The 57,671-nt window shown below is 42.5% G+C and carries 38 protein-coding genes (2 of these 38 cut by a window edge); 12 read left to right on the forward strand and 26 right to left on the reverse strand.

What is annotated here, in order from left to right; all coding sequences use genetic code 11:
• The 17 genes from nuoL to FIU95_RS04785 form a co-directional block, all read right to left on the reverse strand.
• A protein-coding gene (gene nuoL / locus FIU95_RS04705) for an NADH-quinone oxidoreductase subunit L (RefSeq protein WP_152451978.1) crosses the window boundary here: on the reverse strand, positions 1-1,061 show its 5' portion. 778 nt of this gene lie to the left of the window's left edge; 1,061 of the gene's 1,839 nt are visible here — the first part of the coding sequence; it begins with the start codon at positions 1,059-1,061; its stop codon lies off the left edge, out of view.
• A gap of 1 nt (position 1,062) precedes the next feature.
• Positions 1,063-1,389, reverse strand: coding sequence for an NADH-quinone oxidoreductase subunit NuoK (gene nuoK / locus FIU95_RS04710; protein ID WP_371416961.1), 327 nt, complete (start codon positions 1,387-1,389; stop codon positions 1,063-1,065).
• Positions 1,370-1,894: an NADH-quinone oxidoreductase subunit J gene (nuoJ, locus tag FIU95_RS04715; RefSeq protein ID WP_152451982.1), complete on the reverse strand. Its 525-nt coding sequence runs from the start codon at positions 1,892-1,894 to the stop codon at positions 1,370-1,372. The genes nuoK and nuoJ overlap by 20 nt, the downstream gene beginning before the upstream one ends.
• A gap of 192 nt (positions 1,895-2,086) precedes the next feature.
• On the reverse strand, positions 2,087-2,605 hold the full coding sequence (gene nuoI / locus FIU95_RS04720) for an NADH-quinone oxidoreductase subunit NuoI (RefSeq protein ID WP_216646301.1): 519 nt from the start codon (positions 2,603-2,605) through the stop codon (positions 2,087-2,089).
• Positions 2,606-2,645: 40 nt separating this feature from the next.
• Positions 2,646-3,584: an NADH-quinone oxidoreductase subunit NuoH gene (gene nuoH / locus FIU95_RS04725; protein WP_371416962.1), complete on the reverse strand. Its 939-nt coding sequence runs from the start codon at positions 3,582-3,584 to the stop codon at positions 2,646-2,648.
• Positions 3,585-3,605: 21 nt separating this feature from the next.
• Complete coding sequence (gene nuoG, locus FIU95_RS04730) at positions 3,606-6,446, reverse strand: NADH-quinone oxidoreductase subunit NuoG (protein ID WP_152451986.1); 2,841 nt, start codon at positions 6,444-6,446, stop codon at positions 3,606-3,608.
• A gap of 58 nt (positions 6,447-6,504) precedes the next feature.
• Positions 6,505-7,779, reverse strand: a complete 1,275-nt coding sequence (gene nuoF / locus FIU95_RS04735; protein WP_152451988.1) for an NADH-quinone oxidoreductase subunit NuoF — start codon at positions 7,777-7,779, stop codon at positions 6,505-6,507.
• The gene (gene nuoE, locus FIU95_RS04740; protein WP_152451990.1) at positions 7,757-8,323 is read right to left on the reverse strand and encodes an NADH-quinone oxidoreductase subunit NuoE; all 567 of its coding nucleotides are present in this window, start codon (positions 8,321-8,323) and stop codon (positions 7,757-7,759) included. Before nuoE ends, nuoF begins: the two co-directional genes overlap by 23 nt.
• A 133-nt stretch (positions 8,324-8,456) precedes the next feature.
• Positions 8,457-10,262, reverse strand: a complete 1,806-nt coding sequence (gene nuoC / locus FIU95_RS04745; RefSeq protein WP_152451992.1) for an NADH-quinone oxidoreductase subunit C/D — start codon at positions 10,260-10,262, stop codon at positions 8,457-8,459.
• Positions 10,263-10,304: 42 nt separating this feature from the next.
• The gene (locus FIU95_RS04750; protein ID WP_152451994.1) at positions 10,305-10,952 is read right to left on the reverse strand and encodes an NADH-quinone oxidoreductase subunit B family protein; all 648 of its coding nucleotides are present in this window, start codon (positions 10,950-10,952) and stop codon (positions 10,305-10,307) included.
• Positions 10,953-10,970: 18 nt separating this feature from the next.
• A complete protein-coding gene (ndhC, locus tag FIU95_RS04755) occupies positions 10,971-11,384 on the reverse strand; it encodes an NADH-quinone oxidoreductase subunit A (protein WP_152451996.1) in 414 nt (137 codons plus the stop codon).
• Positions 11,385-11,852: 468 nt separating this feature from the next.
• The gene (locus FIU95_RS04760) at positions 11,853-12,068 is read right to left on the reverse strand and encodes a hypothetical protein (protein ID WP_152451998.1); all 216 of its coding nucleotides are present in this window, start codon (positions 12,066-12,068) and stop codon (positions 11,853-11,855) included.
• Positions 12,069-12,132: 64 nt separating this feature from the next.
• A complete protein-coding gene (locus FIU95_RS04765) occupies positions 12,133-12,555 on the reverse strand; it encodes an N-acetyltransferase (RefSeq protein ID WP_152452000.1) in 423 nt (140 codons plus the stop codon).
• Positions 12,556-12,573: 18 nt separating this feature from the next.
• Positions 12,574-12,993: a hypothetical protein gene (locus tag FIU95_RS04770; RefSeq protein WP_152452002.1), complete on the reverse strand. Its 420-nt coding sequence runs from the start codon at positions 12,991-12,993 to the stop codon at positions 12,574-12,576.
• 454 nt (positions 12,994-13,447) lie between these two features.
• Positions 13,448-14,134 (reverse strand): DUF1963 domain-containing protein, encoded by a 687-nt coding sequence (locus FIU95_RS04775; RefSeq protein ID WP_152452004.1) that lies wholly within the window; start codon positions 14,132-14,134, stop codon positions 13,448-13,450.
• A gap of 622 nt (positions 14,135-14,756) precedes the next feature.
• Positions 14,757-15,002, reverse strand: a complete 246-nt coding sequence (locus FIU95_RS04780) for a VF530 family DNA-binding protein (RefSeq protein WP_152452006.1) — start codon at positions 15,000-15,002, stop codon at positions 14,757-14,759.
• Between the two features lie 742 nt (positions 15,003-15,744).
• Entirely contained in the window at positions 15,745-16,596 is an 852-nt protein-coding gene (locus tag FIU95_RS04785) for a hypothetical protein (RefSeq protein ID WP_152452008.1), read from the reverse strand.
• A gap of 809 nt (positions 16,597-17,405) precedes the next feature.
• On the opposite strand from FIU95_RS04785, the gene FIU95_RS04790 reads away from it, so the two are divergent.
• Positions 17,406-18,815: a YdgA family protein gene (locus FIU95_RS04790; RefSeq protein WP_152452010.1), complete on the forward strand. Its 1,410-nt coding sequence runs from the start codon at positions 17,406-17,408 to the stop codon at positions 18,813-18,815.
• 216 nt (positions 18,816-19,031) lie between these two features.
• Here FIU95_RS04790 and FIU95_RS04795 read toward each other — a convergent pair whose 3' ends face one another.
• From FIU95_RS04795 to FIU95_RS04805, 3 genes are all read right to left on the reverse strand, one after another.
• On the reverse strand, positions 19,032-19,448 hold the full coding sequence (locus FIU95_RS04795) for a DUF2846 domain-containing protein (protein WP_152452012.1): 417 nt from the start codon (positions 19,446-19,448) through the stop codon (positions 19,032-19,034).
• A gap of 113 nt (positions 19,449-19,561) precedes the next feature.
• Complete coding sequence (locus FIU95_RS04800; RefSeq protein WP_152452014.1) at positions 19,562-19,795, reverse strand: DUF5062 family protein; 234 nt, start codon at positions 19,793-19,795, stop codon at positions 19,562-19,564.
• 810 nt (positions 19,796-20,605) lie between these two features.
• Entirely contained in the window at positions 20,606-21,427 is an 822-nt protein-coding gene (locus FIU95_RS04805; protein WP_152452016.1) for a homocysteine S-methyltransferase family protein, read from the reverse strand.
• Between the two features lie 111 nt (positions 21,428-21,538).
• On the opposite strand from FIU95_RS04805, the gene FIU95_RS04810 reads away from it, so the two are divergent.
• On the forward strand, positions 21,539-22,486 hold the full coding sequence (locus FIU95_RS04810) for an IS30 family transposase (RefSeq protein WP_152452018.1): 948 nt from the start codon (positions 21,539-21,541) through the stop codon (positions 22,484-22,486).
• 440 nt (positions 22,487-22,926) lie between these two features.
• Here the strand turns inward: FIU95_RS04810 and FIU95_RS04815 are convergent, their stop codons facing one another.
• The 5 genes from FIU95_RS04815 to FIU95_RS04835 all read right to left on the reverse strand — a co-directional run bounded on the left by FIU95_RS04815 (position 22,927) and on the right by FIU95_RS04835 (position 27,229).
• Positions 22,927-23,409, reverse strand: coding sequence for a YcxB family protein (locus tag FIU95_RS04815; RefSeq protein ID WP_152452020.1), 483 nt, complete (start codon positions 23,407-23,409; stop codon positions 22,927-22,929).
• Between the two features lie 585 nt (positions 23,410-23,994).
• Positions 23,995-24,240, reverse strand: a complete 246-nt coding sequence (locus FIU95_RS04820; RefSeq protein ID WP_152452022.1) for a VF530 family DNA-binding protein — start codon at positions 24,238-24,240, stop codon at positions 23,995-23,997.
• Between the two features lie 732 nt (positions 24,241-24,972).
• Positions 24,973-25,188, reverse strand: coding sequence for a hypothetical protein (locus tag FIU95_RS04825; RefSeq protein WP_152452024.1), 216 nt, complete (start codon positions 25,186-25,188; stop codon positions 24,973-24,975).
• 332 nt (positions 25,189-25,520) lie between these two features.
• Positions 25,521-26,114, reverse strand: a complete 594-nt coding sequence (locus tag FIU95_RS04830; protein ID WP_152452026.1) for a hypothetical protein — start codon at positions 26,112-26,114, stop codon at positions 25,521-25,523.
• Positions 26,115-26,995: 881 nt separating this feature from the next.
• Positions 26,996-27,229 carry a hypothetical protein gene (locus FIU95_RS04835; RefSeq protein WP_152452028.1) on the reverse strand — a complete coding sequence of 78 codons (234 nt, stop codon included), beginning with the start codon at positions 27,227-27,229 and terminating at the stop codon, positions 26,996-26,998.
• A 278-nt stretch (positions 27,230-27,507) separates the two neighbouring features.
• Between FIU95_RS04835 and tnpA the strand changes: the two genes are divergently transcribed.
• Both tnpA and FIU95_RS21660 read left to right on the forward strand, forming a co-directional pair.
• Positions 27,508-27,927, forward strand: a complete 420-nt coding sequence (tnpA, locus tag FIU95_RS04840; RefSeq protein WP_152452030.1) for an IS200/IS605 family transposase — start codon at positions 27,508-27,510, stop codon at positions 27,925-27,927.
• Between the two features lie 696 nt (positions 27,928-28,623).
• Positions 28,624-28,737, forward strand: a complete 114-nt coding sequence (locus FIU95_RS21660) for a transposase (protein ID WP_152456117.1) — start codon at positions 28,624-28,626, stop codon at positions 28,735-28,737.
• A 1,019-nt stretch (positions 28,738-29,756) separates the two neighbouring features.
• Here the strand turns inward: FIU95_RS21660 and FIU95_RS04850 are convergent.
• Complete coding sequence (locus FIU95_RS04850; protein WP_216646302.1) at positions 29,757-30,524, reverse strand: thioesterase II family protein; 768 nt, start codon at positions 30,522-30,524, stop codon at positions 29,757-29,759.
• Between the two features lie 739 nt (positions 30,525-31,263).
• Between FIU95_RS04850 and FIU95_RS04855 the strand changes: the two genes are divergently transcribed.
• The 8 genes from FIU95_RS04855 to FIU95_RS04890 form a co-directional block, all read left to right on the forward strand.
• Positions 31,264-31,530, forward strand: coding sequence for a hypothetical protein (locus tag FIU95_RS04855; RefSeq protein ID WP_152452032.1), 267 nt, complete (start codon positions 31,264-31,266; stop codon positions 31,528-31,530).
• 351 nt (positions 31,531-31,881) lie between these two features.
• A complete protein-coding gene (locus FIU95_RS04860; RefSeq protein WP_152452034.1) occupies positions 31,882-32,598 on the forward strand; it encodes an alpha/beta fold hydrolase in 717 nt (238 codons plus the stop codon).
• Positions 32,588-34,093: an amino acid adenylation domain-containing protein gene (locus tag FIU95_RS04865; RefSeq protein ID WP_152452036.1), complete on the forward strand. Its 1,506-nt coding sequence runs from the start codon at positions 32,588-32,590 to the stop codon at positions 34,091-34,093. The genes FIU95_RS04860 and FIU95_RS04865 overlap by 11 nt, the downstream gene beginning before the upstream one ends.
• Before the next feature lie 42 nt (positions 34,094-34,135).
• Complete coding sequence (locus tag FIU95_RS04870; protein ID WP_152452038.1) at positions 34,136-34,375, forward strand: acyl carrier protein; 240 nt, start codon at positions 34,136-34,138, stop codon at positions 34,373-34,375.
• Positions 34,376-34,421: 46 nt separating this feature from the next.
• Positions 34,422-35,336, forward strand: a complete 915-nt coding sequence (locus tag FIU95_RS04875) for a chlorinating enzyme (protein ID WP_152452045.1) — start codon at positions 34,422-34,424, stop codon at positions 35,334-35,336.
• A gap of 504 nt (positions 35,337-35,840) precedes the next feature.
• Positions 35,841-38,333 carry a penicillin acylase family protein gene (locus tag FIU95_RS04880; protein ID WP_152452047.1) on the forward strand — a complete coding sequence of 831 codons (2,493 nt, stop codon included), beginning with the start codon at positions 35,841-35,843 and terminating at the stop codon, positions 38,331-38,333.
• Complete coding sequence (locus FIU95_RS04885; protein WP_152452049.1) at positions 38,320-40,005, forward strand: cyclic peptide export ABC transporter; 1,686 nt, start codon at positions 38,320-38,322, stop codon at positions 40,003-40,005. The genes FIU95_RS04880 and FIU95_RS04885 overlap by 14 nt, the downstream gene beginning before the upstream one ends.
• A 153-nt stretch (positions 40,006-40,158) precedes the next feature.
• A protein-coding gene (locus tag FIU95_RS04890; protein ID WP_152452051.1) for a non-ribosomal peptide synthase/polyketide synthase crosses the window boundary here: on the forward strand, positions 40,159-57,671 show its 5' portion. The gene runs 9,094 nt beyond the window's last position; only the first 17,513 of its 26,607 coding nucleotides appear in the window; the start codon lies at positions 40,159-40,161; the stop codon falls past the right edge of the window.

The following is a 57,671-nucleotide window of genomic DNA, read 5'->3' on the forward strand; positions in this document are numbered from 1 at the left end:
GCGGAGAGAAAAAGTAAAGCCTTAAAAAAAGCATGCGTCATTAAATGAAATATCGCACCCGACCAAGCACCGACCCCTAGTGCAAGGAACATATAGCCGATCTGGCTGATTGTGGAGTAGGCGAGTACCCTTTTTATATCGCTTTGAGCTATTGCACTAAAGCCCGAAAGCAGTAATGTGATAGCGCCGACAAGTGCAACAGCAGTCATTGCTACTTCGGATAGCATATAAAGAGGATGCATGCGTGCAATCAAGTAAACTCCCGCGGTAACCATAGTGGCAGCGTGAATTAAGGCGCTAACAGGTGTTGGACCTGCCATCGCATCGGGCAGCCAAGTCTGTAGTGGTAACTGTGCAGACTTGCCCACAGCACCTCCGAGTAGAAGCAAGCAAGCTAAAGTAATTACTTCGGTATTTACATCTTGACTATTTACAGCAGAGGTAAGTTGTTGAATATTCAGTGTTGAAAATTCATAGAACAGCAGGAACAAACCGATGGCCATTGCCGTATCGCCAATACGGGTAACAATAAACGCTTTTTGTGCAGCAGTGCCATTGGCTGGCTCTTTATACCAAAAACCTATTAGTAGGTAGCTGCAGAGCCCAACGCCTTCCCAGCCAAGATAGAGTAAAACCAGATTATCGGCCAAAACTAGAATCAACATGGCGCATACAAACAGATTCAGATAGGCGAAGTAGCGGCGAAAATCTAGATCCTCCCGCATATATCCCACTGAATAAAGATGAATCAAAAAACCTACCCCTGTGATGATCAATAACATCACCATGGTCAACCAATCTACGTGGAATTTGAAACCCAGTTCCAAATTGTCCACCAGCATCCACTGCCATAAAGTAATACTGACTAGCTCGGATGGAGTTCTCCAAAACAATGTTATGGCGACGGTTATAGTTAATAGTGCGGCTAAGCCAACACTTCCTACGCCGATACAGGCTACTAACTTTTGCGGAGGCTCATTTCGATGAAAGAGGGGAATAGCAACCAGAGTCAGGAAGCCAACTAGCGGTAAAAGGGGTACCCAAGCCAATAGCCCCTGCATATTAACCTCTCAGTTCATTTAGTTGATCAATATCGACGGTGTGTTTACGATGGTAAAACTGCAGAACCAAAGCGAGTGCAATGGCAACTTCCGCAGCTGCTAAGGTGACCACAAATACAAACATCACTTGACCATCCGCATTTCCCCAGTGCGCACCGGCTACAACAAACATCAATGCTGTTGCATTTGTACATATTTCTACACACATCAACATGAAGATGATATTTCGTCTCATCATCAAGCCGGCTAGGCCAAGGCAAAAAAGAATGGATGCGAGAAGAATACCTACTTCAAGGCCTGGTGCAGTTTCAATTGGCATTGCTGGAATCCTCAGTGTTAATTTTCTTACGCCGAGCCAGATGGAAAGCACCGACTAACCCCGCAAGTAATAACATTGAGGCCAATTCTACGGCGAGGACATAGTGGCTGAAGAGGGCGATACCAATTTGCTTGGGGCCTATGTAATAGAAAGTTTGATGTGAAGAAACCTGCCCACTACTTACCAGTATTATCAGTTGAGCTAACAATAGGGCAGATAATAAAGCTGGGCCGAACCATGTTTTGGGTTGAAGCCAAGTTTGCTCCTGTACCACTGTGGAATCTCCCTGGTTAAGCATCATTATCACAAAAATAATGAGCACCATAATGGCGCCTGCATAAATGATGACTTCAAGTGCTGCAGCAAGAGGGGCGCCAAATTGGTAGAAGATTACAGCCACTGCCAGTAACGACGTCACAAGATAAAGAAGGGCGTGAACAGCATTTTTGTGAAAGATCACCATCGTAGTGGCCGCTACCGCTATGGCTGCTGTCAAGTAGAAGATAAAATTCATATGGATGTTCCCTCCAGATTAAATCTTTTCCAATTTAGAGGCGATCGATAACAGCATCTTCAGCTGTGTTAGAATAATTTTTATGAGTGTTTATTTATAGGTGGTAATAATTTTAACCGTGAGATCATTTCCTTTGTTCATGTTTTATCTTTTTAAAAAATAAAGGTTCTCCGATTACCTTGATTTTTCAGACTATAAATTAAGACTCTTAACATTAATCGGTTCCGCTTCATTTTCCGCCTGCCCTTTATCTTTTCCTTTTATTGCTTTGCCGGCGACTTGATAGAAGCTGTAGTCGTGATATTTACCTGGTCCGTCAATTAAGAGATCTTCCTTTTCGTATACCATATTTTGTCGGTCGTATTCACACATCTCAAAGTCAGGTGTTAGTTGAATTGCATAAGTAGGACAGGCATCTTCACAGAGCCCACACATAATGCAACGAGAGAAATTAATACGGAAATACTCAGGACGCCAACGGCCATCAGGGTCTTCTGTCTTTTGTAATGAAATACAGTCGGGAGGGCAGGCAACCGCGCAAAGATTACAAGCAACACAGCGCTCATCCCCATTGGGGTCTCGGCTTAAAATAATTCTTCCGCGATAGCGTGGTGCTAGGTAGGGTTTTTCCTCGGGGTACTGAACAGTAACATTGCGCCGAAATAGATGCTTAAAAACCAACCACATGCTGCGTATTTGACTGGCGATCATTTTCTTTCTCCGACAATGCCGGCTAGATATGATTGAATACCTAGGCGACCCATAACAAGATTCCAGCGGTAGCGAGCAGATTTACCAGTGATAAGGGGAGCATGACTTTCCATCCAAATTTCATCAGCTGGTCGTATCGGGGGCGTGGTAAGGCGGCTCGCAGCAGGATGAAAATGGCAACCATGAAAGCGGTTTTCAGGCAGAACCAGATAATAGGAGGAAGTAGGGGGCCATGCCAGCCCCCTAAAAATAAAGTGGTGATTAGTGCGGATATCAGAATGACGGCAAGATATTCACCGACGAAGAACATCCCAAATTTCATGCCTGAATATTCGGTATGAAATCCTGCAGTCAATTCATGTTCTGCCTCAGGGAGATCAAAGGGCGTTCTGCGACTCTCGGCAATACCGGCGATGAAAAAAACTATAAATCCCAGAAACTGAGGCACGATAAACCAGGTATCGGCCTGGGCATTGACAATATCTCGCAGGTTGAAACTACCGGACATCATCACTACGCCCATCAGGCTCAATCCCATAAAGACTTCGTAAGACACGGTTTGAGCGGCGGCCCTAAGGCCTCCCAAAAGAGCATACTTATTGTTGGAGGCATAACCACCGAGGATGATGCTGTAAACCGCAATGGAACTCATTGCCAGTACAAATAACAGACCAATATTAAGATCAGAAACGCCAACATTGGGTGATATGGGTACAACGGCAAAGGCAATTAACATCGTTGCCATAACGACAGTTGGTGCCAGAACAAATACGGGTATATCGGCAAATCGAGGAATGAAATCCTCTTTGAAAAATAATTTAATCATATCGGCAATGACTTGCAATGTGCCAAATGGACCTACACGATTTGGCCCTGGCCTGTCTTGCCAGAAACCCAGCAGTCGCCTTTCTCCCCAGGTGAGGATGGCCGCCAGTAATACCGTAACGATAAGTACTCCGAAAATATTTAATAGAGTCATCCAGATTGATGTACTCATGGCTTATTGCCCCTCGCTAATTGCAGGTGTCACTGCCGGACGTAAAGCGGCATAGCCGGGGATCTGGGGAGCTAGGGTTTCCAGTCCAGGCAAACCAAAAGGAATGCCAATACAGCCGTTAGGTATACTGATACAGCTCTTTAGCTCAGCCCTGTAGACTCCACAGTTAGTTTCAATATCTACCAGTTCTCCCTCTTGGGTCGTGTATTGAGTGATCACATCAGGATGTATCAATACGAAGGGAGCATCAATGACTTCAGAAAATGACATCGATTGATTACTGAGCTCCTCACTGCCAAATAGGCGATAAATGGGCAGCATCTGCAATTTATTGTCATTTTCGGCTGGTTTTATTGATTGATCGTCCGAAGTATTCCACTCATGGAGAGACTGTTGGGAGCGCTCAATATATTTACCCGATGGGCCGCCTTTGCGCTCACCGCCAACTTGCTGCTGGAACTTAAAAATAGACTGGTTCGAATTCCATCCAGGTGACCAAATATTCGCCTGCAGTGGCGTTTTATTGGGATTGTGTATGCCTTCCATGCTGAAGCTCATGGGAGCATCAGGATCAATTACAGGAGGTGTCTCTGAGACATGCTGTTGGGCGTGAATAGCTGTGCGGCCGCTATAACGAGCACTTTGGCGAGCAACCTTAAGCCCATCAATACGATAGTCTTCATTTGGACCTAGTTCCGACAGAATCCTCAATGCCTTAAATTCCTTCGCTATGGCATCACTGAGATCTGTGCTGTGCTTCCAGTGGCAGAGTGGTGAAAGGTTATCGGATTTTTCTGTGCAAAAATCTACGGCATCTACCAGCCAGCGCCAGCTCTCTTGTATAAAACCTTTTCCCTCATAGACTGCATAAAAACGCTGTGCCAGACCATTATTGTTAACATAGGTACCTTGTGACTCAGCAGTAGTGGATGCTGGAAAGATCCAGTTTGCTCTCTTGGCAGTGGACGTAAGAAGGGTATCAATAAGAATCACTTCATCCACGTGAGTAAAGATTTTTTCTACTGATGGTGTGTCTAGTCGCCGATATAAATCATTTTCCAGCACGATAAGACTAGTGGGCATATCCTCGCTTGAGTCTGTTAATGACTCCAAAAGTTGTTCCAGATAGCCTTCTTTTTCATTGAATAACTGGATCATTCCCAGGCTATTCACTTCGCCACAGTTTAAATACAACTTTGTGGGCATCTTTCTATGATCGCTGAGTACACCGGCTAGTTCTGCTGCCGCCATTAGAATGCTGGAGCTCCTACTGGAAATTCCAGAAATAATGAGAGGATTGGTCGCATTGAGTAGTAGTTGTGTAGTGTGTTTGACTTCTTTCTGAAGCTCTGAAGAAATATCTGGGCACTGATTACCTGACCCAGTTATTTCCCGGGTAAGGGCTTGGGTAAAGAGGGCAATTTTATCTGGCGATTCAAATAGGGTAGTTGCGCTAATGTCTGCGAGCTCAGTAAGCTCCGTTCCAATAAAGGTAATCGGATTGGGATCACCCTCTAGCTGTCTAACAGAAGCATCTTGCCAGAGAGGTATCTTTAGATTCTGTGCCTGTTTTTTTTGACGGTTTCGTGCTGCTTGACGTACGGCCAGAGCAATTCGTGGCGCCGTGTTATAGATATCCTCGCCGATGATCAGAACTACATCAGCGGCTTCTATTTGAGGCGTGTTGGGGCTGGTAATCCGTTGGTCGCTTTGTATGTGGTTTACTAATTGAACTAATTGGTGATCGAGACGGTTTAGTCCAGAGAAGAAGTTATCGGCCCCGACTAACTGACGTAGCGCATAATTATTTTCCAGTGATGCCCGAGGTGAGCCAATACCGATGATTCTTCGCAGCTGGCGTTGCGCAGCGGTGATTTGTACCGATAGGTGCAGGACGCCATCACGGGGACTGACCCTTCGATGGAGTTGATCTTTTGAATCTGCAGTGGAACCGATGAGATCTTCTTCCTGTGCACTTAAAACATGATTAATACGTGCTGCGCTATTGACATATTCGTATCCGAAGCGTCCCCGATCACAGAGAAAATAACCGTTAATATCGTGATGGTAGAGGTTGGTAATACGCCTTAACATTGGTTCGTAGCTGTTACTAGATTCCCTTGCTCCAGGTGCAGTATTACATCCCACTGCACAATGCTCACAAATTGAAGGCGCAGTTTGCAGATCCCACTTACGTACAAAATGTGCACTAAAAGTCTTGTCCGTAAATACACCAGTTGGGCAGACTTCAACTAAGTTGCCACTGAAGCCATTTTGTAACCGGCCTTCTTGCTCTCGGCCAAAGTAAACCTGGTGATTTCGGCCGAGTGCCTGTAAGTCATTTCCTCCGGCATAGTCGTTATAAAACCGTATACAGCGGTAGCAGGTAATACAGCGGTTCATTTCGTGATTGATAAAAGGGCCAAGATATTGATTGCGATGTGTGCGCTTTGTGCCTCTGTAGCGGCGCATGGTATGGCCTGACATTTCTGTCATGTCCTGTAAATGACACTCACCCCCCTCCTCACAAACTGGGCAATCGTGAGGGTGGTTGGTCATCAGATCTTCAATTATGCTGCCGCGAAATTCCTGTGCCGCTTCGGCCTTAACACTGTAAATGCCACCATCACGAACTGGCGTCATACAGCTCATAATCAAGCGGCCTGATTCATCTTCACTGTCTTTATATTCGATCATCGCACATTGACGACAGGCACCTACCGAGCCCATTTCCGGATGCCAGCAAAAATAGGGAACGTTTAAGCCCAGAGTCAAGCAGCTGCTGAGTAGGTTCTGATCACCATCAACCAGATATTTCTCGCCGTCGATTGTAATGGTTGGCATCGCTAATCCATTATGCTTTATCGATGATATTGGGAGCCCTGGACAAATAGTTTGTTAATTATTTATAGGGGCAACAGCCTTTCTTTATATGGTCTAGGAAGTCCTGTTCGAATAATTTGAGAGCACTCTGAATAGGTTCTGCCGCTCCAGGAGCCAGTGCACAGAAGGTTTTACCGGGGCCAATTCGTTTACACTGTTCTTGTAGTAGCTCTAGATCCTCGGGTAGCCCCTCTCCGTTTTCTATTCGCTGTAGAACTTTCACAACCCATGGCAATCCATCCCGGCAAGGGGTACACCAGCCACAGGACTCTCGCGCGAAAAACTGGGTAAGGTTTAGCACTAGCCCAACAGGGCAGGTCTTATCATCCATGACAGTAATTGTGCCGGTTCCCATGCGGCTACCAGCTTTGCCGATTACGTCGTAATCCATGGGGAGGTCCAGATGGTCGGGCCCGAGGAAGTCGGTAGAGCCACCACCTGGAAGGAAACCTTTCAGTCTGAGTCCATCTCGCATGCCTCCGGCATGCTGCTCAATAATCTCGCGAATGGAAGTCCCCATGGGCAGTTCCCAGGCGCCCGGATTTTTGACCTTGCCGCTGACACCAAAAATTTTACTGCCGGCATCCTGACCCACTCCCAAGCTTCGATACCAGTCGACTCCGAGAGCCACCAGATGTGGGATATTGCAGAAGGTCTCTACATTGTTCACCACCGTTGGTTTGCCCCAGAGGCCACTTACCTGTGGAAAGGGCGGTTTTGCTCTGGGGATTGCGCGGCGTCCCTCAAGGGCGTTGAGCAGCGCTGTTTCCTCTCCACAAATATAATTACCGGCACTGCGATGGACGAAGATTTCCAGTGAATACTCACTGTCAAAAATATTATTGCCAATGAATCCTTGGGATCTTGCCTCCTCAATTGCAATTTCCAGGCGCTCTGCAGCCAGATGATATTCCCCGCGAATGAAGATATACCCAACAGATGCACCTATGGCGTAGGCTGCTATTGCCATGCCCTCTAGCAATGAGTGAGGATCACGTTCCATCAGGAGTCGGTCTTTGAAGGTACCTGGCTCCATCTCATCGGCATTGCATACAATAAACTTCTGGTTTGGTGAGTCTTCACCACGGGGAACAAAGCTCCACTTTAATCCGGTATTAAATCCCGCACCGCCACGTCCACGTAACCCACCCTCTTTGACGAGATTGATAATGTCATCCGGCGCCATAGCGTGGGCCTTGCGCCATCCTTGATAACCATCGTTAGCCAGGTATCGTGTGATATCCGCTGCGATATTCTCTTTTGTGATGTTTTTAGTGAGAGGATTTGTCAGCATGGACTTGTTTCTTTTTATCGATTAATGCGTCGATGGCTGATTCATCGAGATTTCTATACATTTCATCTCCAAGCATCAACACCGGCGCTTTATCACAGTCGCCAAGGCAGGGTGTTTCCAGTAGGGTAAAGATCCCATCATTAGATGTCTGTCCAGGTTCAATTTGCAGGCGCTGGCTTATATGTTTTTGCAATTGATCGCAGCCCATAATCCAGCAGCTGGAACTTTTACATAGATAAATTACTTCCTTGCCAACAGGTTGGCGGAAAATGAGTTGATAATAGGTGGCTACACCTTCCAGTTGGGCCGCGGGTATTTGCAAGTAGTTTGCAATCGCCTGAAGACTGCTATCTGAAATCCAACCCCGATGCTTTTGTACGATTCTGAGAGCCTCTAAACCCACTGAAGATTTGCCCTCATAATGAGCGGCCTCTTTATCAATTTCTCTTTTTTCCTCGTCAGTGAGGGTTCCTGAGAGTTTTTCTGGATCCTTGTTGCTTTTCTCCATTACTTCAATAAGTTCCGGTTCTAATAAGCTGGACATTTGCGCCTCCTATGTTGGTATCACGGAGGCATCTAGAAGATGCCGTTGCCGCCGGATGTTATTGCGGCAAGAGGACATCGGACTGCGAAATGCATAAATATCCCCTCCCAAGTCTAAGAGTGATTATTTGTTGTTATCGATCCACATCCGCCATAACAAAATCAATACTGGCAATAATTGCGATTAGATCTGCAATTAGTAATCCCCGCGACATCAGAGGGATCATTTGTAAGTGTGGAAATGAGGGGGTGCGTATTCTAGTGCGATATGATGTTGTGCCCCCATCGCTGATAATTTGATAGCTGTTGAGACCTTTGGTGGCTTCAATAGGGAAACACACCTCACCAGCTGGCATTACCGGCCCCCAACTGTTATTGACAAAGTGTTGAATGAGCGTTTCGATATCCTGCATAGTGCGCCCCTTTCGCGGCGGCGTCGTCAATGGATGATCGGATTTATAAGGGCCTGCCGGCATATTCTCCAGGCACTGGCGAATGATGCGCAGGCTCTGCCACATCTCATCAACCCGTACACGGCATCGATCAAAACAGTCACCACCATCATAGCTGGGAATATCGAACTCAAATTGGTCATAGCCACTGTAAGGACGCTTCTTGCGTAAATCCCACTCAAGTCCGGTTGCGCGTAGGCCGGGGCCTGTAACTCCCCACTCCATTGCCTCAGCGGTATTGTAGACACCGATTCCTCGAGTGCGTTTTTGTAACAGTTTGTTCTTGATTACCATGCCGTCGTAATCGCGCAATCGTTCGGGCATATAGTCGAGGAATTCCCGAACCATTTTATCCCAGCCCTCCGGCAGGTCCTGGGCTACACCGCCGATACGAAACCAGGCCGGATGCATTCGTCCACCGGTGATGGCTTCGACAATCCCAAAGAGTTTTTCCCGGTCGATAAACATGTAAAAGACAGGCGACATCTGCCCGACATCTTGCGCAAAAGTACCAAAAAATACCAAATGGCTAGAAATACGAAAAAACTCGCACATCATCACCCTAATCACCTGGGCACGCTCGGGAACTTGTATACCGGCGAGTTGCTCAAGGGCCAATACATAGGGCAGGTTATTCATAACGCCACCCAGGTAATCGATGCGGTCTGTATAGGGCACATAGGTGTGCCAGGCCTGACGTTCCGCCATCTTTTCTGCGCCGCGATGGTGGTATCCGATATCCGGCACCGCATCTACTATTTGTTCGCCATCGAGTTGCAGGGCGATACGAAATACACCGTGCACGCTAGGGTGGTTGGGCCCCAGGTTTAGGAACATAAACTCCGAGTCTTCATTGGCGCGGGCCATACCCCAGTCTTCTGGGCGGAACAATAGTGCTTCTTGTTCCTTGCGCTCTTTTTCTTCAGAGAGGCTGAAAGGGTCGACTTCTGTGGCGCGCGCATGATGATCTTTACGGAGGGGGTGCCCTTTCCAGGTGGTGGGCATCATTATTCGACGTAAGTGAGGGTGCCCTTCAAAATTGATGCCAAAGAGATCCCAGACTTCCCGTTCATACCAGTTGGCGTTCTGCCAAACACTTGAAATCGATGGTGCTGAAAGCTTCGATTCGGCCAGTGCGACCTTAATGCGGATAAATAAATTTCTAGTGAAAGAGAGCAGCTGATAGACCAGGGTGAAATCACTGGCGGGCTGCTTTTCAGGCCCCTCTCCACGATTTACCCGCAATCGCTCATCTATCGCGCTGAGATCGTAGAGCATGGCAAAGGGGCGAGAAATACTCTGTTTAAGGAATTGCAACAGTGGAGTCAGGGACTGGGTGTCTACCCATAGGGTGGGCATATCGTCACAGTTAGGCTGTAACCAGTAATTGTGTAAGTGATACTCCAGGTCGAGGTCGCGCAGGAATAATTCAGCCTCCTTGCTATAGGCAGTCTCGCTGTGAACACTTTTTGCTATAACACCTGTCATGGGAGTCCCACTGTTATTTTTCTTGGTGCGCCTAAAGCTTTGTTAAACCGTATCTGGAGAGCGCAATAGTTCTGTGCGCATGCGTTCTTCTCGGTGTAAATCTCTCTGGCTCGGTTTGGCTACTTTTCTTGTTCCCTGTTCATCCACTACCCAACTAAAGTTTCTGCGCTCGGCGGCGACGGACTTTTGTAACAGGGTAAGCCCTTGCAGTAATGCTTCTGGGCGAGGAGGGCAGCCGGGTACATATACATCGACGGGCAAAAATTTGTCGACCCCCTGCACCACGCTATAAATATCGTACATGCCTCCAGAATTGGCACAGGAGCCCATGGAAATTACCCAGCGAGGTTCGATCATTTGTTCATAAAGACGCTGAACCACTGGTGCCATTTTTAAGAATACGGTGCCGGAAATAACGATAAGATCGGCTTGCCTTGGCGTTGCACGAATCACTTCCGCGCCGAATCGGGAAATATCGTGTCGACTGGTAAATGCGGTGGCCATTTCCACATAACAGCAGGAGAGGCCAAAGTTAAATGGCCAAAGTGAATTAGAGCGCCCCCAGGCAACCAACTCTTCCAACTTGGCGAGTAGGACATTCTTTTGCAGGTCTTCCTCCATCTCTACGCTATCTGTCTTACGTGAGTCGGAGGCAATGACATCGTCGGCTTTACTCAACTTCCAGCGCATGGTCTTTCCAGCTTTTCTTTATTGATGGTTTTTGCGATTGATCAGGCTTTTCTGCTCTCCTCCCCACTCCAGGGCACCAAGGCGCCATAGGTAGATCAATCCCACCAGTAGGATGACGATAAATATGGTGGCTTCGATAAAGCCGAGTAATCCGGTTTCATAGAAGGCAACTGACCAGCTAAAGAGATAAACCGCTTCCAGGTCGAACACGATGAATAAAATGGCAACCAGATAGTAGGCAACCGATATTCGCAACCGAGCGCTGCCCTGGGAAATAATGCCTGACTCAAAGGGTTCATCGGTTGCGGGGTCTCTTCTCTTTTGCCCAAGAAAATAGGAGAGACTGAGCATAAGTACGATTAATGCGAGTACGGCGAGGCAATAAACGACCAGTGGCCATACTTCCGGGTTAAGCTGCTCTGGATAGTTCAACTTCTTTCTCCCCGTTTTTCTATTGGGCCCCGCCCGTATTGATTATTAGTACCGCCGCGAAAACACTGGATCAAGATGGGCGCTTTCTTTGTTGATGAAAGCGAATTTGACAATGGGCTTTTATTCTTGATTTGGCATCTGTTTCAATGGACGTTATTTAAACCCAAAATCCTTGTCTGGCCGTTCACTGTTTATAAGGCCTAGCTGTAGATTGCGCCAGTGCCACTAAGGAACGTTTACTTCTTACGCTTTTAGTTTTTATTAGTTGGCATTCTGTAAGAATTAACGACAGTGGATGAAAGGCTTCACATTTTTTCCGTAAATGGAAATGTTTAAAAGGATCAATAGACAAATTAATGAGTGAAGAGACGATATTTGGAAGGGAGTCGGGGGAAAGTAGTGAAATAATAATTAATAAGGGGGTAGATCCCCCTTATTATTAGCAACCAAATCTGACCAACTTAAAGGTTACTGATTCACCGGCTTCCTGCCAGGTGATAGCTGCCTCCGCTTCTTCATCGATATTGTCGACGCTGGGTGCTGGGTGCTGGGTGCTGGGTGCTGGGTACTGGGTACTGGGTAGTAATGCAGCATGATGGTTTCGCCCTCTGGGCCAGCTGGAGTTTTTGCGCGCTGCAAGATTGCCTCGGTGATATAGGGCATTAGCGGGTGCGTTAAGCGCATAATTGCAGACCATCTTCGATGGGTGGTTTGGGGGCCGATAGCTAGAAACTACCGACTATCCGATTTATATGACTGTAAGCGTCATTTGATAAAATCTATCATCTTCGCTTTCTATGACAAACCCTAGGCGACCATAAAGTCTATATGCTGGACTACGTTTAAATACTCGTAGATCAATGAACCCTAGTTGTTTTTGCCTTGCAAGCTCGATTACCTTAGAAATAATTAAAGCGCCTAACCCTTTGTTCTGTTGAGTAGATACAACTTGAATATCTCGCAGTTGACAGCGATTGTTTTCGAATGAGAGTCGAACAACACCAAAAACTCCATCAGCGTTCACTACATCATAGTTTTCAAGATTTTCAATTGCACTGCGTACATCTGATAAAGTCCAGTCAACGCCATACATGTCATAGTACTCCTGCATGTTGGCAAGAGTAAGTTTTGCAGATTTATCCAAGTCTTGGGTTTTAATAAATTGTGTCATTGGTAAAATTATAACGTCTCAAACACCGGATGACGCGACAGCTGTGTCTGGTTGATTTGACTTATTAGTAGTGAAGTAGTCAGTAATTTGAGCTTCCACTTCTTTCCTACAAATCTCAATTACTTTATCGCCCACCTCGTCATTGAATGAAGATTTAAATATGCATTGAATAAAAACACCTTTTTCACCAGAACTAAAAGACATATTTTGGTAGCGAAGACCTAAAAGATTACTTAAATCTTGACCCTGGAGCTCTACAACTTCTTTTTGAATTTGATGATGTAAATTGCCATTCCAAACAAGATTAGCTATGACAGGGGCTGCCTTGAGATTCTCCTCATGATTCTGGCCTCCTTCAACTTGAATATTATAATTCTTTGAAGTGGATACTTCGCAAGCACCAATAAAAAGAATGGTTATTAATAAAATAGTCCTCATTTGAAATTCCTTACTTCTAATGCCTAAAGCACCTGTGGCAAAACCGGAGCGAAGCGGCAGTTTTGACGTTGGGTGCCTTTACTTGATACGCCTAAGACGGGCATGGACTAATCGGGGTGAAAGTCCCCTGTAGGAAGATCACCATTTAATGGGTTCCATTAAATGCTAACTACTGGCGAATGACGACTGCAACAGCCAAGGACACCGAAGCCGGGTGATCTAACGGGTAGAGTCAAAGATGCAATTGTGTAGTGAAAGTTCATGCTTTTAACTGGGGAAGTCTGTTTAATTTACTACAGTGAAGCTGTCAGGACGGTAACAGACTCATGTATAGGCCTAACCGGTTCGAGACTATCGTTAAGTGCATGGGTAGGGAACCGCTGATTACGTACCCCGCGATGACTGGTGTAGTAGCCGGTAACTATAAATTGCCGGCTACACGATTTTGAGCTACTCAACAACATTGCCAGAGGAACTTACCGATCGTTCCCTCTTTATTTATGAATGCGTATGAAACACCGGAGTCTCCAAAATTGATACTAAATGGAACTTCACAGGAATCTAGCTGCATAAGAAGTGACCAATCATCCGTATTTCCGGGAAATTCGTCACCTTGTAGAAAGCTAGGTGTCCCACCAATTTTATTTCCTCCCAGCTTATTACAGTATTTTTCATAGTCATCGTCAGCTAGTTCAAAGCGTTCTGCTTCTGGAATGAACTCTGGGTCTTTTGAGGCTGAAAGATCAACAGCTAATTCGATGTCTATTGGGTAAAGACCAGTTTTCCCCTTTACCTCAACAAAGTCCTGTAAAGTTGGTCCAGTGGTGATATTTCGTACCTTAATTTGAGGCTTACCACCCGGTTGAATAATTACTGCATTCTCGCCACCATCTGGCTCCCATGTTCCATCAACGTACTCATCATCATCTGTCATGAAGATATAGGCTACTTTTCCCTCACAACCTGGGAATAGATCATTTGTAAGTTTGATCTGACAAATAAAGCGCATGGGAGAATCCATTTCAGAGCTTATTGGCCATTGAGCTTCCTCAAGCCAATTGGGCTGACCGCCAAATTTTGTAACAACATCAGAAATCGGTAATTCAGTTACTTTGAATTTTATTGTATTCCGAGTAATCATACTTATCCTTGTGTACTCTAAACCCTTGCTAATAGGCTGCTGAAACTCAGTGTAGGCTGTCCCGCGGAAGCGGAACGGAGTGTACTTGAGTAACTTGGTACGCCTAGTATGGACGTGAACTAATGGGGTGAAAGCCCCCTGTAGGAAGATCACCGTTTAATGGGCGTCATTAAATGCTAACTACCAGCGAATGGCAACTGCAACACCGTGAGGTCTTGTGAGGAGGAAGCCGCTAGCAAGACTACGAGCTGACGAACAGAAACATCCTATAAGGCTTAGCCTGGAGGGGCACCGAAACGGGGAGGTCTAAGGGTAGAGTCAATGGTGTAGCTGTGCAGTGAAAGGTCACATTCTTATCTGGGGAGATCGGTTTAGCTTGCTGCTGTGAAGCTGTCAACGTGGCCGCTGACTCAGGAGTAGTGCACTGACATGATACTCTACTCAAATGAAGAGCTACTCGACACTTTCGTTAGGTAGAAATTCATTACGGATAGGGAACCGCTCATTGCGGACCCACACAATGGGCGGTGTGGGGGCCGGTAGCTAGAAACTACCGGCTACCCGATTTATGCGCCTGTCTCTGCCTAATCACAGCGACATCTATGTAGTTATCAAATAGTGCTTATTTACGATTAGCCCACGGAGATTTATTTTCAAAAGTTGAGATATACAGATTCTCGACTTTATCTCGAGCCCACTGGGTTTTGCGTAAAAATTTGAGCGAAGACTTAATTGATGGGTCACTCTTAAAACAATTGATATTAATCCTATCAGCCAAACCATCCCAGCCATAATGCTCCTGCAAACGTGCAACAACCTTCTCAAGAGCAATACCATGTAGCGGATTATTTGGTTGTTCTTTGCTCATTCTTCAATCAATACTCTATGTTTAATGCCGCGAGCATGGGCGTGAACTGATGGGGTGAAAGCTCCCTGCAGGAAGATCACCATTTAATGGGTGCCATTAAATGCTAACTACTAGCGAATGGCAACTGTAACACCGTGAGGTCTTGTGGGGATGAAGCGGCTAGTTAAGCTATGGGCTGACGGACCGAAACATCCTATAAGGCTTCGCCTGGAGGCGAGATGGGCAAGGACACGGAAGCCGGGTGATCTAATGGGTAGAGTCAATGATGCAGCTGTGTAGTGAAGGTTCACACTCTTACCTGGGGAGATCTGTTTAACTTGCTGTTGTGAAGTTGTCAGTGTGGCCGCTGACTCATAAGTAGGCTCAACCCGCTAGTCATCATCGCGGGGGTAGAGAAAAAGTGGTGGAACACAGCAGCGCCTCGGTCAGTAATGACTAAGGTGATTAAGCAGAAGTCAGCCGACGGCATAGTAGCCTAATGCAAAGATTAATACCTTGGACATGGTGAAGGCCTGAACCTAAACTCCACGAGTTTAAAGACAGGGCTAGCCTACGGATAGGTTTCCAGTCGGATAAAGTTGAGGTAGCGCACTGCCATGACACTCAGATCAAATGAAGAGCTGCACGATACTGTTGTTGGGTAGAGATTCATTACGGATAGGGAACCGCCCATTGCGGAGTCCCATGATGGGTGGTGTGGGGGCCGGCAGCTAGAAACTACCGGCTACCCGATTTATATGAATTACTCACGTAATTTGCAATAAGTTTGTACGCCACCATATGTGACCTTCCACTGTTTCTGATTACTTTCATTATCAGAAGACACTAATGAATACTCTATTGTTGCCTGCCCACATACTATCTCTGGGTCTACTGATCTTCTACAAAGTCCATAATTTCCATTTTTGTCAGAGACCCAAAAATCCTTGTACCTCGTAATTCGAGGTTTGGGTATACTCTTGTACATCGAGCCATCTTCTAGAAGAGAAATTAGCTCTATAGAATTCATTGGCGGCCTGTTAATAGCTTCCCAGCGACGAGCATTACCAAGCTCGCCACATCCGTCGGGCAGACTATTTTGTTTCCATGTAATAGCATCTAAAGCAATAGGATCTGGCTTCACATCTAGTTTTCGATATTCTTTGAATTTACCTAGCTCTTTGAAATCATTTACAGCGTATAAAACTAATCCGGTTCGAGCGCAGATATTGGTTGTATATACGATTTCGTCATCGGTCAATTCATCAATCGACTTGTGATTCTTAATTGTTTTTCTATCTCCAATAATACTAAGGGAGGCGGCATTTGGAGCTCCATCTATTTGCTTGTTATTCCAGTTTTCTGCTTTTCTTCCGAAACCGTAAACTATTAGGTTGGTCCCAGGCTTTAAAAATTCACGGAAGAAGCCTCCACAGCTAGAACCCTCTACATTAGTATGCATGGTAAACTTACTACTAATATTACCTTTCCATACCCTAGCAACATCGAATTCCAATAGAATTCTAGGTTCCCATTCCTCTTTAGAGTCCACAAGCGTGAAGTTATCCACTATGCCTGCAAAAACCACATCTGCGGATTCCTTAGCTTCATTCACGCTTATGGGGGCACATGTACACGCCCAAGACTGATAGGAAACTAATAATCCAAATATTGGTAACAATCTAAACATATATATGTTTTCGTTTTACGAGACTAAGCTCAAACTCACAAAACGCCTTTAGCAAAGGCAAATTGCGGAGCCGAAGGCGTAGTAATTTGTCCGCTTGCCTAAATTTAATACGCTCAGCATGGGCATGGGCATGGGCATGGGCATGGGCTAATGGGATAAAAGTCCCCTGTAGGTAGATCACTATTTAATGGGTTCCATTAAATGCTAACTACTAACGAATGGCAACTGTAATACCGCAAGGTCTTGTGGGGAGGAAAACTTCGAGCTGACGAACAGAAACATCGTATAGGGCTTAGCTGTAGGCGAGGTAGGCAAGGACACTGAAGCCGGAAGATCTAACGGGTAGAGTAAATGATGCACTTCAAAGCTGAATGAAGGCAATAATTACAGTCGCAAATACAAGGATTTATAATTTCGAGTGGCTCAGCAAACTGAAACTCAACTCGCCATCGGTTACATTTACACGATCCTTTATAGAACATAAAAATTTGTACCAATTACAATTAAGCACAGCATTCTCATTTTCGACGAGGAAGGCTTCCCGCCTCCAACATTGTGGACTATATGTGATAAGTTTTATTGAGTCCGCTTTACCTATTGTTGTTATAGGTACGCTCGTTTGTAGTTTGCATCAAGAAAGAACAAAATATTTATATTTTGACTTACAGTTGCCTGCAAATATGAGATAATACTAGACTTACTTCTCAGCCCATTTGTAGTTTGGATTTATCTTAATGAAGAAATTATTAAGTGTGTTGCTTTCAGCAGCAGTGCTTACTGGTGTTGTTGCACCGAAAATTACCGGTATTCAACTTGAGTCATCCATTGATGAAATAATCACTGCCGCGAATGAAAATTCGGCATACACGGTTGAAGTAAAAAGCATGGATTCATCCTGGTTTTCAACCCAGACCACCTTTTTGGTAAGCATGGATCTCAATGCTTTCTCGGATGTATCAGATACCCCTGAACTTGAACCTTTTTCTGTAGAAGTAGATTTCAGTGCTTCCCACGGCCCCTTTCGCTTCGGTGAACATGCCGGTTTCGGATGGCTTGGCTGGACGCTAGAAGTTGCCGGTGATCAATTACGTGAACATTTGGTGTGGGCTGAGCAAACTCCTTTTTACCAGCTTCATGGCGATATGAATGCTCTAGGTGGTTATTACTATAACGACAGCATTACGCCATTTACTACTGATATTGAAGATCATAAAGCTCAATTAACTTTCAGCGGTTTTCAGGGTAAAGGGCAATATCAGGATGGGCAACTAACTTACCAAGGGGGTGCCGATAGCCTTACCGTCACTTCTGAGTTAAGGGATGTCAAGGTTGAGAGGTTGACTATGGATATGACCATGCCTTCCTCCCTTAAGGCAATCTTTGAAAGTGCTTTTTATGATTCTGATACAACAATTAACTTTGGTGCCATCAGGTTAAATGATAGAGAACAAAACGAAAATATTGACATTGCTGACCTATATGTGAAGGCCAGTACTGAATTCAACCAAGAAAAACAACAGGGAAATATGCAGGTTGCCTACGGCTCTAAAAAGATCGACATAGCTGAATTCCATGGTGAAGATCTGGCCCTTGAGATTGAGGTCGCCAATATCAGCCAAGAATTTTTGAAGTCTTATCAGGATTTTGCCAACTCACTCAATACGCTACCTGCTGAAGACGCAGGAGCTAAGGCCATGGAGTTTATGAGCGCTAACCTGTTATCTTTAGTGGCTGGCGAGCCTCAAGTGAATATTACCAGCTTACGAGGTACTTTCCCGCAAGGCAGCTTTAACAGTAACCTTCATACTAGCTTAGTTGGCATTAGCGCGTTACCGGAGCAATCACTAGATCCGGCTTTCTGGCTGTCACATGCCTTAGTTGACGGCAAGCTAAGTGGAGATAAAGCCTTGATTGAATTTATGGCCGTACAAGTGATGAAAGTTCAATTGAAAAATAACCCGCAAACCCAAGGCATGAGTGAAGAGCAGCTGGAGCAAGTAGCTGCTCAACAAGTACCGACCATATTAGAGTCTCTTGAGCAACAAGGTTTGTTGGTATCAACCAATGACGGCTACAGCTCCAATATCAGCCTGAAGGACAGCGAGTTTAAGGTTAATGAAAAACCTATGCCGCTGCCCCTTTAGCGGATATTAGCCGTTTGTGATTGAAGTGGCTTACCTTAAGCCACTTCATACTTTTTTGCGTCAGACTGACTGTTTCCTCCTCTTCTAAGGCTGACGATTTATCGGTTTATTGTGTTAACGATGTTTACCTAAGCTATAAACAAAGCGGGACATGGTTTAGTTTTTGTTATTGGTGAAAACGTAAGAATACAAGCGCTAACGGCTGTTAACCCATGGTTATGACTTTTTAAGCCCTTTTAGTATGGCTACCGAATGCTCCCTGGTCTTACGATAAAAGTCCTTTCTTCCTGAGACTGAAGCAAACCCTGTCGTTGCAAACATTGCGGTCATAACCTGACCATATTCGGAAAAATACAATTCGCCGGCTTCACTTGAAATATTTATGCGAAGGTCTTTGTCCAGCTCCCAAGCCCCTTTATCGAAAAGAGCGGTATGCATACCGGGCTCCAATTCTAACTCAAAGACCCCTCCATTCTTGAGGCAGCTAATTTCTTTTTGGTCGATAACCAAATCAGGGGAACTTCCAGATCCGTAAAATGATGCTTGGCGGAAAATATAGGCTATGGCCTTTTCATTTTTCGGCTCGTCAACCTGATCAAACGCTGGCCCAGTTGCGGTGCATCCTATCAGCATTACTGAAAAATAAGTAGAATGGTTTGCTTCATTGATACTCCTGAGTCATAACAGCCGCTACTATGAGTAGAAACTACCGGCTACCTGATTCAGTTGAAAACCCTATTAGAGCCTCATTGCTTTGAGGCCCAAATTGCCAACCTATGCATGATAGCCTTCTGTGATATTTTGTCTTCTTGAAGCGGTTGAATAACTTTATCGTGCACTAAAAGACGATAAATATATTCGAGCTTCTCGTGAGCTGAATCGGTAGCTTCGAATTCGACAACTCCTCGCTTGGTGCCATACGCAGTACCAAGTGCTATAGCCTTTTTCACTAACTCTTTTTCGTTTTTGAGTTTCTTCATTATCATGTCTCAAAGAGGTCGTCGATATTACGCACCTAACGTCCGCCTCAACTGCCTGAGGCTGCTGCCACCTTTTTTGCCAAAGTTTTGGCAAAAAAGGTGACAGTGGTCGGAGGTTAGATTGCAGATGCTTGGTATGCCCAGCATGGGCGTGAACTAATGAGGTGAAAGGCCCCAGTGGGAGGATCACCATTTAATTGGTTCCATTAAATGCTAACTATTGGCGAATGGCAACTGCAACACCGTGAGGTCTTGTGGGGAGGAAGCCGTTAGCAAATACGAGCTGACGAACAGAAACATCCTATAAGGCTTAGCCTGGAGGCGAGGTGGCCAAGGACACCGAAGCCATGTCATCTAACGGGTAGAGTCAATGATGCACTTGTGTAGTGAAAGTTCACACTCTTACCTGGGGAGGTCTGTTCAGCTTGTTGCTGTGAAGCTGTCAGCGTGGCCGTTGATTCATAAATGGCCCAGCCCGCTAGCCATCATCGCGGGGATAGATAAAAGTGGTGGGACATAACAGCGCCTCGGTCAGAAATGACCAAGGTGACTAAACAGAAGTCAGCCGACGGCATAGTAGCCTAATGCCAAGATGAATACCTTGGACATGGTGAAGGCCTGAACCTAAAGCCATGAGTTAAAAGGCAAAGCTAGCCTATCGATATGTTTCCAGGCCGATAAAGTTGAGGTAGCGCACTGCCATAACACTACCCTTGGGTAGAGGTTCATTACGGATAGGAAGGCGCCCATTGTGGACCCGCACGATGGGTGGTGTGGGGGTCGGTAGCTAGAAACTACTGGCTACCAAATTTAGATCTTTCCTATCAGATATTCTAGGTGCCTCTTATCTGTGCCACAACAACCACCTAAAACTTTAACCCCATAATTGGAATGTAAACTTATCATTGCACTACCCCATTCATGAATATCATCAACCTGTACACTACTTGCGAGCTCTAGTTCTTGGTGAGATAGCGATGAAGCATTTGCTTGAACACCAAGTAATCTACCACAAGGCACCTTATCTAACTTTATATATTTAGGGTGTACGCAGTTAATAAAGTAGCCAAGTGGTTTTTTTGATTCTAACAGCTCATCTATTTCAGAGATTGCTATATGAAGAGGAGTACCATCTAACAAATTACTTTGATCATCTAGTACAAAGCTAATAATAAAGGGCTTAGATTGCCTTGACATTAAAATAGCTAGACCTAGTGCTTCTGATAAGCTTGGTAGCGTAACGGCCATGAGATAATCAACATCTGTATTTGAAAACTCATTAACCTGCCAAGAATGAAAATATTTAGCTTCAGAAATAGAAAGGGATTGCTCAGGTCTATAACAGTCATTTTTACAGCCAATGAGACCGCCGACTCTAACATTATGATTAGTTTCAGGAATCAACGAACGAATAAATGCAATAGAATCTTGATTGATACATTCTGGAAATTCAGATGCTAATACACGTTCATAATTAGCTCTCCATGTTGGAGCTGCAATTAGTAAAGGAAGGCTAGCTTGAATAGCTAAGTCAATATATTCATTGTAGATCTTGGCCAAAGATGACCTGCCGATCGGGCTATAGATAAGATGAGCATTTATAAGATTTTCATCAAGACTGATCTCTGGCATCTCACGTAACCGCTCCCTAGATTCCCATAACAACCGACACACTTGGCGATAGCGAAGGAGGCCAGCTGGCTGTAGGCTAGTAAGCTTCCACACAAACAAGCCAGGAACCTCATGGGAACCCGTACCAGCCAGCTGACCTTGAAAGAACGATACCAGATTGAGGTCCTTAATGGGCAGAACTATTCAGCCCGAGCCATTGGACTACGCCTCAATAGATCCAATAAGACCATCTCTCGTGAGCTTGGTCGTTACAGCCCTTACTGTGCCGAGAGTGCCCACCGTCAGGCACTGCAACGACGGCACGGAGCTATTAAACATACCAAGCTCGACTTTGCCATGCAGGTACAAATCGACCACCAGCTAAAAAATGCAAGTCCTGAACAAATCGCTGGGCGAATGCGGCTTGAACGGTGTACGAAAACGGTTAGTTGTTCAACAATTTACCGCTGGGTCAGTCGACTTAACTGGAGGTCACGTCTGCCAAGGAAAGCCAAACCTTATCAGAAACGGGCAGGTTCCGAGGCAGGCGTAAAGCTTATTCCAGAGCGCATAGATATTGATCAAAGACCTGCGATTGTCGATGAAAACACTGAGATAGGTCACTGGGAAGGCGATACAGTTTATGGTCAAGATGGCTATCTGGTGACACTGGTTGAACGAGTTTCCAAATTATTGCTCACTCGCAGAGTCCCAAATAAGAGCAAGAAAACAGTGAGCCGGGCGATCAAGCAGATGTTGAAGCCATATCAGGCCATCTGCAAAACCATCACCTTCGATAATGGTGGAGAATTCGCAGGTCATCAATCGATTGCGCAGAAGCTAGGATGCAGAATATATTTTGCGAAACCTTACCACTCCTGGGAGCGTGGGCTGAACGAAAACACTAATGGTCTCTTGAGGCGCTTCTTCCCGAAAGGAGTGGAAATAGGCAAGATACCAAAAAGCCGTATTGATGATGCAGTGTTTCGAATCAATACTCGCCCCAGGAAGGTGTTAAATTACTTGAGCCCACTGGAATTTTTGGTGGGTAAACGTGTGTCACTTATGTTGGCAATCTAGGCTCAACTACCGCCGCCTCTGACAATATAAAATCTTGACTAAGTAAATCGTGCATAAAAGTCCCGGTTAAATACAATTAATACCGTGCTCAGCCTCAGCTTGCTGCGGGTGCATTGTCTAAAATAATAGGCGCGCAGCGACCGTGCAAAAGGTGCCCGCAGTAAGCTGAGGACTGCAGCGCATTGTTAGTTTTTTTCGCCTACTTAACCAAGCAGCACCCACTATAGAAAGTAAAAGCCACCCTGACATTACGATATTGAAATTACGCTGCTGATCTGCTTCAGAATTGTAGAGCCTGAAATCTGCCAGGCTCAAGCCCCATCCAGCTAAATACACTAAGAAGAAATAAGAAGCCTCCCTCTGTAGAGTTGTCGCGTTTGGGCAACTTGTTATGTATTGTATTAGCTGCATTGTAGGCACGATTTTAATTTTTATTTAAATCAATGTTTACCCCTAATCTTGGTAACTATCTCATTAATTAATTCAGCAGGTAATAACGATTTAGACAAGTACTGCTGCCCTCCAGATTTAGCCACCAAAATAAGCCCTAAATCAGTTTCAATAATATGCTCGATATCTGCCCACGACAGAGCTGTTATCGTATAAGGATTCTGTGTCTGGATTCCATCCTTATCTATGGTTAATTTCACTTCACTACCGGCACTTCTCCCAAGCATCTGCCGTGCTAACCACCAAGCTCGTCGAAATCGAATATGAATCAGTTCCAGTACGCCTAATGCAATTAAGGTGTAACTTGCGATCTTAGGTTGCTCAGTAAATAACAGCAATCCCGCACCAGTAGATAATAATAATGTAGGAAGAAGATAACTGGGTTTGACATTTTTCCCATAGGGTAGAGACTGATCATAGCATTCGGCAAGGTAATCTCTAGATAAGGTAAATTGAGTATTAAAAGGCTGCATAAAAACAACTTATTGTGTCTGGTAAATTTGTTCACTTGCCTAAATTTGGCACGCCCAGCATGGGTGTGGACTAATGGGGTAAAAGTCCTCTGTAGGAAGATCACCGATTAATGGGTTCCATTAAATGCTAACTATCAGCGAATGGCAACTGCAACACCGTGAGGTCTTGTGGGGAGGAAGCGGCTAGTAAAGCTATGAGCTGGCGAACAGAAACATCCTATAAGGCTTAACCTGGAGGCGAGGGGCCAAGGGCACCGAACCCGGGTGATCTAATAGGTAGAGTCAATGGTGCAGCTGTGCAGTGAAAGGTCACGTTCTTACTCTGGGTAGATCAGTTTAACTTGCTGCTGTGAGGCTGCCAGCGTGGCCGCTGGCTCAGAAGTAGCGCACTGCCATGATACTCTACTCAGATGAAGAGCTGCTCGACACTATCGTTGGGTAGGGATTCAACGGATAGGGAACCGGCCATTGCGGATTGGCACGATGGGTGGTGTGGGGGCCGGTAGCTAGAAACTACCGGCTACCCGATTTATGCGCCTGTCCCAGCTTAATCACAGCGACATCTATGTGGCTACCAAATAGTGATTATTTACGATTAGCCCACGGAGATTTATTTTCAAAAGTTGAGATATACAGATTCTCGACTTTATCTCGCGCCCACTGGGTTTTGCGTAAAAACTTGAGCGAAGACTTAATTGTTGGATCGCTCTTAAAGCAATTGATATTAATCCTATCTGCCAAACCATCCCAGCCATAATGCTCCTGCAAACGTGTAACAACTTTCTCAAGAGTAATACCATGTAGCGGATTATTTGGTTGTTCTTTACTCATTCTTCAATCAATACTCTATGTTTAATGCCGCGAGCATGGGCGTGAACTAATAGGGATGAAAGTTCCCTGTAGGAAGATCACCGTTTAATGGGTTCCATTAAATGCTAACTACTAGCGAATGGCAACTGTAAGATCGCGAGGTCTTGTGGGGAGGAAGCCGCTAGCAAAATATGAGCTGACGAACAGAGCATCCTATAAGGCTTAACCTGGAGGTGAGGTGGCCAGGGGCACTGAAGCTGGGTGATCTAACGGGTAGAGTCAATGATGCAGTTAGGTAGCGAAAGTTCACGTTCTTATCTGGGGAGATCAGTTTAGCTTGTGCTGTGAAGCTGTCAGCGTGACCGCTGACTCATTAGTAGGCTTAATCCGCTAGCCATCATCGCGGGGATAGATGAAAGAGGTGAGACACAGCAGGGCCTAGGTCAGTGATGAGCAAGGTGATCAAACAGAGGTTAGCCGACGGCATAGTAGCCTAATGCCAAGATGAATAGCTTGGACAGGGTGAAGGCCTGAACCCAAACTCCATAAGTTAAAAGACAGGGCTAGCCTACCGATATGTTATCCAGTCGGATAAAGTTGTGGTAGCTCACTGCCATGACACTCAACTCAAAAGAAGAGCTCCTCGATACTATCGTTAGGTAGACATTTAATTCGGGTAGGGAATCGCCCACTGCGGACCCGTACGATAGGTGGTGAGGAGGGCTGGTAACTAGATACTGCCCGCTGCCTGATTTAATTGCTTGGTGTGATATCGGATTTCTTACCGCCAGCAATATATGTTTCTATGTAATTTTCAATTGTACTGGAGGGGAAAGAATAAACCATCACATTAAGAAGACCATAAATCTCAGTATCTTTTATAGATGTAGATTCTACATTCAGAGTGGTCTGAATATTATTGTAGGTGTCCATGTTTTGAATAATATATTTTTCACCCCATTGATACATTTTCTTCCTCTCCGCGCCTTGAAAATCCAAGGAGAAGAGTAATCATTTTTGCTTGGTCTGCCGAGCACCCTGACTGGATAAGGACTACTGAGATTTCTATACCTCGCTTTAGGCCTCTATGCTCACCAGTAAGATAAGCAGTTACAACTAGACAAAAAACTACCAAACTTCTAATAAAGTTTGTATATGGCATAATTTCTCTTTTGGTAATTAATACTGTGCTTAGATGAGGACAAATATGGGTGATTTATGCGCAATAATGGGAGCACAACGATCACACGTAGCGTGCACAAAATTGGCTTTCGGCCTGAAGTGCATTGTTAGCAGCTTCTTCATGAACCACCCCAAAGCAATAGCCCAACAATCGGTAAAATCGATGCGAATAGAGCAAGAAAGGGTGCAGATTTCTTCTTTGATGTCTCGATAAGATAGAGCGCAATCTCCGATGAAAATAGACCGGTTATTAACATTGAGTTGAAGCAAATCATTAATAGTGCAAGTGCGGTACCATGTACAGACCAGTTGAAAGCAGAATGTATAATAGAAACAATTGATAAGCCCAACGTAAACGCAACAATTGAACTTGTTACCTGCTTCAGTCTTAGCTTTAGATGTGCCGCTGAATCATGAAATATATTACATCGAAATTCCAAACGAGATATACAAACCGCAGCAGAGCCTAAAATCAAAACACCAAACAGCATTAAGCCATAGGCCTGAAAAGAAACGAAGTCTGAAAATAGCGCATTAGCCCAAGATTCTTCAGATGCGATTCCTGCTCTTCTAGCGGGGGCATAAATTATCATAAAAATTCCAACAAGCGCCCCAGATAGCGAGAAAAATGGTAGATCCTTTTTAAGCTCACTTAAGAACTCGCTATATGCTTCTTTCAAAATCTCATTCATTACTCTTTTGACTCCTTTCATCAGCTAGCATCCACAACATCGGCGGAGCGTCAGCGACGTCCAGCGGAACGAGGTGGAGCAATTGTGCTTGTACTTGGTACGCCCAGTATGGGCGTGTACTAGTGGGGTGAATGCCCCCTGTAGGAAGATCACCATTTAATGAATTTCATTAAATGCTAACTACAAGCGAATGGCAAGTGTAATACCGTGAGGTATTGTGGGGAGGAAGCTGCTAGTAAAGCTATGAGCCGATGGGCAGAAACATCATACAAGGCTTAGCCTGGAGGCGAGGTGGCCAAGGGCACCGAAGCGGGTTGATCTAACAGGTAGAGTCAATGATGCAGTTGTGTAGTGAAAGTTCACCTTCTTATCTGGGGAGGTCTATTTAGCTTGCTGCTGTGAAGCTGTCAGCATGGTCGCTGACTCATAAGTAGGCCCAGCCCGCTAGCCACCATCGCGGAGATAGAGAAAAAGTGGTGGGACACAGCTGCGCCTCGGTCAGTATTGATCAAGGTTATTAAGCAGTAGTCAGCCGACGGCATAGTAGCCAAATGTCAAGACTAATACCTTGGAAAGGGTGAAAACCTGAATCTAACTCCATGATTTAAAAGATAGGGCAAGTCTACCAATAGGTTTTCAGTTGGATAAAGTTGAGGTAGCGCTCTGCGACGGCACTTAACTTAAATGAAGAGCTGCTCGACACTATTGTTGGGTAGAGATTTATTGCGGGTAGGGAACCGCCCAATGCGGACCCACTCGATGGGTGGTGTAGTCGTCGGTAGCTAGAAACTACCTATATGACTGTAAGCATCATTTGATAAAATTTATGATCCTCGCTTTCTATGGCAAACTCCAGGCGACCATAAAGTCTATATGCTGCACTACGTTTAAATACTCGTAGATCAATGAAATCTAGTGTTTTTGCCTGCAAGCTCGATTACCTTAGAGATAATTAAAGTGCCTAACCGTTTGTTCTGTTGAGTAGATATAACTTGAATATCTCGCAGTTGACAGCGATTGTTTTCAAATGAGAGTCGAATAGCTCCAAAAACTTCATCAGCGCTCACTACATCATAGTTCTCAAAATTTTCAATTGCACTGCGCACATCTGATAAAATCCATTCAACGCCATACATGCCATAGTGCTCCTGTATGTTGGTAAGAGTAAGTCTTGCAGATTTATTCAAGTCTTGGATTTTAATAAATTGTGTGATTGGTCAAATCATAATGTCTAAACAACGACGAGGCGACAGCTGTGTCTGAATGGTTTGACTTATTAGAATTGAAGTAGTCAGTAATTAACATACAGGTAAACCATCGACTCTGGCGGTGAGACTTGACAAGGCTCAGCTGTTCCGGCGTGCAGAGTAAAAATATGGCCTCCATGAACCGGCAAGTTCTAGAATGAGGCCATATGCGAGATTGGCAGTGCCAAGCTCACGTAAAACATTATTGCAGGTACCACGTGGTATTTGTGCCCAAGTATCGAAAGAAAGTGTTATTTGGGACATTGAGACGGGAGATTGGAGCAATATTCCGAGATATATGTTGTCAAAAGGGTGTTGAGTTGATCGAGGGGTACGCAATGAGGGATCACATTCATACGCTATTAATGATTCCTACGAAGTTTAGTGTTTCTAATACGGTTGGGTTTCTGAAAGGGAAATCTGCGATCCAGATATTTCAGAAGTACAAGAATGTACAGAGAAATTTCACAGGAAGACACTTTTGGGCTCGGGGTTACTGCGAGAGTACAGTGGGGCTTGATGATCAGATGATTAGAGAGTACATCAAGAATCAAGAGGTCGAAGAACGCCGGCAAGATCTGATGTAACTTGCGGGGTTATAACTAGCCCCTCTGGGGGCTTTCATCATACCACTCGCTATGCGGGTGGTTGCTGATTGAGCTTCCACTTCTTTCCTACAAATCTCAATTACTTTATCGCCCATCTTGTCAATGAATGAAGATTTAAATATGCATTGAATAAAACACCTCTTTCACCAGAACTTAAAGACATATTTTGTAGCGAAGACCTAATAGATTACTTAAATCTTGATCTTGGAGCTCTACAACTTCTTTTTGAATTTGATGATTTAATTTGTTATTCCAGACAAGATTAGCTATGACAGGGTAGGCTTTAAGATTCTCCTCATGATTCTACCATCCCTCAGCTTGAATAGTATAATTCTTTGAAGTGGATACTTCGCAAGTACTAAGAAAAAGAAAGGTTATTAATAAAATAGTCCTCATTTGAAACTCCTTACTTCTAATGCCTAAAGCACCTGTGTTAAAACCAGGGCAAAACGGTGGTTTTGATGTTGGATGCCTTTATTTGATACGTCAAGCATTTCGAGACTATCGTTGGGTAATACGGATTGGGAACCGCCCATTGCGGCCCCGCATAATGGGTGATTCAGAACCGGTAGCTAGAGGCTGTTTCATAACTTGAAATCGGTTTTTTTCACGCAATTACATAGCAAAAAATCCAGCAATACTGAGCCGATTGAAGTCAGAATTAACCAATGATCAATTGACAATCGAGACTGTTTTGAAGGCATCCTGTGGGTTATACGTTCTGGAGCGCGAAGGAAAGATCTTCCTTCACACTATCCATCACCGAGTACATACTGGAGAAGGCTTTAGTTTTAGGAAGAGCAAGGAGCTTGGTTACAGGTATGGAGTAGGTTCCTGGAGCTGTTGGATCAACAGTCTTTGCTTAACTGGGAGGAGGTCTTTTCTGATGGCAACTTTGAACCACCAAAAAAGGGGGCTTCGAAATCGGGAAAACTAAGCGGGGCAAGGGTTCAAAGTGGATGGTGGTGGACGATGGCGAAGATACTCCACTAGGAGGCACCATTACTTCGGCCTCACCAGCAGAACTAAAGTTATTACATCCATTATTTGATGTTACGTATAAAAATACAAAGATTCATCGCTTAGTTTATGATAAAACGGCGAACTCTGATCTACTTCGAGATAGTTTGTAGGGTCGTGGAATCGACCTTATCTGTCCAAATAGGAGAAATAGCAAAAAAACTCAAGGCAGGATGGTAAAAAGCTCAGAAGGTATACTCGCCGTTGGAAAGTTGAGCGGTCTTTTGCGTGGCTGGTAAATTACCGCCATTTTGTTGTTAGAGAGGAACGATATTCGTTCAATTATCGCGCTTTTTCTATATTGCATGCATGTTAATTACATTAAAGAAGTTATGAAATAGCTTCTAGTATAACCTCTTCAAAATCAATACCAATGTACTCATACTGCTTCTCTCTAGCAACTACACAAATTACTCTTGAGGATGTATGTATGATAGAAACAATGAATCCATTTGGCCAAACAGGAGCTCTATATTAACCTATGGAAATGCTCGACAATCCGTTATAGTCGGGGCAGAAAATAGAATGACTTTTGAACACCAAAACGTACTGCTAGAAATTCCGCTTGACATTTTTCTACTGCTGTTTTGATTTTTTTGAGAAATAGATATTTAATTCTGAAAACAGTTTAGGCTTGTAATTCGAAGCATTGAAATCGCATGCAATCATATGAACTGAGCAAGTACTATTGCCCCAATATTGGGTGTCACATACGAAATCATTTTTCGGCTTTGGGTTATTGTTTGATAAAACAGGCTTTGTATCATCCAGGTTCCTTTCGTTTTATTCTAAGCTGATTTATTTTTTTGTAAGTATTTAACTTTATCTATGATTAATGAGACCTGTTTAACAACCTCACTGCTATATTCGTTAATAAAAAAGTGATCTCCTGGTAGTTGAATTATTTTGAAGTGGTTACTGGTTAACTCGCCCCATGCTGCTAGCTCTTTTTTTCCTATATCTGTATCTTTTTTTCCATGTAAGACAGATATAGGAAATGGCATTTGAACTCGTTTTGCTTGGTAGTTATCAGCTATTTTGAAATCTGCTCGCAATAATGGAGTGAACAACTCCATTAATTCTTTATGTGCGAGTATTTCTTTAGGGGTACCATTTAATTTTTCTAATTCTCTAATAAACGACTCTTTAGGGAGGTTGTATATAAGTTTATTCCTATTTTTTGAGTGAGGAGCTCTTGATCCAGAAGCAATAAAGTATTCAGGCAAAGGCATTCGAAGAGACATTAACTTACAAGATAGTTCGTAAGCAACTCTGCTACCTAAACTATGACCAAATAAAATGTAAGGAATATTGGTAATATGTTGTGCATAGTTCATTAACTCATCGACAAGACTACTAATATGCTCATGAGGTTTCTCTGCTATTCGAGCCCCTCTTCCTGGTGGTTGTATTAAAACGACCTCTATATCACTATAAAATTTGTCCACCCAAGAAATATAAGTGCTTGCTGAACCTCCAGCAAAGGGAAAACAGAACAAACGAATTTTGGGGTTTTTTATTGGTTTTGGAACTATAAATAATTTGCTATTAATCAACTTGCGCTCCGGATAAATTATTTTGATAATTTTGAATTTTCATAAATTAACTGAAAATTAACTTGTTGACAACGTTTTAGATGCATGTATGATCATCAAAGAATCTTGGTTTCGGATAATAAATGTAATTGGTAAGAGGGACTCAGCTGATAGATTCGGCAACCCTCCCAGCCAAGAGAAAGGCACTGATGAGCTAGTGTCAACTAAGCGAGAACGAACGTACCAAATTTACAGTCTAAGAAGAGCTGGACACTCTCAGAAAGCAATAGAAAAGTTTTTAGAGAGGTACCCTTAGGCGATCAGCCGAGAGTTGCGACTCAATATAGGGTTGCGAGGATGTCGCCCAGTATAGCCATAAGCATGAGGAGCTAAGACGCCAGCAAGCGCATAAGATACAGAAAGTGACTAATAGCGAGTGGCAACAAATCGACATCCTAACTCAGAAAGAATTAAGCCCTCAGCAGACTGTATGCTAATTAAGAAGACATACGAGTGGATCGTTAAATCATGAGGCGATCTACCAATTCATTTATTTAGATTAGAAAAATGGTGGGGACCTATACAAACAACTTAGGATTGCATCAAAGCTCTATCGCAGGTGCTGCTATAAATATGATCGACGTGGAAAGATCAAAAGTAGAATGAGCATAGATGATCGGCCTTTGTTGTGGACCGGATGAATCGGGTCGGAGACTGGGAGGGTGATACCGTTAGAGGAAAGTGACGTGGAAGAATTTTATTGACCATGGTTGAATGCAGGATATTATTTACTGGTATTATTAGATTGATAGGTAAGCGATCAGACTTGTTGGCTGAAGCAGCGGTTAGTCATATGGTGAGCTTCAAAGATGAAATCAAAAAAATTATCTTCGCCAATGATCTTGAATTCACTAGCCATGAAACGATTGTACAAGGCTTGGAGGCTGATATTTATTTTACTCACCCATACTCATCCTGGGAGAGAGGGATCAATGAAGATACTAACTGCCTAATTCGAAAGTATTAACAAAAGGATACCGACTTTAATAAGGTAACAGTCGAGCAGGTTCAATTTGTAATCGATCGCTTGAATAGTAGATCAAGAGCGAGTTGGGCTGGAAAATCACCAAGTAAATTATTTATAGAGATGTAAGATGATCTGCTTGCAGTATAAAAGGATTTCAGTTATTACTTGAAACCAAGCATCTCATTTATGCCATAATTCATTGCAATAGTTGCAATTAAACACTGCTTAAAAGGATTTAAGTTGATAAAGCGCTCAGTATTTCAGAAAGGTAACATTTCATTTAATTATTTGGTTTCATATTGTTCCGGTGATAGCCCTTGGATTTGCTTGATATTGCCTTTTGGGTTGAAGGTGGATATTGCACAGCCATTTTTCGAAACCTTTGCCAAACGGTTTAATATAATCACTTATGAATGTCGATTAATACTCGCTCCACCAAGTCGCAAAGTAGTTCAGGATGAGCTGACTGTAGATAATCATGCGAAAGATTTACTTTCCCTGCTAAAATACAAAAATATTAACAATGCAATACTCGTTGGTTATTGTTCCGGTGCGGGTATCGCACTCGCTACAGAAAACCAAAGCCCCCAATCATTTAGCCATTTAATACTTATTAATGGTGAGTATACCTTATTGGATGACCCTGACTGCATAACACAATATGGAATGGACATTAGTAATTTATTGCCAATTGCAGCCATGAGCGAAGACAAAGCCCAATTCATTCTTAGTCGTCTAAAATTAGAAAATCCAGATGTTCCTTGCGGTGTTAATCTTCCTTTTTCACAAGCTCATTATTTTCATCGTTATGCAATCAACTACTTGTCTTATCGTTCCGTAGAATATAAAAAGTTAGCACGCGCTGTCTCAACACCTACTTTGTTAGTAACAGGCACAAAAGACTTGCAAACGAATGTTTCAAGTACTGAAAAAATTCAAAGTCTGATTTTAGATTCGCTTATACATATTGAATCAGATGGAGACCATTACGGCCTGCTGCGAGAACGGTCTAAAACATTAGCTTATCTCTACGATTATTTAAGCATGGAGTTAACAGGTGTCGTATAATAATATCGGAGCACTATTGGTCCATGAGCTAGTTGAAATACAAGCACAGATAGCCTCTCAAAACATAGCTGTTAAATATAAAGAACATGAATTGACTTATGGTGAGCTGAATCAAAAAGCAGACCTATTTGCCAACTACTTAAAATCTACAGGTGTCAACCAAGACGATGTTGTTGCATTGTCGATGAAACGTTCTTTTGAAGTCATTATCGCGATGCTCGCTATTTTAAAGTGCGGAGCTGCTTATCTTCCCATTGATGACAGAGCGCCTCTTGCAATCACCTTAAAAAATTTAAGCGAAGCAAGTGTTAAACATATAGTATCAACAGGCGATTGTAGCGGTTTGCTTGAAGATGATCGACAGGCTATTGAATTTAAGGATTACAATCAAATACCGGACGTAGAACAGACCCAATTAGCGGTAATCACTTCTCGCGTAAATAAACACGAAGCTAGATGTTATGTCATGTTTACATCGGGCTCTACAGGAGAACCTAAAGGTGTTCAAATACCACATCGAGCTGTTGTTAGATTAGTTAAGGATACTAATTACATAAAGATTAAAGTATCAGACACAATTTTTCAGTTTGCACCACTCTCTTTTGATGCCTCGACGTTTGAAATATGGGGAGCACTCTGTTCAGGGGCGACATTAGCACTTTATTCAGGTGTAATACTAGACCCTAAACTATTCTATCGGGAAATCAAAGATAACAAGGTGACCATCCTTTGGCTTACCGCCGCACTTTTTCATTTAATTGCTACCCGATATATTAATGTACTGTCCACAGTGAATGTTGTGTTGGCCGGTGGCGACGTTTTGTATCCAAAAATGATCAACAAATTGCTAGAGACATATCCAGAAATAACTGTAATCAATGGGTATGGACCTACTGAAAATACGACGTTTACATGTTGCCATCGTATGACTCATGCTAACAGACCTAATTCTGTTGTCCCAATTGGCAAAGCGATTACCGGTACGGAAGTATTTATTTTGGATGGCCACTTAAAACCAGTTGATGAAGGTGATGTTGGGGAATTAGTGGTTGCCGGTTTAGGGGTTTCTTTGGGTTACTTAAATAATAAAAGTGATAGCTTTTTTGAAAATTCGTCGATTGCTGGCGGCTTACTTTATAAAACCGGTGACTTAGTAAAAAGAAATGTTGACGGTGATATTGAATTTGTTGGTAGAAAAGATAATCAAGTCAAAATTAGAGGTTATCGAGTGTCCCTTGAAGCTATCCAAAACAGTTTGCTTGAAGTAGAACATGTCGATGAGGCTGTGGTTTTATTGGAGCAACATGACACAGGAGAGCAGCTACTCATCGCGTTCTTAAAAATTGCTAAACAAAGTGATTTGACAGCTAGAGATATCAAGCAATACCTCACAACCAAGATAGCAGATTATATGATTCCTGAAATGATTGAATTCTGTTCCGAATTACCTATCACAAAAAATGGAAAAATCGATAAAAAAAGTTTGAAAAAATAGAAACTCAATCGAAATTAACTCAATTGATAGTAAGGAGAGAAAATGAGTGAAGTTAAGATAAGTGAAGTAATTAGAGGTTTCTTTAATAATAAGCCAATCTTTAAAAACCTTTCCGATGAGCAAGACTTTTTTGACATAGGTGCTTCATCACTAACAGTAGTTGATTTGCAAATTCAAATAGAAGAAGTTCTTAATTTAGAGGTGGCTACCTCCAAATTAATGGAAAATCCGACCCTAAATGGATGGATTTCTTCATATTTAGACGCATCTGAGAGAGCATAGTAGTCCAAATAATTAAATAGGATACATAATCCAAGTAGAGGGAATTATGACCAAGAAATTTTCTTTAACTTCTGAAGAGTTAAAATCATTCCGTGAAAAAGGCTATGCAGGCCCTTTTGATTTATACGAAAGAAACGAAATTTTAGCAAAATATAAAAAGATCCGTGCCGCATTGTTCAATCGAGAAAATGCCGTTTACGATTTAGACAATAGAAGTCTTATTGCTGGTTACGATCGCCACTTCGACGTTGATGAATTGACCCAGCATATTGTTCGTCATGAAATTGTTGACAAAATTTCTAGTATCTTAGGTCCTGACTTAATTTGTTGGCGCAGCGAGATGTTTCCGAAATATCCAGGTGATGAAGGTACCGATTGGCATCAAGCTGACACCTTTGCACATGCATCAGGTAAACCACAAGTAGTATGGCCGATGGAAAGCGGTTTCGGTGGTGCGGTTACCGTTTGGACAGCATTAACTGACGTAACAGAAGAAAATGGCTGCTTACGATTCATTCCTGGTACACATGAAGAAATGGTTTACGACGAATCTTTGGAAATGAAGTACTCACCGGAAACTGTTAATTCAATGGAAAAAGATGGTATAAAACGTGGCTTTTTTGGCTACGATTACCGGAACCTACAAAAAGACAAAGACTTTGTGCCAAACGAAGATGATGCTGTTTCTATTGAAATGAATGCAGGTCAATTTGTCATTTTTTGGTCAACATTGATGCACTCTTCTTTACCTAACATCACAGAAAATCAAACACGTATGGCAGTTACTACGCGTTACGTGCCGTCCTCAGTGAAAATATACCCTGATTCTGATTACATTGACGAATATGGTAGTAAGATATCGTTAAACAAATATGGTGTTGTTGTTGTTGCTGGTGAAAACAAAGAACCAAGTAATAGAGTAGTAACACATAACCTAAAAGGTACGCCTTTTACGGCATAACATGGTTATGTGGGTGTAGAAATAAAACTCCTTGTCAATTTGATAAGGAGTTTAAACCATTATAATAAAGTAAAAATACTCATCAGTATGCAGGGCGGTTGCACTACAAACCCTGGATAATGGCATAATGTCGCACTCTATAATTGATGCTGCTATTAATGAAAAAGCCAGTCCCAAATACTTTTCAGCGCTGTAGTGGTATAGCGCGGAGGATCTGGTGCGCCTGAGACATTACGCGCTTAAATTACTCAAGCAGAATAAGAAGACAAAAATAGTATTTAAAAAACGCCTTAAAGCAGACTTAAGTAACGATTAACTTTTGAAGCTTCTCAATGGAGAGCATCAGGCTGCTAATTTAAAGGATAGTCATTATTATTCATAACAATATTGAGAATATCTCCGAACATGCTTAGATTGTAGTGTAATTTTCCTTTATCAGTACGGCAAGTCTGGCAACACTAAAATTAGTACGCTAATTCAGACCTTAAGTTGAGATTTTTAAGTATGGAATTCATTCAGCGAATATATAAATCATCACCGATGATCATTTTATTCATCACATTCATTGTAATTCCCGCAAGTTTTTTTATTTTTCATGGGTATCAACATCTAGACAATAGTGTTCCTAAGAGTTCGGGAGAAATATCTGTTGAAGGTGTTCAGGCTAGTGTGAGAATTAGTACAGATCCACAAGGTGTTAAGTATATCAATGCAGAAAGCGACTATGACGCCTATTTTTCCATGGGGTTTTTGCATGCACAGGACAGATTGTGGCAGCTAGAATTACAACGCAGAGTGGCAACGGGAACATTGAGTGAGATTTTTGGCAAAAGTGCTCTGGATGTTGATATTTATATGCGCACAATGGGCATTGCTCGAAACGCAGTTGAATCATTTAATGTGATGAACGATGAAGCGAAGGCATCGTTGGTTGCTTATTCGGCAGGTATCAACAGTTGGATAGAGGCAAGTCATTCACTTCCTATTGAATTCACTTTACTTGATATTGAACCTCAACGCTGGCAACCGATACACTCAGTTGCTTGGTTTAAAATGTTTGGGCTAGGATTATCGGGGGATTTTCAAAAAGATATTCAACGGCTTGTCATGTCTTCATTGCTTAATGATGACAAAGCAAACGCGTTAATGCCAAACAGAGATAAATTATTAACACAAGACACAAAAGAATTAACGCAAGTGTTTGCCGATGGCTTAAGCGTACTAGATGATATCAATGCTCAGCTGGAAAATGATTGGGGAATAGGCGGCAACAATGTAGGCAGTAATGCTTGGGTTATTTCTGGTGAACACACCAACAATGGTTTTGCCTTGTTAGCAGCCGATCCTCATCTTGCTATTCAACTACCTTCTGTCTGGTATATGGTTTCTATTAAGGGAAACAAGGTAAATGCTTCCGGTGCAAGTATTGTTGGCCTTCCTATTATCATGCTAGGTAAAAACGAGCATATCGCGTGGGCCAGCACCAATATGATGGCCGATACCATGGACTTGTATTATGAAGAAATAAACTTAAGCAATAATCAGCAATATTTGCGAGGTAATACATGGAAGGACTTTACAACATATACCGAAAAGATCGCTGTTAAAGCCGATTTTCCATCCATGTTAAGAGAGCCACTAAAAGCGATTGAGATCCAAGTACGAACAACAGAAGAGGGCCCCATTGTTTCAGACATTGTCAACGTGTTTCAACAACCTGTTTCATTGCGCTGGGTAGGCAACGAATCTAAAGATACCTCTTATGAAGCTTTTTTCCGCCTGAATTATGCTAACAATTGGGCTTCCTTTAATCAAGCGCTAGATTTATTAATAACACCTGCTTTAAATGTCGTTTATGTTGATCATAAGCAAAACATCGGTCAACTTGGCGCTGGTAAAATACCGATTAGAGGTCAAGGAAATGGCAGTTTGCCGGTGCCCGGATATGATTTAACCTACTCTTGGCAAGGGTTTATTCCACAGTCACAAATGCCTCAACGTTACAATCCAAGTGAAGGCTACTTGGTTTCTGCTAATAATGCTGTGGTATCCACTGGTGTTGAGCATTTTATTTCAAACGATTTTGCAAGGCCTTATCGAGCACAACGGATAAAGGCGTTGATAGAAGAGAAGTTAAAGCAAGAAGAAAAACTATCAATAGCGGATCAGAAATTGATGCAACTTGATATGTTTGATCTGGAAGTCGCACAAATATTGCCACGACTGACAGACATTGAGTCGAGTGACGAACATATTAATCAAATGCTAGACATTTTGCGCAATTGGCAAGGAGACACAAAAGCAGAAAATATTGGTCCTACCATTTTTTATACCTTGATTCGACATTTAAAGCACGCACTGCTAAGTGACGAGTTTCGAAGCTATTGGCGTGACCAAAAGTTTAATTCACTTAAAGGTACTTTTATTGAGCAAACCAGTATTTCGACGCTAAATAAGCTGCTTGATAGTGACGCTATTGACTGGTGTGACCGAATTAATTCAAGAGAAAAGGAAACGTGTCAGGACATTATTATACAAGCCATGCAGTCTTCGTATGAAGAGCTTGTTGGTCTGCAAGGAGATGATATGTCAGATTGGCAATGGGGTGAAGTTCATCAAGTATTGTTTGCACATCGCCCATTTAGCACGATTCGTGGCTTAGATTCAATTTTTGAACGCCGTATATCTCAAGGTGGCTCGCCTAACAGTATTAATATGTCCGATTTTGTTTTTGAACCAGGTAAAGGATATGTGCAGTCTGTTGGTTCGACTTTTCGCCAATTAGTTCAGTTCAAGAATGAGAGCCATGAGTTTTTATACCAAAATTCAACAGGACAATCCGGAAACCTAGCCAGCGACAATTACGATGACACTATCGAGTCGTTTGCAGATGGTGAATACAACTCATTAGAAAATCGTACCAATGAAATAGAAAAGACTTTGATTCTGCTTCCGTCAACAGAGACTAACCAGAGAAGTAACAATGAAAATTTTTAATATATTAATAGGTACAGCGCCGTTTAAAGTTTTTATGTCGTTACTCTTCGGTACGCTTGCGGGCATAGGATACGCATTTTTGATTCCTGTTGTTCTCAATAGTTTCACTGACAACACAGGGTTTGAGACATTGCAGCAAGCGCCAAAATACTTTTTGGGTTTTGAAGTAGGAAATTACAAATTTGCTGCCTTATTCGCTTTCTCTTGTTTGATCATTTTAGCAACCAGAACCTTGTCACAATTGACCCTGTTACATGTTGCCATCGATACTGCGTCACAATTGCGATTAAAGTACTACTATATCATCGTAAAATCTCGCTTATCTAACTTAGAGAACGTTGGTTCATCGAGATTATTAGCCTCTTTTACATCTGACGTTAAAGCAATTGTGGCTGGCTCGATGATGCTGCCTGAACTACTGATTAGTACGGTGACCATTTTTGGCATGATGGGATACCTCTGGTACGTAAACTCAGAAATTTTCACCTTTATTTGCGGCGCTATTTTGTTTGGATGTGTCACGTTCATGATCCCTATTCTGCTCGGTATTAATTTTATTGTTAAGACAAGAGACAAGGTTGATGAATTACTTGAAGGAGTACGTGGTAATACATATGGGGTGAAAGAGCTCAAATTGTGCCATGCAAAACGTGAAGATTACTTTGAAAACTCATTAATAAAAGTTGAAAAAGACTATCGCTTTCTAAACAAAGCTGTCGTGACTATTGTTCGTTGTGCAACGAACTATGGCGATATGATGAGTTTCTTTATCATTGGATTTATGGCGTTTGTTTTTCTGAATTTTAATTCAGTGGGACAGGGAGAAATTCTTGCGTCAATTATGGTGCTTTTATATGTCACAGGGCCAATAAGCATAATAATGATGGCAATACCAGAAATAAACACAGCCAATGTATCACTGAAAAAAGCGGAGTCGCTCTTTGATGAAATGCCTTTAGAAGATATTTCTCAAGATGTGAAACCGTTACCAACATGGCAGACCATGCGTTTCAAAGCAATTTCATATCAGTATTCTGCTAAAGAAGGCAATGAAACTAAGAATTTTTCTATTGGACCTCTCGATTTTGAAATAAACAAAGGGGAAATAACCCTCGTTGTTGGTGGTAATGGCTCGGGAAAATCTACCTTGGCGAAGCTTATTTCTTCGCATTATTTAGCCGACTCGGGTCAGATCTTTCTAGATAACCACGAAATCGATAGAGATTGGATTAATAGCCTTCGCAACGAAGTGACCGCTATTTATACAGACTTTTATTTGTTTGAACGCTTATTAGGTACGACAAAGAGTGCTGACAAAGAAACTGTCGAACATTTCTTAAAAGTATTAAAACTTGACCATATTGTAGACTTTGAAAATGGTCGATTTTCTACACTTGATTTGTCCGACGGCCAGAGAAAGCGTTTAGCATTGCTCATTTCTTTCTTAGAAGACAAACAAATTTATGTATTTGACGAATGGGCCGCCGATCAAGACCCAGAGTTCAAAAAGATTTTCTACTACGAAATTTTGGCCAACCTAAAACACAAGGGCAAGGCAGTTGTCGTCGTCAGTCACGATGAAAGGTTTTTCGATGTTGCGGACCATATGATTGTCATGGAGCGTGGGAAACGGATCTCCGATGTAAAAAAAATAACAGAAAAGGCGAGTTAGTCACACCAAAAAAACTTAGAAAGTCAGGCGCGTAGTTTAGGCAAAAAGATGACACACGCTTACTTTCTTTAATTGAATAGTAAATGGAATTCATCAAAAACAGATTGATGCCACCGACAAAAAAATGAAAGGATTCTTTTGGAGCTTCACACAATGGCAGTTCAGTATTTTCCGCTCTCTCAAACTCAGCAAGATATTTATTTTGATCAATTACATTACCCAAACAACCCTTTGTATAACGTAGGCGGATATGTTCGTTTGGGAACAGTTGATGTAGATAAATTGACTAGAGCTCATCAGAAGTTGGTGATGCGTCATGATGCTTTTGGTATTCGTATCTTTTCTGACGGCGAAGGCATTCGCCAAACAATTAGCAATGAACGAACGTTGGACTTGCCATTCCATGACTTTTCTCAAGAAATTGATGCAGAAAAAAATGCAGATGATTGGTTAACGGCGTTATTTGAAACACCGCTAGAGATAGAAAATTGTGAATTGTATCGAGCAGCCGTGTTGAAAATTGCTGACGATGAATTTCGGTACATTTGTTTTGGTCACCATTTATGTATGGATGGTTGGGGCTTTGCCAACTGGATTAAACAACTGGGTGGCCTCTACAACGATGACGATACTATTATTGAAACACCGAAAAGTTGGTCCACGGTCATAGAAGAAGATGGCCAATATTTGCATAGTAAAAAGTTTGAAAAAGACAAAGAATTTTGGCTGTCTCATTGTGAAAATCTACCTGAAAAATTGTTACAACCACAGCATATTCACAGAATAGAAAATGCGAAAAAAATTCGCAGTGAAAGAGCTATTCTAGAGCTTTCAGCGCAAGAAATCGCAGCGATCGCTCAATTCGCAAAGACACATAATGTTGGTGTTAATCAAGTTTATTTGGCATTGACTGCCAATTACTTTAGTCGATTATACGACACCGACGAATTGGTATTTGGTGTACCTGCGCATAACAGAAAGAGCCATGCCCAAAAAGAAATGATTGGTGTTTTTACAAGTGTCAGTCTGTTGAAACTCGACATTGATAAAAGTGCGTCTTTTGCTGACACCTGCAAAATGATATTCAGTCAACAAAAGAAAAACTATAGACACCAGCGTTATGCGATAGGCCGACTCAAAAGTGATTTGGACGTACAAGCGGACGAAAACTTAATTTATGATGTCGCCTTTAACTATTTGCAGCTAGAAAATGACTTGGTTGTTGAAGGGCATCAAACCCAGTTAGTCTATTTAAGTCACAATCACGAAGCGACACCAATTAGCATCACAGTTTGGGCTTCTGAAGCGAACAATACTGCAGAAATTCAGTTCGACTATAGCCTTGCCTATTTTGATGCACAAGACATCAGCTTAATGAAAGCAAGATTCGCTCATTTAATTGCTTCACTCGCTGATAACGGCGATTTACCGTTAGCGCAAATCGAGGTCTTGCCGGCAACAGAAACAGCTAAACTCCGGGACTTGGCTTGTTCAAACGGTGGGTTAACTGAAACTCAGCGCGAACCTTTGTGTAGGCAGTTTGAAAAAATCGTTGCTGACCTACCACAAAACCTTGCGATCAAGTCACAAGACGGTGTCGAAATTAGTTATCAAGAGCTAAATAGTTTAGCCAATCAATTAGCGGCTTACATGATGGAGGTCGGTGTAAACGCAGGAGATCGTGTTGCCGTATGCATACATCGCTCTTGGCACAATGTATTGGCGTTGTTGGCAGCTAATAAAATTAGTGCGAGTTTTGTGCCTGTTGATCCTAATTATCCGTTAGAACGCATTGAGTATATGCTTAAGGACAGTGCGCCATCGCTGGTTATTTGCCAAGCTAGTTTGATGAGCAACGTCACTTATGATTGTGCAAACGTCATCAAAATAGATACTTTGCTTGAGAAGCTAAGTCATTACTCCGGTGACAATATTTCCGTGCCGGTAAGCGAGACTGCTCCGGCATACATTATTTATACGTCCGGCTCTACCGGTCAACCAAAAGGGGTGGTGGTTCCTAACCAGTCATTTGCAAATTATGCCAATGTTATTGAGCACGACTACCAAATAACTCAATCAGACAGAATCCTTCAGTTCTCTTCAATTTCTTTCGATATTTTTATCGAAGAAGTGTCTGCATCTCTAATGACAGGAGCAGCCCTTATATTCAGCGCAGACAACATCATGGATGCGAACGAATATTTTGTGAATCAGATTATTGATGAACGTTTAACTGTCGTTGCATTGGCAACGGCATACTGGCAGGGTTTATGCGCTGATCAAGATAGTTTAGACAAACTAAATAATAGCAATTTAAGGATTGTTAGCGTAGGTGGCGAAGCAATGTCATTTAAGGCATTGAAACAGTGGCGCAACACTATCGACAGCGATATTCGTTTGTTCAACACCTATGGACCTACTGAAGCCACTATCATAGCAAGTGTTTATGATACGGCCGAATTTTCAGGGAAACATCAGCATGTACCAATTGGGCGTCCTGCTCGTAATTCTGAGTTATATATTTTAGATAACAAATACCAACCTGTAGCGGTCGGACAAGTAGGGCAGTTATATATTGGCGGAGACAGGCTCGCACAAGGTTATCTTAATTTACCGGAAAAGACTCAATCTCAATTTGTTACAGCTGCTGACGGACAAAGGCTTTACAAAACAGGTGATTTGGTTCGATGGTTAACTGATGGAAACTTGGAGTTTATTGGTCGTACGGATCATCAAATAAAGCTTCGTGGTTACCGTATTGAACTACACGAAATCGAAAGTGCAATCCTGAGTTGTCAGGGGGTTCGTGAATGTATTGTGGTACTTGATAGTGAACCAAAACAATTAGTTGCGTACATGGTCACTGATGGGGAGCAAGAATTAATCGAGCAAGTTCAGCAACAACTGAATCAACGATTGCCAAGTTATATGGTGCCACAAGCTTTCGTAAACTTAGCGTCGATGCCGCTAACTGCAGTCGGGAAAATAGATCGCAAAGCACTACCTAAAGCAGTGGCCGTGAGGCAGTTAAGTGATCATATTGCGCCTAAATCACCAATAGAAAAAGCGCTTTGCAGTATATGGCAAGATGTCTTGGGCATCGAAAGTGTTGGTGTGCGAGATAACTTTTTTGTTATTGGTGGTGATTCTATTATGTCACTACAAGTGGTTTCCCGTGCACGTGCTGTAGGTCTGCAAATGACCGCGAAGCAGCTGTTCGAGTTTAATACTGTAGAACAATTAGCCGGGCAGGTGACGTATCAGACTGCAGAGGTTGTTTCTCAAGAAGCTCGTCAAGGTGAACAAATTTTGTTGCCAATCATGCAGCAATGGTTGGCAAGTGATTCTATCGACAAGAATCATTTTAATCAGTCTATACAGCTGCAAACCCCTAGTGATTTTAACATCGCTTTTTTAACCCAAATCGTTAATGGTCTTTGCCAACGTCATGACGCACTGAGGTTGGTATTTAAGCAAACTGCAGAGAGTTCAGAAAACTCACTTTGGTCAGCTAACTATAGTGATGTAACAGCTGATATGATTGCAGAGGCAATCAGTTACTACGACTTTACCGGGTTATCAGCTAAAGAATTCCGGACGTCAACATCAGAGATTACACAACAAGCACAACGCAGTATTTCATTTCAAAAAGGTGTTTTGTTTCGTGCAATTTACTTTGAAGGAGACGAGGGCAATAGTCGATTGTTATTGATATTTCATCATCTAATCGTTGATGGTGTTTCATGGCGTGTATTGGTTCAAGATATCACATTAGCATATCAGCAATTGTCTACCGGCAAAGATGTATTATTAGCAGCTAAAACTCACTCATTGCAGGAGTGGGGCGCGTTTTTACAGAATTATGCGCAAGGCGACACACTGTTAAATGAAAGAGCATTTTGGCTTGAGCAATTTTCGCAAGACGTACCCTTGTTGCACTTTGACGATAAGACCGTCGAAAATCGATACGGCACCGTTAAAAAGCTTAAGATTAAATTCACTAAAACGCAAACGAATGCGTTATTGAGTCAGTGTCACAAGGCATATAATACTGAAATTAATGACTTACTTGTTTCTGCACTTGTGATGGCTAATCAAGCTTGGACAGGTGCTTCAGCACTTCGCTTTGACATGGAAGGTCATGGTCGTGATGTATTAAATGGTTCGCTCGATGTTAGCCAAACAGTGGGTTGGTTTACAAGCTTGTACCCTGTGTATCTCGATATTCGAGAGAAAGAATCCATTGCTTGTGTAATCAAAACGGTAAAAGAGCGATTACGCAGTATACCAAACCGCGGTATCGGTTTTGGTTTACTGCATGATTTACTACAGGACGCTGAAATCCGACGGAGAAGACAAGTTCAACCATCAAACATAGTGTTTAACTACCTGGGGCAATTTGAACAAGCAGCTAGTGATGAACATGTATTCAAGATGGTTGACGGCCTTGCGACTGATACAGTAAGTGAGCATGCACAAAGAGAACACGAGCTAGAGTTTAATGGGCTTATCAGTGATTCAATCTTAACGTTTGAATTAGATTATAATTGCCTGCGGTTTGATAAAGCGTCGATTGAGCAATTTGCCAATGCATTCGAGAATGCCCTTGCTGACGTTATTTCACATTGTAAAAAGAAAAATCAAACCTGCTATACACCAAGTGATTTTCCTTTAGTTAAGGTGAGCCAATCACAGCTGGAAAATTGGCAAGAACAATACCCCGATATGGAAAATTTGTATGCGTCTACTGACATGCAAAAAGGGATGTTGTTTCAAAGTGAACTTGAACCGTCTTCATATTTAACGCAGCTTCATTTAGATTTGGCGACGAGCCTCAACGTTACTGCTTTCAAAGATACTTGGCGATTAATGGAAGCTCGTTATCCTATTTTACGTACCGTCTTCGTAGGCGAACAATACGATCAACTCGTTTTAGCCAAAGCAAAATCCTCTTGGCAAGAATTCAAATGGGAAGTGGATGATGTTGAATTTGAAAGTCAATTTGAAGACTTCTGTTCAAAAGACAAAGAAGAAGGTTTCGATATAAATGCCGGGCCACTGATGCGCTTTGCGCTCATCAGTAAACCTCAAGGCAACTACCGTTTCTTATGGAGTAGCCATCATGCCTTGTTAGACGGTTGGTCTGTAGCAAATCTTTTCGCTGAAGTATTTCAGGCTTATGAAGCGATAAATGAAGGGAAAGAAGTACCATTTGTGGCAACGGCCAAATTTGAGTCTTATATCAAGTGGTTACAACAACTTGATAATAATAAGGCGAGCACCTATTGGCGAGAAACACTAAATGATATTGACGGCGCTACGCGCTTGGGTGCGGAAAAAACAAATACCAATGCCATCACTCAAAGCGCAAATGTTGTTCAATCTTTTGTTGATGAAACGATTACTACAAACTTAGAACAGTTAGCAAAACAAAGTAGCACTACTTTAAGCACTATTGTTCAGGGGGCTTGGGCTTACTTGTTGCATCGTTACAGCGGCGAACAACAGGTGGTGTTTGGCGAAACGGTATCGGGTCGACCGGATTCTATCGTAGATATAGAACAAATGGTTGGGTTGTTCCTCAATTCAATTCCTGTGTGTGTCGACTTTTCAGAAGAAAAACCCTTAGTTTCATGGCTTCAAGAGTTATATCAAGAGAGCCTCACCAGAAAAGAACATGGTCATGTTTCATTAAACAAAATTCAAGAGTTGTCCCCCTTAAGTAATGACACAGCCTTGTTTGATTCATTGGTTGTCTTTGAAAACTACCCAATTGATCAGGTTGTTTCCGAGCTAAATACAGTTTTCGACTTAAGTACGTTAAGTGTTGTTGAAGAGAGTAATTTTGGTATGACAGTTCAAGTCATGCCAGGAAAGCAACTCGAATTACTCTTTAAATACGACGAAGGTAAATACTCGGCACAACATGTCGGGAGAATAGCGAGTTCAATGCAACAAATACTCTTGGGGCTTTGCAGCGGCATCGAATCTATTAGCCAACTTTCTTTGATTTCAAATGAAGATAAATCTGTTCAACAGCAATGGCATCAAATCAAAGGAGCCTACCCAAGCGATCGGACCATCCCTGCACTATTTGAAGCGTGTTTAGATGAATATGCCGATAAAACTGTTATGGTCTCAGATACAGAGTCATTAACTTATGCAGAATTAAACAAAAAAGCGAACCAACTAGCCAATTATTTACGAGAGGAAGGTGTCGGTGTAGGCAGTTTTGTTGGTATTTGTATGGATCGCGGTCCGCAAATGGTTATTTCAATGTTAGCCATTCTAAAAGCGGGTGCGGCTTATGTGCCAATTGATTCAGGCTATCCAACGGAACGCATAAGTTACATTATCAAAGATGCAAAACTGTCCGTCATTCTAACAAATAACAATACGATAGACGCGGCTTTGGTTCAGCAATGTAGTGTGATTGACTTACATTCGAGCCAGCAAGATGACTCACTCGCTCAAAAAGATATCAATAACCTAAACTTACAATTAACAGATCCTGCAGAACAACAAGCCTATGTTATCTATACCTCAGGCTCAACAGGTAAACCCAAAGGCGTAGTCTGTAGCCACTTAAACGTCATTCGATTGGTTAAGCACGCTGACTATGTTCAATTGGAGCAACAAGACATCATTGCCCAAGCATCAAACGCTGCATTTGATGCTGCCACTTTTGAAATATGGGGCGCTTTACTCAATGGTGCTTCACTTGAGTTCATCGAGAAGGAAATACTACTTGACGTCAATGCGCTAAGCACATGTTTAGCTGAGAAGCGTGTCTCAATCTTGTTTTTGACAACTGCATTGTTCAATCAAATGTCATTGATTGCCCCCGCCGGTTTTTCGACCCTCAAGTATGTGCTGTTTGGCGGTGAAATGGTGGATAATGGTGCTGTAGCCAGAATTTTCAAAGCCGGTAAACCAGAAAATTTAGTACATGTTTATGGCCCAACAGAGAATACAACGTTTAGTACACATTATCCTGTTCAAGCATTATCAGAAGAGGGTGACTATCCAATCGGAAAAGCGATAAATGGCACTTTTGCTATGGTTGTAGATTCAAACATGAATCTATTACCCACAGGCGTCACAGGAGAGTTAGTGCTTGGTGGTGACGGTGTGTCGATGGGCTATTTGAATCAGCCTGAACTCAGCAAACAGGCTTTTATTGAGCACCCTGATTTTCCAAATCAAACTTTGTATAAAACTGGCGATCTCGCACATTTAAATGAAAATGGCGATATTTTGTTTGTTGGTCGCGTCGATGATCAGGTGAAAATTCGTGGTTTCCGTATAGAGCCTAGCGAAATAGCGACAACCATAAATAATCACGAATATATCCTCGAATCTTATGTCTTAGTGAGGGGAAAAGGAGCAGATAGGCAGCTACTTGCTTATTGTGTTGCCAAAAATTCACAAGCATCCACAAGTGAGCTTGACCAAGCACTTTCAGACTGGCTAAAAGGGCAATTGCCTGAATATATGCAGCCAACTGCGTTTGTATTCATGGATAAATTGCCGATAAGTGCAACCGGTAAGATAGACCGGAAACGGTTACCAGAGCCAACGTTGAACCAATGGGTGACAAGAAATTTCGTTGAGCCTAAAACGGAAACTGAAAAAGCGCTTAGTGTGATTTGGTGTCAACTATTGAAACTAGAAAAGGTCAGCACAGACGTTAGCTTTTTTGAATTGGGCGGACATTCCTTATTAGTTGCTCACCTAGCAAGTGCCATTAGCAAAACCTTTTCTGTAGAACTAAGTATACGTGAAGTTTTTGAGGCAAATACGATAGTAGACTTGTCAAAGTTGATTGATGGTAGTGCGCCGAAGAAACAGGCAAACATCACTATTGTTTCAAGAGATGAGGCTATTCTGGCGTCATTTACGCAGCAGCGCTTATGGTTTATCGATAAACTCGAAGGCGGCAGTCACTATAACCTACAGAGTGTTTATGAGCTCGATGGAGACTTTGATAGTGTTTGTTTTGAGCATTCGCTAAACGCGCTCATAGAAAGACATGAGGTGCTCAGAACTACGTTCAGTGAACGCGAAGGACAAGTTTATCAAACTATCCAACCTTTCAATCGTAAGGCGTTTGCTTTAGGTCGCCACCAAGTGACAGGGCTAAATCGAGATGAAGTGATAGTTGAGATAGAAAGGATTGCTTATAAACAACAAGTTCAGCAGTTTAACTTAACTCAAGATTTAATGATCAGAGTAGACATCGTAGAAAGTGATCACGATCTTAATGCATTGGTCATAACCGTGCCGCATATAGCGTTTGATGGCACAAGTTTAAGTATTTTTACAAGAGAGCTTAGCCAACTTTACAGTGCTTTTGTAAAAGGCGCAGATAATCCACTTATGCCACTTGATATTCAATACGCGGATGTCGTTAATTGGCAAAGGGAGGTTTTATCAGGAGAGATACATAAACAACAATTGAGCTATTGGCACAACCAATTAAATGGTTTACCGCCTGTTCATCGCTTATTACTTGAAAATGAACGTCCACAAAAACAGGTCTTCGTAGGCTCCGAATACTGTTGTCGTTTAAACAGAGATTTATCCCAACAACTAAAAGGTTTTGCTCAACAACAAAAAGTAACCTTGTATATGTTGTTGCAAACTGCCTTTGCAGTGCTACTTGGCCGTTATTCTGATGAACATGATATTGTTATGGGGACGCCTATTGCGGGGCGTAATCATGCTGATGCTGACCCACTCATCGGTTTTTTTGTCAATACATTAGTACTTCGTACGAACTTGGCGGGAGAGCCAAGCTTCGTTTCATTACTAGAAAAAAACAAGCAGCTCATTTTAGATGCCTATGCCAACCAAGACTTACCGTATGACGCAATCGTTGATAACTTAGTCGCTCAACGCAGTTTATCTCACAATGATTTGTATCAAATCGTCTTTACCGTTGAAAACTACGAACCCGGTATTTTTGATCTACCAAAACTAACGTTGAAGCCAATTGAGTTTGAAAATAAACAACATAGTCCTGACTATGACTTAGGTTTGCATGTGACAGACATAGAAGATGGGTTGCAATTGGTCTGGGACTTTAACAGTACATTGTTTAGCCGTGTCACCGCTCAAAGGTTGGCAAGCAGCTTTGAAGTACTGCTAACTGAGATACTTAAAGCACCACAGCAACCCATTAGTTTGCTGCCTTTGATGGATGATAAACAAGCAAGCATCATTGAGACTAAATGGAGTCAATACAAAACGGATCTGGTTGATAGTAAAGGGACCATTTTCGTAAAAGAAAAGTCTGGTTTGCTTGCTCCGATAGGGGTAGTGGGTGAATTGCATGTCGGTACTGACCAGTCTTTGGCAACGGCGACTAAAACAGGGGTGCTGGCCTATTGGTTACCAAATGGTGAATTAGTATATGTCGGTAAACGAGACGATCAAGTACGCCTAAATGGCTATGAATTCAACCTCGCACAAGTAGAAAGCATTATCACGTCTTTTAGCGGTGTTAGTGTTGCAAAAGTTGTGCTTGATGATAACAGCAATCTTGTGGCGCATATTGAAACCACTGCAGAAATCAAAAATACATCAGGATTTGTGACGACGCTCAACCAGTGGCTAGTGACAAGGGCTGAAGTGCAAATGATACCTGAGGGGTACGTCCTAAATCACTCATCATCAATCTCCTGGTTGAAAGATTGTGAAAGCCAAGTGCCACAATCCCAAACACAACAGAAGCTGATAAAAATTTGGACTAAGTTACTAAACGTTGATCATGTAAGTGCTAGCGACAACTTTTTTGCGCTAGGTGGAAATTCACTTAGTGTCGTTTTACTCGAAATGGAAATCATGGCGCAGTTTGCAGTTGAAGTGTCTGCCATGGAGTTATTTGAAAACTCGAACATAGCACTTCAAGCAACATTGATCGATTCAAAGGTCGCTACTGCAAATGTTCCTTCGTTATCAATTGCACCCGTTGCACGAGAACTCGATTTGCCATTATCTTTTGCTCAACAGCGACTATGGCTGGTCGATCAACTTCAAGGTAGTACACATTACAATGTTCAAAATGTATTACGGCTCAAAGGTCATTTTGATTTTACGGCCTTTGAAAAAGCGCTTCAGCATTTAGTGCAGCGTCACGAAATATTGCGAACATGTTATGTAGAGAAAGACAATCAAGCGCGACAGGTTATACAAGCAGCGCCAGAATTCGAACTCAGGCAGGTTACGTTAAGTTCAGCCAATAACTATCAGGAAGTTAAGCAATATATTGAAGAGGAAGTGACTCAACCATTTGACCTGTGTAATGACATTATGGTGCGAGCGCAAGTCATCAACCTAGAGGACAATGAAAATCTGTTGGTGTTAACGATTCACCATATCGCATTTGATGGTGTCTCACTTGAAACCTTTACAAAAGAATTAGCAACGCTCTATCAAGCATGTTTGCATCAGGAGAAGCCTGAGTTACCTGCATTGGCAATTCAATATGCTGATTTTGCACAATGGCAGCGTGATTGGTTGTCGGGTGACACCTTGGATGAGCAGTTAAACTTCTGGCGAGAGTATCTGGGTGATTTGCCTACCGTCCATAACTTACCGTTAGATAAGGCTCGACCGTCTCAGCAAACCTATAATGGCATTGCGCATACAGCTTTGATAGATGCTGCGTTAAGTAAGCAAGTTAGGCAGTTTTGTCGAGACCACGATGTTACGCTATTTGTCTTTTTACAAACAGTGTTTTCGGTCTTGTTATCCGGCTATTCGAATGAGCAAGATATTGTCATTGGTAGCCCTGTCGCAAGCCGCACCCAACCTGAAATCAAGTCGCTCATCGGTTTCTTTGTAAATACACTGGTGCTTCGAACTGACTTAACCGGCAACCCTGAGTTTAAAACGCTAATGGCGAGACAAAAATCGCAACTTGTTAAAGCGTTTGAACATCAAAATATGCCCTTTGAAGTGTTGGTGGATGACCTTAAACCTGAGCGAAGCACTGCTCATAATGCTTTGTACCAAATTGTTTTTGCTGTGCAAAACTTTGAGCATGGTTCCTTAGATTTAGGTGAACTAACACTGGAACCTTTTGAATGCGACGATGTTCAGCTCAACGTGGATTATGAGCTTGGATTACACGTAACAGAAAAAGGGTCGGAGATAGAATGTTATTGGTCATGCAATACTTCGGTGTTTACGTCAGAGACGCTCAGACGTTTTGCCGACTCTATGCAAACTCTGTTAAGAGGTATTTTGGCTAATCCTCAATCTCATATCCAATCGTTACCTTTATTAAGTGCTGAGCAAGAGCAATCAATCGTTCAAGATTGGAATCATTCTAACGTTACATTTGACCGCAATTCTGGGATTTGTGACTTGTTCGAGGAGCAAGTGGCAATCGAGCCTGACAAGATTGCGGCTGTTTTTGAAGACAGTGCAATAACTTATCAAGAGCTAAATGAGCAGGCTAATCAAGTAGCGGGCTTCCTTTTGGAGAATTATGTAGGCCAAGGCAGTGTTGTTGCGCTTTGTGCAGACCGCTCTTTAGACATGCTCGTAGGGTTATTGGGTATTTTAAAAGCGGGCGGCGCCTATTTACCAATCGACCCGAATTTACCGGAAGAACGCATTGATTTTATGCTTGACGATGCGAATGTTGAACTTGTCTTGACGACAAGTGAACTGATGGCAGATTTGGATTTTGATGATCTTAAGGTTCTACCACTCAATGCAAATATGCGTGCTCGTTTACTGGCTCGTTTCAGTTTGAACAACCCGGAATCTTCGCAGCGAACTGGTGAGCAACTTGCTTATGTTATGTATACCTCGGGCTCGACCGGTCAGCCTAAAGGGGTGATGGCAAGTCATAAGAATGTGGTGCGATTAACAACCGGTGCGCACGAGTACATTGATATTGAAGAACCGCTAAGAGTGTTGCTTGCAGCGCCTATTTCATTTGACGCCGCAACGTTTGAAATATGGGTGCCGCTACTTAACGGTGGCACTGTTTGTTGTTATCCGCATGATATAGTAGACGTTAATCTTATTAACAATACGATTGAGCAGCACCAGGTAAATTTAGCATGGTTGACTGCCGGTTTGTTTGACATCTGGGTTGACGCTAAAGAGACGCCACAAACTCCGCTACGTACGATAATTACTGGTGGAGATGTTGTATCGGCAAAATCAGTTAAACGTCTTTATGATAGTCATGCCGAAATTACTGTTGTTAATGGTTACGGCCCAACAGAATGTATCACTTTTGCCTGTTGCTATGTCATTCCTCGTGATATCAAGGCTGATCAGTCATTACCTATTGGTAAAGCCATAGCAAATACTGCTGTCTACATCTTATCTGAAAAAGGAAACCCTTTGCCAATTGGTGCAGTGGGTGAATTGTTTATCGGTGGAGATGCCGTTTCGCACGGGTATTTGAACCTAGAGTGCTTAACAAGTGAAAAGTTTATAGATGACCCATTTTGCAATGATGATGTAGCTAGGATGTACAAGACTGGTGACCTCGGTCGTTGGTTGCCATCAGGCGAAATCGAATATGTTGGACGAATTGACCAACAAGTAAAAGTTCGTGGATTCAGAATAGAGCTAGGTGAAATTGAGCAACAGCTAAATACTTGCTCAGGCGTTAAAGATTGTGTTGTTACTTATCATAACAGCAGTTTTTTAGCTGCCTATGTTGTGCTAACTGACGATCATCAAGATGTCGATGCTGCTCAATTGAGTAAACTCTTAAAGGCAAAACTGCCTGAGTATATGGTGCCAAGTGCTTTTGTAATTATTGATGAATTAACACTAACCTCGAACGGGAAAGTAAATCGTAAACGCTTACCAGAGCCTGAGTTTAACGATGTTAAAGAATTAGAATATGTTGCACCAGAAACTGAAATTGAGCAAAAGCTTAGTGTCATTTGGTCCGAGTTACTATCGGTAGAAAAGCCCTCTATCGACATACCATTTTTTGACATTGGTGGTAACTCGTTACTTGCTATGAGCTTGACGATCGAGATTAACAAAGCGTTCTCAGTAAATATTGCGCTACGAGATATTTTTGAGCACAGTACAATCGCTTTGATGAGTGCTTTGATTGAAAATGCAAGTACTATTGAACACATTAGTATTGGCAAGGTTTCCCGTGAACAATCATTGCCTCTATCATTTGCTCAACAACGACTTTGGTTTATTGATAAATTAGAAGGAAGCACGCATTACAATATGCCAAGCCCTCTAGTTTTCAGTGCAGATTTAAATTTTGCCTGTCTTGAAAGAGCGCTTGCAACACTTGTTAAACGCCACGAGGTGTTGAGAACCAATTTTGTGGAAATGAATGGCCAAGCAAGCCAAATCATTCGTGAGAATGTTGATTTCTCTTTGCCACGTTCTTCTTTGATTGAATTAACTTACCAACAACAGCAAGAAAAACTCGAACAACTTGTGCAAGCTGAAATTTCACTAGCATTTGATTTGAGTCGTGATCTTATGTTGCGAGCGAAACTGGTAACAGTGAATACTCAGGAAGGTAATCTTGAACATGTATTATTGTTGGTGATCCATCATATTGCGTTTGATGGTTGGTCAATGGGTATTTTTACCGATGAGCTGAACCGTCTGTACAATGGGTTTGTCAATAACCAAACATTGCTGTCAGAACCACCATCATTGCAATACGCTGACTACGCGAGCTGGCAGCGTAAATGGCTTGAAGGAGAGACACTCCATCAAGGGTTAACTTACTGGTCTGAACAATTAAAGAATCTGCCGCCTGTCCATAGTTTACCTTTGGATTATCAAAGACCTAATCATCAGTCTTTTTCGGGAATTACTCATAAGCAGCCACTAGATGGCGAATTGTACAACGCCATAAATAAACTGTGTAAAGCAAAAGATGTAACATTGTTTATGATGTTGCAGTCGGCCTTTTCGGTTTTAATTGGCCGTTATTCAAATGAAACTGATATTGTACTAGGTACACCAACTGCCGGGCGTAATCACAAAGATCTTGAATCAATGATCGGTTTCTTTGTGAACAATCTAGTGCTGCGTAGTAATCTGGATGACAACCCAACATTTAGTGAACTGTTGGAGAAAAATAAGAAACGGATTCTAGACGCCTACACCTATCAGTACATTCCATTTGAAATTCTGGTTGAGGAACTTAAACCTGAACGAAGCATGAGCTTTAGCCCTCTGTTCCAAATAGTGTTTGCCTTGCAAAACTTTGAAAAAGGTGAGCTTGATCTGACGGGGGTTTCAACACGACCTTACGAGAGTGAAGATAATCAACTGACACCTGACTTCGAACTGGGCTTACACGTCAATTTTGACGGTGGTAATGTTGTTTTTGATTGGTCTTGTAATACGGCTGTTTTTAGTGAACAGACGCTCAAACGCTTTGCGAATAGCATGGAAGTTTTATTACGAGGAATTGTGACTAATCCGGAGCAAAACATTCAGTTTTTACCAATACTAGGTGAAGTAGAGCGTGATTTTCTTGTCTCCACGCTGAATGATACATATGTGGACTACGATAGACATCAATGCATTCATGAACTCATTGAAAACCAGGCTCTAAATAATCCAAATTTGTCGGCAGTCACCTACGGTCGTGAAAGTTTAAACTTCGCGCAACTAAATGAGCGAGCCAATCAACTGGCTCATTACTTAAGGGAGCAAGGCGTTAAATCAGGCGACTTGGTTGGGCTGTGTATTGAGCGCTCAATCGAAATGGTTGTAGGCCTACTGGCTATTCTCAAATCGGGTGGTGCTTATGTGCCATTGGATCCGAGCTATCCTGTAGAACGATTAAATCATATGCTCGCTGATTCCAAAACCAAGTTGCTTGTTACTCAACGGAATGACTTTACTGAATTCTTATTTGCCCAAAATACACAAAAGATATTTGTTGAAGATATTGAACAGTGGATAAGTCAAGACTCTAGCAATATCTGCAAACAAACAATAGGTCTGTCTTCTCGTGATTTGGCCTATATGATTTACACCTCAGGTTCGACAGGTAAACCGAAAGGGGTGATGGTTGAGCATCAAAACGTGCTTAATTTCTTTACAGGGCTGAATCAACAGTTTGGCACATCAGGCAACCAAGAACACTGGCTTGCGGTTACCAGTATTAGTTTTGATATTTCTGTATTAGAGCTCTTTTGGACACTAGGTAATGGTCAGAAGGTCGTCATTCAACCGGATCGTCCTGTACCGGTAGAAAACACGCGCTCTCTCGATTTTAGTTTGTTTTATTTTGCGGCCGAAGAAGCAAAGCAGCCTGGTGAGAAATACAAACTGTTGCTCGAAGGCGCAAAATTTGCCGACGAACACGACATGGCTGGCATTTGGGTTCCCGAACGTCACTTTTCAAGCTTTGGAGACCCGTTTCCAAATCCTTCTGTCGCAGCAGCAGCAGTTGCAGCGGTAACAAAAAACATAGCGTTACGCTCAGGAAGTGTGGTGTTACCACTACACGACCCTATTAGAGTCGCAGAAGAATGGTCAATGGTAGACAATATTTCAAATGGACGTGTTGAGTTATCTTTAGCCTCTGGCTGGCATCCAAATGACTTTGTACTGGCGCCCGGCGATTATCACACGCGCCATGAAAAGCTCCATAAAAATACACAAATATTAAAAGACTTTTGGCAAGGAAAACCGTTGCTCCGCACTAATGGTGTAGGTCAAGAGGTTGAAGTGTGCTTACATCCGCAGCCAATACAACCCAAACTACCAACTTGGATAACAGCCGGCGGTAATCCCGAAACATTTAGACAAGCTGGTTTAACAGGCGCTCATTTATTAACACACTTGTTGAACCAAGGAAAAGAAACACTTGCAAATAATATAAAGGTTTATCGTGAAGCCAGAATTGAAGCTGGCTATGACGTAGAACAGGGCAAAGTAGCTGTGATGTTACACACATTTATCGGCGATGATTTGGATGAAGTAAAACAAATCGTTGAAGGCCCGTTTAAAAACTATTTGCGTCAATCCATCAATCTATTGCAACCATTGGCCGAGCAAGCAGGTCTCGATCTAGATAAAGATCTAGATACCTTGTTAGATATGGGGTTTGAACGTCATTTTCAGACAAGTGGTTTGATGGGAACACCTGATGTTTGTATGCGTCAATTACAAGAATTGCAAGATATAGGGGTTACGGAGATTGCTTGTCTTGTTGATTTTGGCATCGACCATCGAATGACCATTGAACACTTACCTAAGCTGTACGAATTACAACAAAAAGTAAGACAAGTAGCAGGTCAGCAAAAATGGTTAGCCAAACGACTAGAAAATGACTGGTCATTGCCAGACTTTATTGAAGAGCACGGTATTACACATCTACAGTGCACGCCTACATTTGCTCGAGAGCTCGCTTTAGATGAACGAGGTACGCATGCATTAAGGCAGCTAAAACAACTATGTGTTGGTGGTGAAGCCTTGACGACAGAACTTGCAGATTTGGTGTTAAATCACTTGCAAGGAAAGATGTTTAATATGTATGGCCCTACCGAAACAACGGTGTGGTCAGCTATTTCTGAAGTTACATCTCAACATATTGAGCTTGGCAATCCTATTGCAAATACATCGTTTTTTGTTGTGGATAAGTTTAACCAGTTGGTACCAAAAGGCGTTGCCGGAGAGCTATTAATTGGCGGCGATGGTGTTACACGTGGTTATCATCAGCGCGATGAATTAACGATTACTAAATTTATTGCAAATGGATTTGATTTGCAGGTATCCCCGACAAGTAAACTCTATAAAACAGGTGACCTGGTACGCTGGTTACCGGAAGGTGGTATCAGATTTCTGGGTCGAATTGATGAGCAGGTTAAGGTACGTGGATTCCGAATCGAATTAGGCGAAATTGAAACCTGTATACTCAAGAACAGCCAATTTTTAGAAACTGTTGTGATTGCAAGGGGGGAACCTAAACGTCTACTGGCTTATGTCGTTGCTAAGGCGAATTATACGGTTGATTATAATGAGCTTCGTGGACAATTAAGGAGCTTTTTGCCTGAGTACATGATTCCTTCGGCGGTTGTTCAATTGGCGGAATTACCACTAACACCAAATGGCAAGATTGACCGAAATGCATTGCCTGATCCGGAAACTCAACTGACAGGTTATGCACTTTACGAAGAGCCCAAAACTGAAAACGAACGCTTATTGTGCGATGTTTGGCAGTCGGAGCTTGGTATAGAAAAAGTCGGCGTAACAGATAATTTCTTCTCTATTGGTGGAGACTCGATTTTGTCCATACGGGTCATCGCTGCTTGTAATCGCAGAGGGATAGGCCTTGCTACACGTCAACTATTTGAGCATCAAACGATTCGTGAGCTTGCAAAGCAAATTGGTACGCAGTCAACTGTTATTGCACCTCAAGAGGCAATTGAAGGGCAGCAGGTACTGTTGCCGGCGCAACGTTGGTTCTTAGAAAATGGCGATAACATTGACCGTTCCCATTACAATCAATCTTTGCTGCTAACCGTACCAGCTGAGTTTAATGTTGGTCAGTTGGTATCCTTGATTTCAGCAATTTATGAGCGTCATGATGCATTGCGTTTGCGTTTTGCACAATCCTCTGAAAATACTGAACCAGCTAACTGGCAAGCGCAGTATGTGCCGCTTGAGACCGCTTTGATAGAAGC

It is taken from the genome of Microbulbifer sp. THAF38, from assembly GCF_009363535.1.
Taxonomy (GTDB): Bacteria; Pseudomonadota; Gammaproteobacteria; order Pseudomonadales; family Cellvibrionaceae; genus Microbulbifer.

What these genes read in the sequence shown, in the direction of transcription:
- FIU95_RS04775 (WP_152452004.1), bottom strand. Translation starts at nt 14,134, where the DNA reads ATGATTACTCGGAATACAATAAAATTCAAAGTAACTGAATTACCGATT.
- FIU95_RS04835 (WP_152452028.1), bottom strand. Translation starts at nt 27,229, where the DNA reads ATGTATGGCGTTGAATGGATTTTATCAGATGTGCGCAGTGCAATTGAA.
- FIU95_RS04790 (WP_152452010.1), top strand. Translation starts at nt 17,406, where the DNA reads ATGAAGAAATTATTAAGTGTGTTGCTTTCAGCAGCAGTGCTTACTGGT.
- FIU95_RS04830 (WP_152452026.1), bottom strand. Translation starts at nt 26,114, where the DNA reads ATGAAAGGAGTCAAAAGAGTAATGAATGAGATTTTGAAAGAAGCATAT.
- nuoJ (WP_152451982.1), bottom strand. Translation starts at nt 1,894, where the DNA reads ATGAATTTTATCTTCTACTTGACAGCAGCCATAGCGGTAGCGGCCACT.
- FIU95_RS04825 (WP_152452024.1), bottom strand. Translation starts at nt 25,188, where the DNA reads ATGTATCAATGGGGTGAAAAATATATTATTCAAAACATGGACACCTAC.
- FIU95_RS04795 (WP_152452012.1), bottom strand. Translation starts at nt 19,448, where the DNA reads ATGCTGATAGGATGCACCGCAACTGGGCCAGCGTTTGATCAGGTTGAC.
- FIU95_RS04880 (WP_152452047.1), top strand. Translation starts at nt 35,841, where the DNA reads ATGGAATTCATTCAGCGAATATATAAATCATCACCGATGATCATTTTA.
- FIU95_RS04770 (WP_152452002.1), bottom strand. Translation starts at nt 12,993, where the DNA reads ATGAGGACTATTTTATTAATAACCATTCTTTTTATTGGTGCTTGCGAA.
- tnpA (WP_152452030.1), top strand. Translation starts at nt 27,508, where the DNA reads ATGCGAGATTGGCAGTGCCAAGCTCACGTAAAACATTATTGCAGGTAC.
- FIU95_RS04760 (WP_152451998.1), bottom strand. Translation starts at nt 12,068, where the DNA reads ATGCGCTTAACGCACCCGCTAATGCCCTATATCACCGAGGCAATCTTG.
- FIU95_RS04810 (WP_152452018.1), top strand. Translation starts at nt 21,539, where the DNA reads ATGGGAACCCGTACCAGCCAGCTGACCTTGAAAGAACGATACCAGATT.
- FIU95_RS04820 (WP_152452022.1), bottom strand. Translation starts at nt 24,240, where the DNA reads ATGAGTAAAGAACAACCAAATAATCCGCTACATGGTATTACTCTTGAG.
- nuoE (WP_152451990.1), bottom strand. Translation starts at nt 8,323, where the DNA reads ATGTCCAGCTTATTAGAACCGGAACTTATTGAAGTAATGGAGAAAAGC.
- nuoC (WP_152451992.1), bottom strand. Translation starts at nt 10,262, where the DNA reads ATGACAGGTGTTATAGCAAAAAGTGTTCACAGCGAGACTGCCTATAGC.
- nuoG (WP_152451986.1), bottom strand. Translation starts at nt 6,446, where the DNA reads ATGCCAACCATTACAATCGACGGCGAGAAATATCTGGTTGATGGTGAT.
- nuoF (WP_152451988.1), bottom strand. Translation starts at nt 7,779, where the DNA reads ATGCTGACAAATCCTCTCACTAAAAACATCACAAAAGAGAATATCGCA.
- FIU95_RS04805 (WP_152452016.1), bottom strand. Translation starts at nt 21,427, where the DNA reads ATGCCAGAGATCAGTCTTGATGAAAATCTTATAAATGCTCATCTTATC.
- FIU95_RS04800 (WP_152452014.1), bottom strand. Translation starts at nt 19,795, where the DNA reads ATGAAGAAACTCAAAAACGAAAAAGAGTTAGTGAAAAAGGCTATAGCA.
- FIU95_RS04750 (WP_152451994.1), bottom strand. Translation starts at nt 10,952, where the DNA reads ATGCGCTGGAAGTTGAGTAAAGCCGACGATGTCATTGCCTCCGACTCA.
- FIU95_RS04765 (WP_152452000.1), bottom strand. Translation starts at nt 12,555, where the DNA reads ATGACACAATTTATTAAAACCCAAGACTTGGATAAATCTGCAAAACTT.
- FIU95_RS04870 (WP_152452038.1), top strand. Translation starts at nt 34,136, where the DNA reads ATGAGTGAAGTTAAGATAAGTGAAGTAATTAGAGGTTTCTTTAATAAT.
- FIU95_RS04815 (WP_152452020.1), bottom strand. Translation starts at nt 23,409, where the DNA reads ATGCAGCCTTTTAATACTCAATTTACCTTATCTAGAGATTACCTTGCC.
- nuoI (WP_216646301.1), bottom strand. Translation starts at nt 2,605, where the DNA reads ATGATCGCCAGTCAAATACGCAGCATGTGGTTGGTTTTTAAGCATCTA.
- FIU95_RS04780 (WP_152452006.1), bottom strand. Translation starts at nt 15,002, where the DNA reads ATGAGCAAAGAACAACCAAATAATCCGCTACATGGTATTGCTCTTGAG.
- FIU95_RS04875 (WP_152452045.1), top strand. Translation starts at nt 34,422, where the DNA reads ATGACCAAGAAATTTTCTTTAACTTCTGAAGAGTTAAAATCATTCCGT.
- nuoH (WP_371416962.1), bottom strand. Translation starts at nt 3,584, where the DNA reads ATGACTCTATTAAATATTTTCGGAGTACTTATCGTTACGGTATTACTG.
- FIU95_RS04885 (WP_152452049.1), top strand. Translation starts at nt 38,320, where the DNA reads ATGAAAATTTTTAATATATTAATAGGTACAGCGCCGTTTAAAGTTTTT.